At 40.1% G+C, this 57671-nt stretch carries 50 protein-coding genes (1 of these 50 running past the window's edge); 17 read left to right on the top strand and 33 right to left on the bottom strand.

Annotated features, from left to right (window positions below):
* Nucleotides 1-2144: the 5' portion of an excinuclease ABC subunit UvrA gene (uvrA, locus tag ACO1QW_RS16350; RefSeq protein ID WP_486260376.1), read on the bottom strand. It extends 715 nt beyond the left edge of the window; only the first 2144 of its 2859 coding nucleotides appear in the window; the start codon lies at nt 2142-2144; its stop codon lies off the left edge, out of view.
* Nucleotides 2145-2478: 334 nt separating this feature from the next.
* Here uvrA and ACO1QW_RS16345 point away from each other — a divergent pair, with 334 nt between their 5' ends.
* Complete coding sequence (locus ACO1QW_RS16345; protein WP_486260374.1) at nt 2479-3060, top strand: RNA polymerase sigma factor; 582 nt, start codon at nt 2479-2481, stop codon at nt 3058-3060.
* Nucleotides 3061-3140: 80 nt separating this feature from the next.
* Here ACO1QW_RS16345 and ACO1QW_RS16340 read toward each other — a convergent pair whose 3' ends face one another.
* The 5 genes from ACO1QW_RS16340 to ACO1QW_RS16320 all read right to left on the bottom strand — a co-directional run bounded on the left by ACO1QW_RS16340 (nt 3141) and on the right by ACO1QW_RS16320 (nt 9091).
* Complete coding sequence (locus ACO1QW_RS16340) at nt 3141-5096, bottom strand: protein-disulfide reductase DsbD family protein (protein WP_486260372.1); 1956 nt, start codon at nt 5094-5096, stop codon at nt 3141-3143.
* Between the two features lie 47 nt (nt 5097-5143).
* Nucleotides 5144-5602 carry a protein-disulfide reductase DsbD domain-containing protein gene (locus tag ACO1QW_RS16335; RefSeq protein ID WP_486260370.1) on the bottom strand — a complete coding sequence of 153 codons (459 nt, stop codon included), beginning with the start codon at nt 5600-5602 and terminating at the stop codon, nt 5144-5146.
* Between the two features lie 110 nt (nt 5603-5712).
* Complete coding sequence (gene purQ / locus ACO1QW_RS16330) at nt 5713-6387, bottom strand: phosphoribosylformylglycinamidine synthase subunit PurQ (RefSeq protein ID WP_486260368.1); 675 nt, start codon at nt 6385-6387, stop codon at nt 5713-5715.
* Nucleotides 6388-6453: 66 nt separating this feature from the next.
* The gene (locus tag ACO1QW_RS16325; RefSeq protein ID WP_486260366.1) at nt 6454-7443 is read right to left on the bottom strand and encodes a hypothetical protein; all 990 of its coding nucleotides are present in this window, start codon (nt 7441-7443) and stop codon (nt 6454-6456) included.
* Between the two features lie 103 nt (nt 7444-7546).
* Complete coding sequence (locus ACO1QW_RS16320) at nt 7547-9091, bottom strand: hypothetical protein (RefSeq protein WP_486260364.1); 1545 nt, start codon at nt 9089-9091, stop codon at nt 7547-7549.
* A 107-nt stretch (nt 9092-9198) separates the two neighbouring features.
* Between ACO1QW_RS16320 and ACO1QW_RS16315 the strand changes: the two genes are divergently transcribed.
* Nucleotides 9199-10110 carry a TIGR01777 family oxidoreductase gene (locus ACO1QW_RS16315; RefSeq protein WP_486260362.1) on the top strand — a complete coding sequence of 304 codons (912 nt, stop codon included), beginning with the start codon at nt 9199-9201 and terminating at the stop codon, nt 10108-10110.
* On the opposite strand, the gene ACO1QW_RS16310 is transcribed toward ACO1QW_RS16315, so the two are convergent.
* The 15 genes from ACO1QW_RS16310 to ACO1QW_RS16240 form a co-directional block, all read right to left on the bottom strand.
* Nucleotides 10107-10634, bottom strand: a complete 528-nt coding sequence (locus tag ACO1QW_RS16310; RefSeq protein ID WP_486260360.1) for a hypothetical protein — start codon at nt 10632-10634, stop codon at nt 10107-10109. The two genes, ACO1QW_RS16315 and ACO1QW_RS16310, sit on opposite strands and share 4 nt — an antisense overlap.
* A 2-nt stretch (nt 10635-10636) precedes the next feature.
* Nucleotides 10637-11455, bottom strand: coding sequence for an ABC transporter permease (locus ACO1QW_RS16305; protein WP_486260359.1), 819 nt, complete (start codon nt 11453-11455; stop codon nt 10637-10639).
* A 21-nt stretch (nt 11456-11476) separates the two neighbouring features.
* Nucleotides 11477-12370: an ABC transporter ATP-binding protein gene (locus ACO1QW_RS16300; protein WP_486260357.1), complete on the bottom strand. Its 894-nt coding sequence runs from the start codon at nt 12368-12370 to the stop codon at nt 11477-11479.
* 41 nt (nt 12371-12411) lie between these two features.
* Complete coding sequence (locus ACO1QW_RS16295; protein WP_486260355.1) at nt 12412-13071, bottom strand: peptidase M10; 660 nt, start codon at nt 13069-13071, stop codon at nt 12412-12414.
* A gap of 1 nt (nt 13072) precedes the next feature.
* The gene (locus tag ACO1QW_RS16290) at nt 13073-13759 is read right to left on the bottom strand and encodes a hypothetical protein (RefSeq protein WP_486260354.1); all 687 of its coding nucleotides are present in this window, start codon (nt 13757-13759) and stop codon (nt 13073-13075) included.
* 46 nt (nt 13760-13805) lie between these two features.
* Complete coding sequence (locus ACO1QW_RS16285) at nt 13806-14420, bottom strand: DJ-1/PfpI family protein (protein WP_486260352.1); 615 nt, start codon at nt 14418-14420, stop codon at nt 13806-13808.
* 55 nt (nt 14421-14475) lie between these two features.
* Complete coding sequence (locus ACO1QW_RS16280) at nt 14476-16854, bottom strand: 3-hydroxyacyl-CoA dehydrogenase NAD-binding domain-containing protein (protein WP_486260351.1); 2379 nt, start codon at nt 16852-16854, stop codon at nt 14476-14478.
* 118 nt (nt 16855-16972) lie between these two features.
* Nucleotides 16973-17794: an anti-sigma factor gene (locus ACO1QW_RS16275; protein ID WP_486260349.1), complete on the bottom strand. Its 822-nt coding sequence runs from the start codon at nt 17792-17794 to the stop codon at nt 16973-16975.
* 1 nt (nt 17795) lies between these two features.
* On the bottom strand, nt 17796-18347 hold the full coding sequence (locus tag ACO1QW_RS16270) for an RNA polymerase sigma factor (RefSeq protein WP_486260347.1): 552 nt from the start codon (nt 18345-18347) through the stop codon (nt 17796-17798).
* 229 nt (nt 18348-18576) lie between these two features.
* Nucleotides 18577-20082, bottom strand: a complete 1506-nt coding sequence (locus tag ACO1QW_RS16265; RefSeq protein ID WP_486260345.1) for a hypothetical protein — start codon at nt 20080-20082, stop codon at nt 18577-18579.
* 24 nt (nt 20083-20106) lie between these two features.
* Nucleotides 20107-22224, bottom strand: a complete 2118-nt coding sequence (gene metG / locus ACO1QW_RS16260) for a methionine--tRNA ligase (RefSeq protein WP_486260344.1) — start codon at nt 22222-22224, stop codon at nt 20107-20109.
* A gap of 83 nt (nt 22225-22307) precedes the next feature.
* Entirely contained in the window at nt 22308-22829 is a 522-nt protein-coding gene (locus tag ACO1QW_RS16255; RefSeq protein WP_486260342.1) for a hypothetical protein, read from the bottom strand.
* 56 nt (nt 22830-22885) lie between these two features.
* Nucleotides 22886-23953 (bottom strand): acyltransferase family protein, encoded by a 1068-nt coding sequence (locus ACO1QW_RS16250; protein ID WP_486260340.1) that lies wholly within the window; start codon nt 23951-23953, stop codon nt 22886-22888.
* Nucleotides 23954-23974: 21 nt separating this feature from the next.
* A complete protein-coding gene (locus ACO1QW_RS16245) occupies nt 23975-24763 on the bottom strand; it encodes a carboxylesterase family protein (RefSeq protein ID WP_486260338.1) in 789 nt (262 codons plus the stop codon).
* Nucleotides 24764-24803: 40 nt separating this feature from the next.
* Entirely contained in the window at nt 24804-26660 is a 1857-nt protein-coding gene (locus ACO1QW_RS16240; RefSeq protein WP_486260336.1) for an LTA synthase family protein, read from the bottom strand.
* Nucleotides 26661-26753: 93 nt separating this feature from the next.
* Between ACO1QW_RS16240 and ACO1QW_RS16235 the strand changes: the two genes are divergently transcribed.
* The 5 genes from ACO1QW_RS16235 to ACO1QW_RS16215 all read left to right on the top strand — a co-directional run bounded on the left by ACO1QW_RS16235 (nt 26754) and on the right by ACO1QW_RS16215 (nt 31551).
* The gene (locus tag ACO1QW_RS16235) at nt 26754-27779 is read left to right on the top strand and encodes a S66 peptidase family protein (RefSeq protein WP_486260334.1); all 1026 of its coding nucleotides are present in this window, start codon (nt 26754-26756) and stop codon (nt 27777-27779) included.
* The gene (locus tag ACO1QW_RS16230) at nt 27776-28684 is read left to right on the top strand and encodes a S66 peptidase family protein (RefSeq protein WP_486260332.1); all 909 of its coding nucleotides are present in this window, start codon (nt 27776-27778) and stop codon (nt 28682-28684) included. Before ACO1QW_RS16235 ends, ACO1QW_RS16230 begins: the two co-directional genes overlap by 4 nt.
* A 251-nt stretch (nt 28685-28935) precedes the next feature.
* Nucleotides 28936-29517, top strand: a complete 582-nt coding sequence (locus ACO1QW_RS16225) for a YceI family protein (RefSeq protein WP_486260330.1) — start codon at nt 28936-28938, stop codon at nt 29515-29517.
* 42 nt (nt 29518-29559) lie between these two features.
* The gene (locus ACO1QW_RS16220) at nt 29560-30876 is read left to right on the top strand and encodes a hypothetical protein (RefSeq protein ID WP_486260328.1); all 1317 of its coding nucleotides are present in this window, start codon (nt 29560-29562) and stop codon (nt 30874-30876) included.
* Between the two features lie 66 nt (nt 30877-30942).
* On the top strand, nt 30943-31551 hold the full coding sequence (locus tag ACO1QW_RS16215) for a hypothetical protein (protein ID WP_486260326.1): 609 nt from the start codon (nt 30943-30945) through the stop codon (nt 31549-31551).
* A gap of 6 nt (nt 31552-31557) precedes the next feature.
* Here the strand turns inward: ACO1QW_RS16215 and ACO1QW_RS16210 are convergent, their stop codons facing one another.
* From ACO1QW_RS16210 to ACO1QW_RS16195, 4 genes are all read right to left on the bottom strand, one after another.
* On the bottom strand, nt 31558-32379 hold the full coding sequence (locus ACO1QW_RS16210; RefSeq protein ID WP_486260324.1) for an alpha/beta hydrolase: 822 nt from the start codon (nt 32377-32379) through the stop codon (nt 31558-31560).
* Between the two features lie 2 nt (nt 32380-32381).
* The gene (locus ACO1QW_RS16205) at nt 32382-33170 is read right to left on the bottom strand and encodes an alpha/beta hydrolase (protein ID WP_486260322.1); all 789 of its coding nucleotides are present in this window, start codon (nt 33168-33170) and stop codon (nt 32382-32384) included.
* 127 nt (nt 33171-33297) lie between these two features.
* Nucleotides 33298-35286, bottom strand: coding sequence for a KUP/HAK/KT family potassium transporter (locus tag ACO1QW_RS16200; RefSeq protein ID WP_486260321.1), 1989 nt, complete (start codon nt 35284-35286; stop codon nt 33298-33300).
* Between the two features lie 207 nt (nt 35287-35493).
* Nucleotides 35494-36726: an S-adenosylmethionine:tRNA ribosyltransferase-isomerase gene (locus ACO1QW_RS16195; protein ID WP_486260319.1), complete on the bottom strand. Its 1233-nt coding sequence runs from the start codon at nt 36724-36726 to the stop codon at nt 35494-35496.
* A gap of 227 nt (nt 36727-36953) precedes the next feature.
* Here ACO1QW_RS16195 and ACO1QW_RS16190 point away from each other — a divergent pair, with 227 nt between their 5' ends.
* The 9 genes from ACO1QW_RS16190 (at nt 36954) to ACO1QW_RS16150 (ending at nt 45028) form a co-directional block, all read left to right on the top strand.
* A complete protein-coding gene (locus ACO1QW_RS16190) occupies nt 36954-38879 on the top strand; it encodes a PAS domain-containing protein (RefSeq protein WP_486260317.1) in 1926 nt (641 codons plus the stop codon).
* A 97-nt stretch (nt 38880-38976) separates the two neighbouring features.
* Nucleotides 38977-39468, top strand: coding sequence for a hypothetical protein (locus tag ACO1QW_RS16185; RefSeq protein ID WP_486260315.1), 492 nt, complete (start codon nt 38977-38979; stop codon nt 39466-39468).
* Nucleotides 39469-39542: 74 nt separating this feature from the next.
* Entirely contained in the window at nt 39543-40574 is a 1032-nt protein-coding gene (locus tag ACO1QW_RS16180) for an LLM class flavin-dependent oxidoreductase (protein ID WP_486260313.1), read from the top strand.
* Nucleotides 40575-40612: 38 nt separating this feature from the next.
* Nucleotides 40613-41047, top strand: coding sequence for a DUF5990 family protein (locus ACO1QW_RS16175; protein ID WP_486260311.1), 435 nt, complete (start codon nt 40613-40615; stop codon nt 41045-41047).
* Between the two features lie 39 nt (nt 41048-41086).
* On the top strand, nt 41087-41785 hold the full coding sequence (locus ACO1QW_RS16170; protein ID WP_486260310.1) for a TerC family protein: 699 nt from the start codon (nt 41087-41089) through the stop codon (nt 41783-41785).
* 85 nt (nt 41786-41870) lie between these two features.
* Nucleotides 41871-42782: a helix-turn-helix domain-containing protein gene (locus ACO1QW_RS16165; protein ID WP_486260308.1), complete on the top strand. Its 912-nt coding sequence runs from the start codon at nt 41871-41873 to the stop codon at nt 42780-42782.
* Complete coding sequence (locus ACO1QW_RS16160; protein WP_486260306.1) at nt 42779-43138, top strand: helix-turn-helix transcriptional regulator; 360 nt, start codon at nt 42779-42781, stop codon at nt 43136-43138. The genes ACO1QW_RS16165 and ACO1QW_RS16160 overlap by 4 nt, the downstream gene beginning before the upstream one ends.
* Nucleotides 43139-43204: 66 nt before the next feature.
* Nucleotides 43205-44194 (top strand): aldo/keto reductase, encoded by a 990-nt coding sequence (locus tag ACO1QW_RS16155; RefSeq protein WP_486260304.1) that lies wholly within the window; start codon nt 43205-43207, stop codon nt 44192-44194.
* Nucleotides 44195-44335: 141 nt separating this feature from the next.
* The gene (locus ACO1QW_RS16150) at nt 44336-45028 is read left to right on the top strand and encodes an NADPH-dependent F420 reductase (protein WP_486260302.1); all 693 of its coding nucleotides are present in this window, start codon (nt 44336-44338) and stop codon (nt 45026-45028) included.
* A 104-nt stretch (nt 45029-45132) separates the two neighbouring features.
* Here ACO1QW_RS16150 and ACO1QW_RS16145 read toward each other — a convergent pair whose 3' ends face one another.
* Entirely contained in the window at nt 45133-46221 is a 1089-nt protein-coding gene (locus tag ACO1QW_RS16145) for a DNA topoisomerase IB (protein ID WP_486260300.1), read from the bottom strand.
* 247 nt (nt 46222-46468) lie between these two features.
* Here ACO1QW_RS16145 and ACO1QW_RS16140 point away from each other — a divergent pair, with 247 nt between their 5' ends.
* Nucleotides 46469-47056 (top strand): DUF4136 domain-containing protein, encoded by a 588-nt coding sequence (locus ACO1QW_RS16140; protein ID WP_486260299.1) that lies wholly within the window; start codon nt 46469-46471, stop codon nt 47054-47056.
* Nucleotides 47057-47119: 63 nt separating this feature from the next.
* Here the strand turns inward: ACO1QW_RS16140 and ACO1QW_RS16135 are convergent, their stop codons facing one another.
* The 7 genes from ACO1QW_RS16135 to ACO1QW_RS16105 form a co-directional block, all read right to left on the bottom strand.
* A complete protein-coding gene (locus ACO1QW_RS16135; protein ID WP_486260297.1) occupies nt 47120-49348 on the bottom strand; it encodes a glycoside hydrolase family 3 N-terminal domain-containing protein in 2229 nt (742 codons plus the stop codon).
* 38 nt (nt 49349-49386) lie between these two features.
* The gene (locus ACO1QW_RS16130) at nt 49387-50193 is read right to left on the bottom strand and encodes a glycoside hydrolase family 16 protein (protein WP_486260295.1); all 807 of its coding nucleotides are present in this window, start codon (nt 50191-50193) and stop codon (nt 49387-49389) included.
* 136 nt (nt 50194-50329) lie between these two features.
* Nucleotides 50330-51358 (bottom strand): family 16 glycosylhydrolase, encoded by a 1029-nt coding sequence (locus ACO1QW_RS16125; RefSeq protein WP_486260293.1) that lies wholly within the window; start codon nt 51356-51358, stop codon nt 50330-50332.
* Between the two features lie 3 nt (nt 51359-51361).
* The gene (locus ACO1QW_RS16120) at nt 51362-52261 is read right to left on the bottom strand and encodes a PKD domain-containing protein (RefSeq protein ID WP_486260291.1); all 900 of its coding nucleotides are present in this window, start codon (nt 52259-52261) and stop codon (nt 51362-51364) included.
* Between the two features lie 17 nt (nt 52262-52278).
* A complete protein-coding gene (locus ACO1QW_RS16115; RefSeq protein ID WP_486260289.1) occupies nt 52279-54345 on the bottom strand; it encodes a PKD domain-containing protein in 2067 nt (688 codons plus the stop codon).
* 26 nt (nt 54346-54371) lie between these two features.
* On the bottom strand, nt 54372-55883 hold the full coding sequence (locus tag ACO1QW_RS16110; RefSeq protein ID WP_486260287.1) for a RagB/SusD family nutrient uptake outer membrane protein: 1512 nt from the start codon (nt 55881-55883) through the stop codon (nt 54372-54374).
* Nucleotides 55884-55904: 21 nt separating this feature from the next.
* Nucleotides 55905-57671 (bottom strand): SusC/RagA family TonB-linked outer membrane protein (locus ACO1QW_RS16105; RefSeq protein WP_486260285.1); only part of this gene is annotated, 1767 nt, incomplete at its 5' end.

Here is a 57671-nt window from a genome sequence, read left to right as displayed (position 1 = left end):
GGGTTACTCCTGCTGCTTTTACCAATCGGGTTTTGATCAACCATTTCAATTTGTGCAATGGAATCAATATCGCCGGTTATTTGTTTGTGCATACCCGGACGGTCGCCAAATTCACCTTTCAACTTACTTAACGCAGGGTAAAGAATATTTTTAACCAATGTTGTTTTACCACTACCACTCACACCACTCACCACACACAATACATTCAGAGGAAACTCAACAGTAATGTTTTTCAAATTGTGCTGACGGGCACCTTCAACTTTAATACTCCTGTTCCATTTACGTGGTTTTCCAAAATTCTGTATCTCGAGTGCACCACTCAGGTATTTACCTGTCAAACTTTTTTTATTGTTGATAATGGAATCGTAATCGCCTTCCGCAATTACTTCACCACCAAGGTGACTTGCCAATGGCCCCATATCTATAATATGATCTGCTTCACGCATCATCATTTCATCATGCTCCACCACCACAACCGTATTACCAAGATTACGTAACTCTTTTAATACCGTGATTAGATTAGCTGTATCTCTCGGATGTAAACCAATAGATGGTTCATCAAGAATATATAATGAGTCGGTAAGATTACTCCCCAATGAACGTGTCAATTGTATACGCTGGCTTTCGCCACCACTTAAACTATTTGCAAGACGGTTAAGTGTAAGATAACCAAGCCCCACATGAAGTAAGGTTTGCACACGATTGTTGATCTCAATTAAAATGCGCTTAGCCACAGTTTGATCATATTCGCTCAGCTTCAATTCATCGAACCACACTTTTAATTCTTTCGTGGGCATTTCGCAAAGCTCACCAATATGTTTGCCTGCAATTTTAATGTACAAAGCTTCTTTACGTAAACGATAGCCCCCACAATCAGTGCACTGTGTACGTCCACGGTAGCGGCTTAATAATACACGGTATTGCACTTTATATAAATTCTGTTCAACCTCTCTGAAGAAATCATCAATACCCATTGCATTACCAACACCTTTCCATAGTTGATCGTATTGTTGCTTTGTAAGATCAATAATTGGTTTATGAACAGGAAATCCTGTTTTTGCTGTTGCCTTAATAAATTGCTCTCTCCATAAGCCTAACTTCTCTCCTTTCCATGGAGCAACAGCGCCTTCATACACACTTAAACTTTTATCCGGAATTACAAGATCTTCATCAATACCTAACACCTGGCTAAAACCTTCGCATACCGGACATGCACCATATGGATTGTTAAAGGAAAATAAATTTGGAACCGGCTCTTCAAACCTGATACCATCTAGTTCGAATTTGTTTGAAAACTGCAACAGTTCTTTTCCATCAATTTCAACAAAGACCTCTCCTTCACCTTCGAAAAAAGCAGTATTCGCACTATCGCCGATGCGATGTATTTCATCCTCATCAAAATCCCGTGCCACTAAACGATCGACCAACACATAAATAACCGTCTTTGTATTTTTCGTGATGAACTGTGCGTTCAACTCTTTTTCGCTTTGCTCCAGCAAGTCTTCAATACTAAGTGTTTCGCCTGTTTCTGTTTTTGCCTTACCTGTTTCATTTTTTTTATAAACCCTGGTAAATCCTTTTTGCAAAAGAATATTCAACTCTTCTTTTATACTACGTTTTGCATGAATAGGAAAATGCACCAACAACAATATCTTCGCTCCTTCCTTACATTTCTGAATGGCTTTTACCACATCGGCCACATCGTCTTTTTTTACTTCACTACCACTTACAGGGGAAATAGTTTTACCGACCCGAGCAAACAAGAGTCGCAGATAATCATAGATCTCTGTCATACTCCCTACTGTACTTCTCGGCGTACGGGTAATTACTTTCTGCTCAATAGCGATAGCGGGACACAATCCTTTGATGTAATCGACATCCGGCTTATTCATCCTGTTGAGAAACTGGCGGGCGTAAGCACTTAAACTCTCTGCATAACGACGCTGGCCTTCAGCGTACAAAGTATCAATAGTTAAAGAAGACTTTCCACTTCCAGATACACCTGTTACCACGATCAGTTTGTTGCGTGGAATTTGCACCGATACATTCCGCAGGTTATGAACCCTTGCACCTTTTATATATATATCATCTTTCTTTAAGGGAGCCGAAAGATCGATCTGCTTTTTTTTTGCCGCTGTAGCCATAGAAAAACAAATTTAACTGATAAACAGATGGCAGGAAGAGTTTTGCTAAAATTTTGTGCATAGCCGATAGAGGGTTCTGAGAAAATGTTCGAGACTGGCTGTCCTGCTTCTACTACAGCGCAGGGAAAATACTATTAGAACGCTGCGGGGTAATACGTTAAATAATTCTGAATGTTGGAAAGTTGAATTATTTCTGTTATTTTTATTCTGAAATTCAATATTCAAATAAGAAACCCAAATTTCTTCGCCTATAGCTTCAAACTTCTACACAATTATTTTCAGTCTTGCTTATTAGCTGAAACCCTTTATTGAAAACCATCAACCGTAGAAGTGTATGCATCTGTATCAACAATTTACCGATCAACAACTCGTCCACCTGTTTAAAGACGGTGAGGCTGAAGCCATGGAAACATTAGTGCTGCGTCACAAAGACAAGCTCTACACCTCCATCTTCTTACTTGTGAAGGACAAATACCTGGCTGAAGATCTCTTTCAGGATATGTTCATTAAAGTAATTGATACCATTCGTGGCAACCGGTATACCGAAGAAGGAAAGTTTCTTCCCTGGGCTATGCGTATTGCACACAATCTTTGCGTAGATCATTTCCGCCGGGTAAAGCGCACACCAACGATTAAGACAAGTGATAACCATGATATTTTCGAAGTACTGAATTTCAGCACAGAAAATGCTGAAGAAAAGATGATGAAAAACCAGAGTTATGACCGCATCCGCAGGATGCTCGATCTGTTACCTGAAGAACAACGTGAGGTGATCATTCTGCGTCACTACGCTGATCTGAGCTTTAAAGAAATTGCATCGCTCACCAACTGCAGCATTAACACTGCATTAGGCCGCATGCGCTACGGGCTCATAAACATGCGTAAAATGATGACAGAAAAACAAATCGCTCTGTAAAAATCATTTCCTTTAAGAGAGCCTGACAAAACCAGAAACCCTTCACAAGCGAAGGGTTTTATTTTTTAAAGATCCATTATTTATTTCGACTTTTTACCAAACGCTTCCAATCCACACTCCAGCCAATCTTTGAACTCAGCAGCACTCGGAGTATAAGCTTTAGTTTTGGTCAAAGCCGTTTCATCTAACCCCATAATTGCATATTGCGGCTGTGCTACTGCATTAAAATTTTCGCTTTGGAAAGTTGCCCATTTATCACCTACCGTCACAATTTCTTTCTTCACTCCTGTTTTTGTTGTGAATGTTTGTTGCTGAGCAGCAGGTAAAACTTTTCGTTCATCAACATAAAGTGACACAACCACAAACTTATTTTTCATGAGATCCAATACATCAGGATTGGTCCAAACATTTTCCTCCATCCGACGGCAGTTAACACATGCCCAACCAGTAAAGTCAATCAGCAATGGCTTATTCTGTCGTTTCGCCAAGGCTAGTGCTTCTTCATAATCACGCAATGGCTCTAATGAGGTTTCACAATTCACCGGATGCGAGTAGACACTGTAACATAGAGGCGGCGGAAAACCGCTGATCAGTTTCAGGTTAGCCCATTTTGTATTGGTAACTCCGGGAATTAAATAGATAGTGGCCGCAGCGAACAGCGAAATAAATGTCCACCTTATACCACCGATCTTCACTTTCTTATCATCATGTGGAAATTTGATAAAGCCTAATAAGTATGCAACCAACAAAATGCCGATGACCACCCAAATACCAATGAACACTTCACGTGGTAACAGGTGCCATTGTTTCACCAGGTCGGCATTGCTCAGGAATTTTACAGCCATTGCTAATTCCAAAAATCCTAATACAACTTTTACGGTGTTTAACCAGCCGCCACTTTTTGGCAGTGATTGTAACCAGTTCGGGAACATTGCAAACAATGCAAATGGCAAAGCCAAACCTAAACCAAAACCTCCCATTCCAAAACTTAACTGAATAGCTCCGCCATCTTTTGTTAAAGCACCTGCCAATAATGATCCAAGAATCGGCCCCGTGCAGGAGAACGAAACAATGGCCAAGGTTAATGCCATAAAGAAAATACCAAGCGTACTTCCTACACTTGCTTTTGAATCGGCCCTGTTTGCAACGCTGCCCGGCAGTGATATTTCAAAATAACCGAAGAACGAAATTGCAAATACCACGAAAATGACAAAGAAGATAATGTTGAGCCAAACGTTGGTGGAAATATTATTCAGTATCTCCGGATCAGTTTGATCCAGCAAATGAAACGGCAGACTTAATAAAATGTAGATGATAAAAATAAACAAGCCATACAGCAATGCATTACGTATACCCTTTGCCCGGCTGCCGCTTCGCTTGGTAAAAAAGGAAACGGTTAATGGAATCAACGGAAATACACAAGGCGTAAGTAAAGCAATAAACCCGCCTACTAAACCAAGAAAAAATATGCCCCACAAACTTTTTCCTTCGGTGCCTTCATCGCCACAATCACTGGCCGTGTTATTTAAATCAATTGAATTGATTTTGATGCGTGCTGTTTGTGCTACACCACCTTCCAGTTTAACGTCAAATGCATATTCCTGTGATGGTAAAAACTCTTCGGTCCCACCCGTTGTATAAACCAACGTTCCTTTTAATTGAGCCGGAACAACACCAGTTACTTTTATTTTTTGGGTAAGAACAACTTCCTGCTTTGCAATCAACACATTTTTGTTGTCAAAAATTGGATCGGCAAATGAACTGGTTCCCTGAAGTATTTGCATGGAGCCATTGTTCACAATTGCACTGTCTGTGAACTTTACTGCTATTGAATCGAGACCTTCTGCATCTTTCGTAAAGATGTATAAGAATTTACCCGATTTTACTTTGCCTGTGAATAGCAATTCATATTCATTGCCCGATATTTTCTTACTGCTAACACTCCACTGTAGCACACTGGAATCCTGAGCAGTTGAAAAATTGAAGAAGAAAAAAGAAATGACGATAGTAATAGCCGTGCGTAGAAATAATCTCATGCTGACAGAGTTAAAAATCCCGCCTTATAAAAGACGGGATCAATTTTTTATCCTTCTAACTTAACGCTGAATTTTGATTTATCGGGAGGTAAACACTGCTTATCATCACACACCATAAACTCTACATCACCCGTAAGCGAAGTTTTGACGTTTGATTTTACAGTCACCACTTGTACAAATTCTACTTTATTAGAATAAAAACGTGAACGAGATTGAGTGGCTTTATCGAAAGCATCAGTTACTTTACCAACTTCTTTTGGCTTGCCGGCTACAACCAACAGTGGATTTTTGGCAAAAGTGATTGTAGTTGGTAAAGCTATGGCATCCTCAGCCTGTGTTTGGCTATATAAATGCCAGCCCGGTTGAATATTGGCTACCATACGCACTTCGTATTTTTTATCGCCAAGCTTCTTCACGGTATAGTCCCATTTCACTTTGTTGCCGCTTTGAGCAAACAGCGCAACTGAAACGAATAGTAAACCAATTGATAAGAAAAATTTTTCCATGGATTTGTATTGCTGATTTACTGCAAAGATGCCTCGAAATCCTTTACCGAAATGTCAGTTCATCACAGAATTAAGAACTTTATCAAATCATTTACGATTGGGCCTTTCTATCAGATGGCAACGGCAGCATTGATTAACAAAGAATTGAGAATTATACGGCCATCTGTATTGCCCAGAATTGCACTTGTAGCACGCTCAGGATGTGGCATCATTCCAAATACATTCCCTTCTTTGTTAGAAATACCGGCAATATTGCGAATAGCACCGTTTGGATTAGCTTCAGCCGTAACAATCCCGTTTTCATCGCAGTAGCGATAAATAACCTGTCCATTCGTTTCAAGGCTATCCAGCGTTTTTTCATCGGCAAAATAACGTCCTTCGCCATGGGCAATGGGGATCTTTAAACCCGTACCACCTTCACCCGTGAGGTAAATATTTTTACAAATAAATTTCTGGTTGGCATTACGCAACAAAGCACCGGGGAGCAGGAGACTTTCGCATAAAATCTGGAAGCCGTTACAAACACCCAACACTTTGCCCCCTTTGTTAGCAAAAGCGATCACACTTTCCATCATGGGACTGAAACGGGCGATAGCTCCGCAACGGAGATAATCTCCATAGGAAAATCCGCCGGGCAACACAATACAGTCGTCGGTTGAAAACATGCTCAGATCTTTGTCTTTATGCCAAAGCATCACCACTTCCTGGTTCATATCATTTTGCAGGGAGTCCTGCATGTCTCTGTCGCAATTACTGCCGGGGAAAACAACTATACCAAATTTCACGAGCTAATTTTTTATTTGATTTTGGCCACTTGAAAGGAAAGCGCAAAGGTAAGGATTGAAGGCGATTTAGCTGTTGAGGATAACATAATTTGCGATGATCCAGACAAGGCTGACCCAAAAAATAAGTTCGGGAAAGGTTTTCTTCTTTGGATGATAATAAAAAGCTGCGTGGTAAAGGCTGATGGGCACCACCGCCAGCACCCAATGTGTAAGGCCCTGGAAGCTATTTATAAATGGGATGAAAAGAGAAATTATCAGGTAAAATGCCATGAAATTCCAGCTTTTGCGGGTTTGCACCAGCAGACGACTGGAATAAGTGCGACTCATCAGTAACCCCACTACCAACGGAAATACCACCAGGCAAAACTTCACCCAAAATTCCCAGTTAAACGATACATCGGGCAAACGCAGGTACTGGGCAGGAACTACTCCCTTTACCATGGCCCATTTATCCCACACAAAAAAATACACCAGTAAAAAGTAGAATGGCGTAAGGATACCAAGAATAGCGATGAGCCATTCGGTTAAATAAAACGGCCTGAAAAGAATAAGCGCTGCAATGAGCAACAGTAGCAAGTAAGCCGAAGGAAAATAAAAGAATGAACAAAGACCAAATCCAAAACCAATATTGAATAAAACCGTTTTCGGTTTGGGGTGATTATACAGTCCAACCATTCGTGGCCATGCCCACACAAGAATAGTATTGATGATAAGTGCGGGCGACAAAACATTCCACTCAGGCACCACGCTTGTAATAACCAGGTACGATAAGGCAAGCAGGTAATTGGGTGTTACAAACAACTTTTGATCGTTCACCAAGCCGTTAAATGTAATGGCCTGTGTAAACAACAACATGTAAGCAATAACACTATAAATTACCGGAAAAATTGCTCCCGTTTGCTGCAGTGTTTTTAATAATTCAATATAGAGAAAGCCATCCGTTACTTCCGGTTTTGGAATAACCGGCGTAATGAAGTAAGGCAACTTAATAAGAAGCCCCAGGAAAAAAAGAATAATCACATTCAGCGGATTATTGCCGGAGAAAAAACGGATCACAGGCTAATTGATTTGCGGCACAAACATTCCGAAAGAAATTCACTTCACCAAAAAAAATACCGCAAGCTTTTACTTGCGGTATTCTATTTCATTAAATCAAGGCTTAAAATTCTATACGTGCAAAGCTGAATGAGTTGCGGTATAAGCACGGAACAATCATTTCTCTTGCGCTAACCTGTTTACCAAAACGAATCATAAATTCATATCCTTTGTCGAGACTTTTTAACGGAGGTTCTTTATTTACTCTTCCGTTAGGATCCAGTGATTGTGCGTTCAATAAAGGTGAACGCCTGCTCCACTCATTGTACAGGAATAATAATTCAGCGCCGCTGTTCATTACCTGGTAACTGATCATATTATCGGTGTTATCATCGAACTGTGTTTTTGCAATAACATTGTTCCACTGCATATTTGCATCCTTGTCAAGAGAAATCACCATAATATTATCCGCATAATATCTTGTTTGTTGGCTGCTATTCCAACCGTAAGGTGAATTCCACCCACCATAACCACGCCAGCCCCAATTATTGTAAGGATTCCAACCCCAGTAATTGCCCGGATAAAAACTATTTCCCCACATCCAAGGATTATCCCAACGATTAAATCCGCCACCTCTTTGGTTGCCGTAAGTATTTTCGCCAGTGATAAGTAAACCACCATCCCTTCTCACCACTAAATGTTTCAGGAAATAATCATTAAACGCCAGCTTGGTTGAATTATCGCCTTTCGCTAATGCCCGAAACTCATCACTAAATTCTATCGCCCGTTCAATACTGGTTCCTGAAAGATCTTTATTGATAATGGCTGTAAATAATCCGTCAATATTGCCTCGTTTTGTTTTTGAATAAAGTGATGTGAGAATGTAGCGACCATTCAGATTATCAACTTTAATTCTCAATTCATCGAGCAATACTTTATCAAGGGTGAGTTTAAATGACCTGATGGAGTCGGCATACACCGGCAACACCACTAGTTTGGCTTCATTGATATAATCTCTCGATGCAGGCCGTGTTACATGACTGAACAGAAAGTTTCCTTCGTTGTCAAGATAAAAATCAGCAATGGCCTCTCTTGAATTTTCAAGATGATAATTGAACGATGATTTGCGTAAAGGCATTAAGTTATGACTCAGCAAAACAGTTTGAATAGTGAAATCATCCCTCTGCTTGTTCTTCATTTTAAACACCATTAGTTTTTGCTTGTCGTCGCTTATGATGGTGCTGTAAATTTTATTATCGCTGAAAATGCTTAATTCAGTTGTATCAAGTTCAAGTGGTTCGCCAATTTTTTTTCCGCTACCATCAATCATTACACCCATACAATAGATCACGTTCTTCTTCTGGTATTGGTAAATAACCATTGAATGTTCGGGGTTAGAAAATACATCGACATTGATAGCACGGTCGGGAATAAAATCAAGTTCCACTTTATCCTTTTGCTTCATCTCTGCATCGTACACCGCTATAAAATGACGACTGCGAATACTTTTATAAACTAAATAATTGCTGCCATATTTACCCATAACTTCAAACTTCAATTGACGCAGATCGTCTCGGTCGGGTTCGGAGTAGTAGATGCGTTGGGCCTTTGCAGAAGAAACAGCAAGCAAAAGTAGCAGGGCTGGTATGATCGTTTTTAAGATCTTCATATCTCTCATTAATTACTTCTTAAAATTACGCTGAAAGCAAACATTTCGTATAAAGATGCCGTTAAAAATTAAATTGCATAACAATACGAGAAAACAGCAAACTTTTTATGGCAACAATTTGTATCACGGGCGGAACAGGTTTAATTGGAAAGGCACTTACGCAATATTTTACGGCCAAAGGTCATGCCATTATTGTTTTAAGTCGCTCCGCAAAAAAGAGTAATCAACCGTCTGTCAGTTACAAAACCTGGAATCCTGAGAAAGGCACAATTGACGAAAAAGCAATTGCCGAAAGCGATTATATTATTCACCTGGCTGGTGCTGGTGTAGCCGATAAACGCTGGACAGACAAACGCAAAGAAGAAATCAGGAAAAGTCGTGTGGATGGAAGTAACCTGTTGGTGAAAGCGCTATCTGAAATTCCGAACAATGTAAAAACTATTGTAAGTGCATCGGGCATTGGTTGGTATGGCCCTGATCAAAAAAATGCGTTTGTTGAAACCGATCCCCCATTCCAGGATTTTCTTGGTAAAACTTGCGAAGAGTGGGAACAAAGCATTAAGCCTGTTACAAAACTTCGTAAACGTTTGGTGATATTACGAACTGGCATTGTGCTGAGTAATGAAGATGGCGCATTGGTTGAATTTAAAAAACCGCTTCGTTTTGGTTTAGCAGCGGTGTTAGGCAGCGGCAAACAAATTGTGAGCTGGATACACATTAATGATATTGTGCGCATGTATGAATATGCACTGCAGAATGAAGAAATAACCGGCGTGTATAATGCAGTTGCTCCTAACCCAGTTTCAAATAAAGATCTAACACTGGCGCTTGCAACAAAAATGCGGGGCCGGGGATTTATTACGATGCCTGTTCCTTCGGTTGCGTTAAAAATGGTATTGGGTGAAATGAGTATTGAAGTATTGAAAAGCGCAACCGTCAGCGCATCAAAGATCCGTAACAGTGGATTTCAATTTCTTTATCCCACACTTGATGCAGCGTTAAATGAATTGATCGCTTAATTCGTTTTTCCGTCTGCAGCTTTTATTACCGGCGGTTTCATTGGAGGAATTACAATATTGGGACTCAGTTCAGGCAATTTATCTTTTGCGTCCTTTTGGTTGTACAGCATGGCATCAACAAAATACCATTTCTTTCCATCCTTCGATAAACCAATCAATGTTGTTTCTGTTTCAAGCGTGCCCATGAGTGCTTCAATAATCAGGGTTTGAGGCAATGTGCATTGCATAAAGTCTTTATACGTTACTACTTTCGAGGGGTTTCCTATCAGCACCTGTTTTACTTTAATGCCAAACTGTTCCCTGTATTTATTTACAGAATCGATTCCCTGCTTAATTTTTTCTTTCGACTTATTATCGTTTACAAGTGAAGGATACATAAAAGTGCTATATGCTTCAATATCCATAGCCGAAAGTGCACGGCCCATCTTTAATGCTTCTGTTTTAATAGCGGTATTAATATTCTGAGCATTTACCGAAGCGAAACTGATCAGCAATGCGACGAGTATCATTTTAATCTTGTTCATATTCAAAGGTCACGCTTTTTATAAATCCAGAATACCAATGCCCAAAAAATTAACAGGTAGGCAATTGTCACGAATATTTGTTGATTGATAATTCTTAGTGAATGATCGTAAACTTTCGGATCGAGCCGGCCGAGAAAAGCCGGAACTGGTGTTAACAAATCAGATGATTCTGTTGGCAGAAAACGACCGGCTTCGGGATGTACATATTTCTTCAGCAACTCTGCCGAAATATTTTCAACAGGAATTTTATAAAAAATAAAAACACCTAATGCAATGAATGCCCTTCTTATAAGAAGCCCCAACAGGAATGCAAATGACAACTGTGCAAATGTCTGCAATGCAAACAAACCAATATAATTCACCAGTTGAAATTTATCTTTCACATCTGCACCGGTATTAATAAACCCAATAGTAAATGCTACAATGCTGTAAAGCGCTACTACAATCAGCGATATGATGACTACATTAAGAAACTTGGCAATAAGAAACTCTTGCCTGCTCCAGCCATCGATCACATTCTGACGGTTTGTTTTATACGTGTATTCGTTTGTAATGAGCATAATTACCAGCAATGCTGGAACCGTAACAAAACAGGAAGATAAAAAAGCGGCGGTTCTGAATACTTCCGGAAATGCGAATGGATTTCCAATGAGCATTTTCAACATTTGTGCCGCCTGCTTGGCATTTGCTGTTTGATCTTTATAAACAAAATAAAACATACCGTTGATGCCGGGGTACGATAAAACCGTCATACCCATTAGCCACCAAAAGCCGGGATAGTTTTTTAGTTTAAGCCACTCTGTTCGCAATAAGTGAAACATATAAATTTTGGATTGATAAGGTTAGTTGTTAGTGAGTTCAAAAAATCGTTCTTCCAATCTTTTTTTCTTGATGGAAAGATATTGCAACACAATACCCTGCTCAAAACAATAACGATTCACCGCTTCGGCACTGGCTGTGCCTTTGGGGAAATGTAATTGCATTGTTTGTGCATTAAACGTAGTTGATGTTTTACCCGGGTAATTAATCAACACATTTTTCAATCGTTCCATATCTGTCGCACCCAGCTCAACAATATCTTCATCTACCAACACATCTTCAACAGAACCTGAAGTGATCAACGTACCGGTTTTCAAAATGGCTACATGCGTACAAACTTTCTCCACCTCGTCAAGAAGATGGCTCGCCATGATTATTGTATGGCCTTTCTTACTAAGCTCAATGATCAGTTCACGTATTTCCATAATACCAACAGGATCGAGACCGTTGGTAGGCTCGTCAAGCACTAATATCTGCGGGTCGCCCAATAAAGCTGCGGCTATTGCTAAACGTTGTTTCATTCCTAAACTATAACTGCTAAAGCGACTGTTACGACGTTCATACAACTTCACTTTTTGTAATACAGCATCAATTGCCGCTGCATCTCCCCGCCCACTAATACTGTTGGTGATCTTTAAATTATTTACGGCTGACAGGTAATGATAAAAATTCGGCGTTTCCAGTAACGATCCGATTCGCTTACGCAAATCAGGTGATGCAGGCTGACCAAACCAGGAATAAGTACCGCTATCAGCATTCAATACATCAAGGATGATGCTGAGCATGGTTGTTTTACCGCTTCCGTTGGGGCCAAGAATACCAAACACAGCACCTTGTGGTATTTCAAATGAAACACCTTTCAACGCTTGTATTTTTCCGTAAGTTTTTTTGAGATCCTGAACCTGTAATACGCTCATAGATTTGTTTGTGATGATAAATGAAAGCTAAATGTAACTGATTATTCTTTTGGCAGATAATGTGCGTGATAAATACTGGTAAAATCTCCAAGAACGGCAAAGCCTGCTTCATCGAAATCAAGTTTATGAAGTTTGAGTTGCTCAATATCTTGCGCTAATACTTTGCGATGCTTTGGATCAAGTGTGCCACCTTTTTGCCCGGCAACTGCATTTGGATCATATTGAAAATGCGGATCGCACAAGGTACCCCTTGGATACATGATGCCCGGTGCTGCATGTCCACGAACATCCAGTTCTTTCGGATGATGCAACCCAATCATGTGACCATATTCATGCGCAGCTGTTGTTGATGTTTGCAGGAGATTACCCAATTTAAAATATCCTGTGTTGCTGCCAATGCCGTCGACAAACGAAATATCCAATGGCGAATATTCTTCAATGCGGAAGAAAAACAATTTTGGATCGGTGTTGTACCAGACATCGTCAGGTTTGAGTTGGGGTTCATACACAGCTTTAACATCGAAGATCAATTTGTACCAATCGTGTTTGTACATAACATTGGCCTGCGGTTCATTCCAATGCTGTGCAATATCATTGCCGATCTGTTTGGCTAATGCTTCTGTAGCCGCATCCCCATAAATATAGAAATGCGAATGAATGATAAGTTGATTGGAGGATTGTATGAGTTGAGCGAGCGCCATTTTAATTCTTTAAATCAGTTTTATTCACCCATCCAAATACAAATTTCCCTGACGCCGAAATAAATTCTGTGTAGACACGATTTATTTCATCCTTTAATAAAAGAATTCGATCACCCTTTACAAAGTATTGCATAGACGGATTTATATCATTTTGATTTTTGTAGATGTATGCTTTTGCCTTCGCAATTGTAACCTCTTCGACGTCGTATTGAAAAGTCTCTTCAATATCCTCTGTTCTGACCTGTTTTCGTTTTAAAGGATAAACACCTTGCGCTGTCACATTTGCACCAAATCCGCAATAACCATTTTCATAATCATGATCAATCAAAATAGTCTTACCATTGACACTGAAATTGAGCTTACAACTACCGACAATATCATCATCAACTAGCCTGAATTTAGATTTCATGCTATTAAATTCAATAAACCCATCAATCTGCCCGCTATTATAACTTGGAAATCCTTTACATACGTAGAGCCAGAACTTATACTTATTACCACTTACTTTTTTAAGAATAAGTTTGGCATCATAACCAAAATCATCTTTATCAGGGCTTAGTTCTTTGTATACTTCCCTCATCTCTTTAGATAAAGGAATTTTTTCTCCATAAACTCCCGAATAATCTTGTGGCGAGAAAAGTTGCTGCTGAAACAATAATAGAATTACACTAATAACAAGGTGTTTCATATTCTGTATTTTCAAACGAACTTATAGTCGATCATTATTAATAAACTTATCCCTTCCAGTAATCGTACTGCATGTACTTTGCAGTTTCATCAGCCACTTCTTTACCAAACAATTTACCAACGGTATACAAACTCATATCGATTCCTGCAGAGATCCCTGCTGATGTAATAACAGTTCCATTATCAACAAACCGTACATTTTCTTTTACATGAATCTGATCGGAGATTTCTTTTAATCCATCCATCGCTTTGAAATGAGTGGTTGCTTCCAGTCCTTCCAGTAAACCAGCTTTACCTAAAATGAGTGAACCGGTGCAAACACTCAAGACCAATTTGGCTTGCGCCGCTTGTTCTTTTACCCAGTTGAGTACAATGGGATTGTTCATTTCCCTGCGGCTTCCAAATAGCGTTCCATCTGCATGTCGTCCACCTCCACCGGGAATGAGAATGATATCTGCTTTGGGCGCTTTAGCAAAGGTATAAGTAGGTATTATCGTTAAATGATTTCTTGCTTCAATGATTTCAAACTGTGCAACAGTGAAAACTTCGAAAGGCGCTTCGGGCAATGTTCTTAGTCCCGCTATACTAAACACTTCAAAGGGTCCTGCAAAATCAAGCACCTCTACTTCATTGAAAATAAAAATTGCGACTTTGTATTGCATAAAAAAAGCGTTGATTAAAATTAACCAACGCTTTCTATTTCGGATAAATAAATATTTAATTCCTTACCGGCTTACCACCCCTCAATACACTTTGAATTCGTTCAAGTGATTTCTTTTCACCGCAAAGCGATAAGAAAGCTTCCCGTTCCAAGTCAAGTAAATATTGTTCAGTAACAAAAGTTGGTTCACTCAAATCACCGCCACACATCACGTAAGCAAGTTTTTTAGCAACAACCGAATCATGTTCCGTTGCATAACCTGCTGTTTTCATTCCGTTAATACCGGCAAGGAGTGCACCAAGTGCAGAACGACCTAACACTTTTACATCGCTGCGTTGTGTTGGAGCAACATAACCACTATCAAAAATTTCAATCACTGATTTTTTTGCTTCTGCAATTCGTCTGCCCTGGTTCATCACCACTTCATCCAGGCCTTTACGGAACACACCCATCTCAAAACCTTCTTTGGCTGATGTGGCAACTTTTGCAGTAGCTATTGACAAGAAACGATTTTTGAGTGTAATCGTTTCCGGTTCGTCTTCATGCATTTCATCAGCGGCACGCAGTACAAATTCTTTGGTGCCACCACCGCCGGGTATTAATCCTACACCAAGTTCAACAAGTCCAATATATGTTTCAGCTGCTGCACAAACTTTATCACTGTGCAAACTCAATTCGCATGCACCGCCCAACGTTAAACCATGCGGCGCAACTACAACAGGTATGGATGAATAGCGTGCACGCATCATGGTATTCTGGAACATACGAATAGCCATATCGAGTTCATCGTACTCCTGTTCAATGGCGAGCATAAAGATCATCCCCACATTGGCACCTGCACTAAACTGTGCTGCATCATTTGCAATCACCAAACCTTTGTATTTGTCTTCAGCTAATGCAATTGATTTTTGTATTCCTTCCAATACTTCACCACCAATGCTCCCCATTTTGGTATTCCATTCCAAGCCCAGCACATCATCACCTAAATGATAGGTACGACAAGCTGCATTTTTCCAAACTGTCTGGTTCTCGAAATTCTTCATCACAATAAATGCATCGCCACCAGGAATTACTTTGTACGATTTACTTGCAGGATCGTAACAAACACGTTTGTTATTTTCTACTTTGTAAAAACTTGTTGCACCACTTGCGATCATTTCGTCGATCCAGGGAGCTACTTTATAACCCTCAGCTTTCATGGCATCAACTGTTTTAGCAACGCCTAGTACATCCCAACTTTCAAATGCACCAATTTCCCAGCCAAAACCGGCCATCATTGCATCATCAACACGATAGACTTCATCGCTGATCTCCGGAATACGATGTGAGATATACGAAAACAAACTATAATGAAACTGTTTGTAAAACTCACCGGCTTTATCAGTACTATTGAACAACATCTTCAATCTTGTTTTCAGATCGTCGATGGGTTTGGCTGCATCAACACTTGCAAACTTTGGTTTTACACGTGGACCATATTCCATGGTTTGCAGATTGAGCGTAAGGATTTCTTTCTCGCCCCCTGCACCTTTATTTTTTTTAAAGAAACCCTGACCGGTTTTATCGCCAAGCCAGTTGTTATCGATCATTTTATTAAGCCACGACGGAATCGCAAAAATTTCTTTCGCTTCATCATCGGGACAATTCTCTGCAACTCCTTTCGCCACTTTCACCAATGTATCCAATCCAACCACATCACCTGTGCGGAAGGTGGCAGATTTTGGTCGGCCAATAATAGTACCGGTCAATGCTTCGATTTCATCAATCGTCAACTTCATTTTGTCCATCAGATTCATAATGGACATCATTGCAAATACGCCAATGCGGTTGGCAATAAACGCAGGTGTGTCTTTACACAACACCGTTGTTTTGCCGAGGTAGAGATCACCGTAGTTCATTAAGAAATCAACAACGGACTGATCAGTATATTTTGTAGGAATGATTTCGAGCAAACGCAAATAACGTGGCGGATTAAAGAAGTGTGTACCGCAGAAATGTTTTTTAAAATCATCACTTCTGCCTTCGGCCATCATGCTGATGGGAATACCGGATGTATTGGAAGTGATAAGCGTGCCCTGCTTACGATATTTTTCTACCTGTTCAAAAATGAGTTGTTTGATGTCGAGACGCTCCACTACTACTTCAATCACCCAATCGCAGGAAGCAATATCTTTCATGTTATCGGTGAAGTTGCCTGTGGTAATTTTCTTCACCACATCCTTTGTGTAAACAGGCGATGGATTGCTTTTGATGGCTGCAGTTAATGCATCATTCACCAGTTTGTTACGCTCAGCAGGTTTGGTGCTTTCTTCAAAGCCTTTCGGCACCATATCGAGCAACAAGGTTTGCAAACCGATTCCTGCAAAATGACAGGCAATGCGACTACCCATGACACCACTACCTAATACGGCAACTTTTTTAATTGTTCTTTTCATATTTCAAGCTTTTAAAAAAATAGTTGCATAACTAACTATTTACATCGAAGATAGCATTAAAAGCTATTTCACAAAAGACTTGAAATGAAATTAACAGCTAAATTTTTGTTGCGAAAGATCAGCTCACTTTACCTGCAACAACCAATGCACTCAGGTCAGGAGTTGGTTTGCCGCCTTCATCTTCAAGCGTAATAGCAAACATTTGTGCACCGGGTTTGGTCTGCTTCATTTTTTGAATAGCAACATCTGAAAGACTGATCATACCTGCATCTGTTGGTTGTCCATCGATCAGGAACCATAGCTGGTATTGCTTGCCTTTTGGTGCTGGCGGTAACGATGCGGGATCGATATATAATTCGCCTGTGGTTTTATTCCAGAACACTTCAGCGTGCTGCTTTACTTCAGGTTTTACTGATGCAAGCACAACAGAAGTCATCGAAGCATCTGATTTTAACTGGCGGTATAATTCGTAAGAAGAAACTTTTTTGTTGAGTTCAGCAACTTGCTGTTCAGATGTTGCAGCATCTTGCTGTAATGCAGCTACATCATTTTTTAATTGCTGGTTGCTGTTGTAAAGATAAATGGCGAATGCTCCGGCCAACAGGAATAAACCCCATGAAGCAGCGATCGCTAATTTGCCTGATGATGAGTTTGGTTTCAGCTCCACCACTTTCGCAGGAGCGCCATTGGTTTCGGCAACCGCACTTGTTCCTCCTTTTGCAGGAAGCGAAGCCATTAATTTTTCTTTTACAGCAGACGAAGGTGCTACAGCCATTTGCATGGCGCCCGCTTCAAAAGTAGCGGCAATAGCATCTACCTCCTGTTGAATTTCAGGAAACAGTTTACACAAAGCCTCTATCTTGCCTGCCTCTTCGGGAGAAAGCATACCAAGAACATAAAGCTCCAGGTCACCGGATTGTATGATACAACTCAGATCCACGTCAGGTTACATTTAGTTTTTTACGTAATACAATTAAACTATTCCTGATTTTGGTTTTTACTGTTCCCAACGGCATATTTAATTCTTTGCTTATTTCTTCCTGAGTGTAGCCGATGAAATAAGCAAGACGCATTAACTGTCGGTTTTCTTCGGGCAGTTGTAAAAGCCAGTTTTGAACATCCATTGTATCAACACTTGCTCCTGCTGAAGGAACTGTTTCGCTCACATATACGGAATCTTCAAGCGAAGAGTTTTGCGAACTGTTCTTAAAACCTTTCGATCTTGTTTTATCGATCGATTGGTTGCGGGCAATGTTGATCATCCAGGTGAAAAGTCTGCCTTTTGAAGTATCGAAGCTGCCGATATTGTTCCAGATCTTTAACATTGTTTCCTGCAATACATCTTCGGCAGTTGCCTGGTCTGTGATGATTTTCATGATAACGCCAAGTATGGCTCCTGAAAAACGATCATAGAGTTCGGACATTGCCTGCTGGTCGCCGTTTGTGAGGCGGCCTACAAGCTCGCTTTCGTTATATGTTGCTGCAGAATACAAAAAGAGTGATTGTTTAACGAATATAGAATTACACCGATCAATTCTTCATCACAGCATCCTATAACAGGCTTATACGTAAAAAGTTCGGTTATGGTTCTAAAACATGAACAATAACCGAATTTTTTTTTGAATAAACAAAATTCACTTCGTTCCCGAGTTACTTCGTCTTGAAAATATGCAATTCCAGATATTCTATCTAAAAAGCTTATTGAGAAATTCTAAGAATAATCTACTTACTAATATCAAAATGGGTAACAGAAACTACAGTATCATTCGCAATCTTAAACCAAACACCTTTTCCTTTTCCAGGTTGTTGTTGTAAAACCAGTTTGGCCTGTTCCAAAGTTGTCGCATTTAAAATGGTTCGTTTTGCATAATAGCTTATTTGGGGGCGCATTTTTCTATTCTCAACAAATACCACTTCATCATCATAGGAATTTAATTGAATAATCTTACCTGTCGTTTCGCTGAAATCGTAACGATCACCATTCAAAGAGATTTGCCCAATTCGATTGATGTAATAATACTGAGCCAGGCTAATTGTAAAGAAAAAAAACAAAACCAATCTGGTTGAAATTTTGGAGGCGAATAGCAAAAGACTGGTAATCAAAGACAAGAAGAGTGCAGTTTTTAAAACAGCATATTCGTGAACAGAAGTAAATTCTACGAAAGTAATATGATGAAGAAAAGCTGTAAAAAAGGTGAGTAAAACAATCTCCCTGGTGCCTTTATCAAAGTTGATTTTTATTTTTTCCCCCTTTGAAAGCCTAACCAAATAAACTCCCAAAAATATTGAAAGGAGTAGCAATAATGATAAATAAGACGAGAGATAGTGTTTTACAATTTTGATAAGTATAGCTCCAATACTATTAATATTAATATTTAACACCCCTCTCGATTGATACCTATTGCCTAAGGCTGAAATGTACTCATGTATACCTAAATAATAGCCATAGTGGAATATTACGAGTAAACATGACAAAAGTGCCGATAAGAACGCCATCATCAGATACTTTATCCATTTCGCTTCTCGTTGAACCTTGGTTAATGCGAAAATAAAGGTTACTATTAGCCAAAAAATACAAAGCCAGTCACTAAATACACCCATCACAGTGACGATGAAATAGAGAAACATTTTACTCTTAGAAAATGAGTTACCCTTCAGGATATCGATAAATAAATTTACCTGCATTAGAAAAAAGGGCAATACCATCACTTCATGCACATACCCATTTCCGGTATACCAAAGCATGCAAGGAGTGAAAACATATAAAAAAACGAGGATTAGTGATTTGTAAGGCAGATCTGAGTCCAACTCTAAAAAAAACTTGCGGCCAATAGAAAACACTAGCAACATGCAAAACAAATTTAACATTAAGTTGAAGATAACTAGCGTGGCAGGTGCGGGTGAAAGCGAGAATAATTTAAAAAAATAGTATGGGTATAGAAACCATCCCGCTCCAAAACTGGCATAGATCAAGTTACCTTTATTGTCAGTTAAAAGCGATGTTGGTAGATCAAGGTTTCGATCGCCCGGTTTACTGTAGTTTAAAACTGGAGTATAAAAAGTGGAAGAAGGCCCACCGTTGTCAATCCAATAATCCATTCCTATTAACACCATTGCTGCATTGAACTCATGGTGCTTGGAAAGTGGCCGATCAAAAGTCGGAATCCGTATAATAACAGAAACTACAAATATTACAAACAGGACAACCTGATACTTGCGAACCCGCATAAACTATAAGTTTAAGTAAGATGATTAGCTCACTCCTGCACCCGGATTAATCACCCTTTCAGGCTTTACAAAATGCAGCTTGCCTTCTTTATCTTCTGCCATTAAGATCATACCATTACTTTCGATACCACGCATTTTGCGTGGAGCAAGATTAGCCACCACCACTACTTGCTTGCCAACGATCTCTTCGGGGCTAAAATGAAGTGCAATACCACTCACTATCGTTCTTGTTTCAAAACCAAGATCAACTGACAACTTCAACAACTTATCTGCTTTCTCTACTTTTTCAGCAGTAACAATTGTTCCTACTTTCAGATCGATCTTAGCGAAATCATCAAACTGGATTTCAGATTTCAGGTTAGCGGTTTCAGATTTTGTTTCTTCCACTTTTACAGTTGTTGTTTCTGGTTTCACCAATCCGGACTTTAATTTTTCTACCTGATACTTTATCTCGTCGTCTTCAATTTTTCTGAACAGCAGTTCTGGTGCTCGCATGGTATAACCCACACTCAGTAATTTCAGCTTACCTGCATTTTCCCAATCGAGCATTTTTTCTACCACTTTCATCATGCCCAACATTTTCCTAGCCGTGTTTGGCAAGAATGGATTGATGAGGATAGCAAGGTTTGCACTCAATTGCAAACACAAATGCATGGTATTATCAATACTCATCTGTGCTTCCGGATTTTCGGCTAATTGTTTTGCAACAATCCATGGCTCTTTCTTTTGCATGTATTGATTTCCCTTACGGCTGAGATCAATTACTTCAAACAAGGCCTCCCGGAATTTATATTCTTCCAGCAGATTTTCAACTTTCGCTTTTGCAGCTTCAATTTCTGTGATGATCCATTTATCTTCTTCTACAAACACATCTTCGTGCAGCTTCGGTACTTTACCACCGCAGAGTTTATGCATCAATACCCATGTACGGTTTACAAAATTGCCGAAGATATTTCCCAGTTCACTGTTCACAGCATCCTGGAAACCTTTCCACATAAACTCACTGTCTTTGGTTTCAGGAGCAATTTGTGTGAGATAGTAACGCAACATATCAACGGCTTGTCCGCCGCCCTTTTCTTTCTTTACAAAATCGTTGATGTAATCACGCATGTCGAGTTTCCAGTTGCGGCTGGTACTCATTTTATCACCTTCAAGATTTAAGAACTCATTGGCAGGAACATTCGTGGGCAAAATATTTCCATGCAGTTTCAGCATGATCGGGAAAATGATGCAATGGAAAACGATATTATCTTTTCCAATAAAATGCACCAGCTTGGTATCCTGATCGTACCAATACGGTTCCCAATCTTTTTTATTATCAATAGCCCATTGCTGGGTGGCGCTTACATAACCAATCGGCGCATCGAACCATACATACAACACTTTTCCTTCTGCATCTTTCAACGGCACTTTAATACCCCAATCAAGATCACGTGTTACCGCTCTAGATTGTAAACCGCCTTCGATCCAGCTTTTACACTGACCAACAACTGTTGCACGCCAATCATCTTTATGTTCTTTCAATATCCATTCACGCAAAAACTCTTCGTGCTTGCCTAAGGGCAAATACCAATGCGAGGTTTTCTTTTTGATGGGCGCTTTACCACTGAGTGTACTCACCGGGTTTATCAACTCATCAGGGCTTAATGTACGTCCGCAGTTTTCACACTGATCACCAAATGCACGGTCGCTGCCGCAATTCGGACAAGTACCTTTTATATAACGATCGGCTAAAAATGTTTTTGCTTCTTCGTCGTAATACTGTTCGGTTTCTTTTGTTTCCAGTTCGCCACGCTCGTGCAGGTACGTAAAAAATTCCTGCGCTGTTTCATGATGGATCGGTTCGCTGGTGCGATGATAAATATCAAAGCTCATGCTCAGGTCTTCAAAATCCTGTTTCATGGCTTCGTGGTATTTATCAATAATTGCTCTTGGCGTTGTGCCTTCTTTTGTCGCCTGGATAGGTATAGCTGTACCATGTTCATCACTCCCACACACAAACACCACATCACGCTTTTGTGCACGCAAGTAACGGGCATAAATATCCGCAGGAATGTAAGCACCGGCCAAATGACCTACGTGTTTCAAACCATTTGCATAAGGAAGTGCACTTGTAATTAAATATCTTTTCGGTTGAGTCATACTTCGTTCTTTCTTACAAATAATCCGCACCTGTTTCTGATGCGGGGCACAAATTTACCGTTAAATGAAGGAACGGGGAAATGCTATTTCTGTCTGCTGTAAAACCGTTTACTGAGGGGAGCTGTGAACGAAACGCCCAACATATTCCTTGAAACAGGTTGAAATGCTTTGTTTTTGATGGTCCAGTTATAAGCATAATATATCCTGAAGAACAGCAAACCTAAACCAGCTTCGGGCCTCAGCACAAGGTTTTTCTCCTTGCCATACATGAACTGAAGCATGCTTATGCCAAGTGTTGTGATAGAACCATTCACCCATGCACCAACTTTTGGAGCCACCAGTGTTCCCTTGTTATAACCTGTGAGTTCTACCCCGCCATACATTGTATATGAAAGATGCCCATGATTGCTGAGTTGATGCCGGTAATAACCCAGACCAAGTTCTAATGCACTTCGTCCATAATATTTATAGCCGATGACTGCAGCAATACTTTTTGCATTGTGTATTTCATCGTGATGAGGAGGGAATAAAGTGTCATTCTGTTCCTGGGCAGAAACATGAAGCGTAATAAGAATAAGGTTGATGATGAGGATATGCTTCAGCATATTATTTAAACGATGCGCTCTGGAATTTTATTTCAGAATAGCTGAAAAGATAAAGCCTAGTTCTTGCTCAGTAATTTTCCTTTCAGCCATTTCCTTACCGGTTCATCGTACCATTTCAATGCTGCATAAGCAAGTACAACAAACAATACAAACAATCCTGCAGCCACTGGAATAATTTCACTTTGTGCCGGCTTTTTTACATACACCCATGCGGTGTAAACATAAATGAATGGATAATGAAGAATATAAATCGGGTAAGAAATGTCACCGCAGAACTTGCAAAGTTTCTCCCAGGTGCCATTAAGCTTACTGCCTGCACCCGCAGCAACAATCACCGGAAATAAAAAAATGATCACTCCAGCTTCGTACCAACCATTCCATCTAAAAGTGGGCAATGCAAATAATACTGTCAATGCAATTGAACAAAGTAAAAAAGCCATTGGCAATTGAATCCGTTTTCCGGAACGAAACAGCAACAGGCCGGCCGAAAAAGGAAACATCATTCTAACAAATGCGATCCAGAATGTATTGTAAGCCCAACCTGTTCCCACATCGCCACGCCATACAGATGTTGCTGTTAATGCTGCTGCACTGATGATAACCACAAGCCATAAGGCGGTGTTGCTGAGTTTTCTGCCAAACAATGCGTATAGGATATTAGCAAGGTACTCCTGTAGCAACGACCATGTCGGACCATTTAAAGGATGAGTTTCGTTCCAGCCACGTATATCAGGCGAAGGAAGAATAAGCATGCCAAGTATAACTGCGGCTACAATTTTGAAAATAAATACAGCTATAAATTCTTTCGGTGTAAACGGGTCAAGCAAAAAAGCAATTAAGCCAATGACAACACCAAGCACCACTAATGGATGCAAACGCACCAATCTTATTTTAAAAAATTGTTTGATGCTCATTTTACTCCAACGATCGTCGTAAGCGTAACCAACTACAAAACCCGACAATAAAAAGAAGAAGTCAACTGCAAGATATCCGTGATGCATAGGCAAATCCTTTGGCACAGGAAATACTGCTTCAAACAAATGAAAGATGACAACTAAAATGGCTGCAACACCCCGTAAGCCATCGAGAATGGGAAAATGTGGTTTAGATTTATGTGGGTGCATAAGGCGATGGGTAGGCTAAGTCTATTTCTTCTTTTGTTTTTGCTGAAACATCCATTTTAAAAAATCAGGTTCGGCAAAGGCATTATCCCAACTGTTATGATTTACGCCGGGATATTCGGTGTACTTAACATCTGCCTTTATTGACTTCAACTTTTCATTTGCATCTCTCGAAAACTTCACCGGCACAACCGGGTCAGCATCGCCATGAAATATCCAGAATTTGGTTTTTCCTGTCCAGTGAGTGTAATTGGTAAGATCAGCACCGCCACAAATGGGCAGTGCTGCAGCGTATAATTTAGGATTACGATAAACGATTTCAAAAGTACCCATTCCTCCCATCGACAAACCTGCTACATAAATGCGGCGCTGATCGACAGATTCTTCACTGGTTACTTTTTGCACCAGTTCGTTCGCAGCAAGTAAAGGCCAGTTCGCTTCACTTTTATAATCGAATGAAATTGCACGTGGCCGCACGGTGGTATCCACCTTTATTGCAGCCCAAAAAGAGTTGGCAGGGCATTGCGGAAAGATGACTATTGCCGGGAACTTTTTCCGATTTTCTTCACCAAGAAAAAGTTTGGAGCCATGCACTAATTGTTTTTCATTGTCGTCACCACGCTCGCCTGCTCCATGCAGAAACAATACCAACGGATACTTTTTTGTTTTATCATAATTCTCCGGGTATAAAATTCGATAAGGAAGAATTTTTCCATCAGCATAATGATATTGTTTCTTTTCAAAAGCTGCAGGAGTTTGCGCTGAAAGGGTTGATGTAAACAGTAATACAATAAAAGCAAGCAATAAACGCATGGCATAAGTTTTACCTTATGAATGTATGATGTTTCGCTGATTAATAAGTGATAAACTCCTGGTACACTTTCTGCAGAACTGCTTTCCCTCTTCTTACCATTGCTTCCTTTGATGTTTTAGCGGCTTGCGACTGAATAATCTTCCGGTTGTTATTATCGAATGATACGTAGCCATCTTTCTCCATCCATATAAAACCATTATCAAAGGAATTAAATGCAAACTGTTTAATATTCGGGTTCATCAAATCTTTACTCCAATAAAACGTTTTATGATCCAAGCCCGTTTGTGCAAGTAGAGTGGCTGGTATATCGCCTTGGGATCCCAATACATTTATTCGTTTGCCTTTATATTCCGTTTTCAATACATCGCCCACAAACAAAAGAGGAATTTGTGAACGCCGGGGCATATAAATCTCATATTTTTCGGCAGGCAGGCGATGACCGTGATCGGCCACGATCACGAATAATGTGTTTTTGTACCAACTTTCCTTTGAAGCGGCAGCAAAAAATTCCTTCAAACTTTGATCGGTATAATATGCAGTGCTTCTGAATTTATCGGCAACGTCGTTTCCTGTAAATTTTGCCTTCACTGGTATTTCAAAGGGCTCATGATTGCTTAATGTTAGCACCGTTGAAAAAAATGGCTGCGGTTCATTGTTCAAGTCTGTGTGCACACGTTTCAACAACACATCATCATGTGCACCCCATTTTGAGTTAATATCTTTTTTGTCGAATGAACGGATATCGACAAGTCGTTTGTAATCTTTATTTAAAATGAAGGAGCGAAAGTTATAGAAATCAGTTTCGCCACCATAATAAAATGAAGTATTGTATCCATTGTTAAAAAAAGAGGAAGAGATGGAAGGAACTTTCTTTGCTTTTTCAGGAATAGTGATCAAACTGCTGATGGCTTGCGAAGGAAACCCGCTATGCAAGGTTAGAAAACCAATATCAGTACGTGAACCAGATGCATAAATATTGGTGAACAGTAAATTTTTAGCTGCAAGGCTGTCGAGAAATGGCGTTACATTTTTTTCACCGTTGAGCGATTCCATCAGATCGGCCGTAAAACTTTCCAGAACAATTAAAACAACATTTGGTTTACTGGTATCAAGGAACAAAACGGTAGAATCTTTAGCCTGGAACAAGCTATCGCATATAGCATTTGCTTCCTTCATATCCATAAAAAGATATGGATTAGCAGGGGCTGAACGATGATCGATAATATCACGCACTAAATTCCATTCGGTGTTAACAGCCGCATGATTGAGTGTTTGATTATTTGAATAGTAAGCCGATGAAATAGATAATGGCGAAGTAGAAATCCCTCCACGTAAAGCCACAACATATAAAGCAAAAACCGCCAGCACAATTCCAATACGTTTGATCCAATGAGGATATTGTTGAATCAGCACATCCGGTTTCAAACGGAGATAAAAAATCAATCCCAATGCTATTAAAACTACCCCAACAATCATCGAGATAAAAACCGGTGGTATCATTGAACTCGCCAACGCAAGCGAAGGTGTTGTGAAAAACACATGGAATGCCCGGTAATTTAATTTCGTGCCCCACTCACGGTAGGTGTTCACATCAACAATGGTAAGAAGACCGATCAGTAAGATCATCATGATCATATACCAGCGATAAATTTTTGAACGGGTGGGAATTTTTCCCAGCAGAAATAAGGCAGCGCAAACAATTAATGGCAAGGAAGCGATATAAGCCGTGGTGGCAATATCCATAGGTAAACCAAACAGGAACGAACGCATTACTTCCATCACACTGTCTTTCTCCCATTTTGAAAAAAAGAAAAGGACAAAGATCATCCTGCACAGGGCAAAATACAATATCCAGAACAGCACAAAAAAAACGACCGAGTAAAATAATTTCCGCATAGTTAACCAGTACCGGTTGCAAAGATGCCATTAAATATGAAACACGCAAGACCAAACAAAGCTCATATGGTTTTTTTTAAATAATTTGACCTTATGAAGAGAAAGCATTTCTTACAGTCTGTGCTACCGGCTGGTTTTTTATTAACTGATGGGCTACAGGTAAATATTAATGAGCTGCAATATGCTGAGCCCTACCAACCACCCTATTTAAAAGACGGGGATGTTATAGGAATTACTTCACCTGCAGGCTACATAACTGAGAAAGAAATAGAACCGGCCATTCAACAAATTGAAAGCTGGGGGCTGAAAGTGAAGATCGGCAGCAGCATCGGCAAGCGTGATCATACATTTGGCGGAACAGATGAAGAACGCAGGCAGGATTTTCAACAGCTCATTGACGATCACAACGTAAAAGCCATTCTTTGTGCAAGAGGTGGTTATGGCTTTGTACGTATCATCGATCAACTTGATTTCTCCAAAATGAAAACAAAGCCCAAGTGGATGATCGGCTTTAGTGATATTACTGTGCTGCATAGTCATCTCAACCGCAATTTTGGAATTGCTTCTATTCATTCAAAAATGTGTAACAGTTTTCCTGACGACTGGAGCAAAGCAGAACCCATACAGATAGAAACGATTCTTTCTATTCGTGATGCACTAAAAGGCGTGAAGATGAAATATGCTGCAGCAGCAAATGAATACAACAAACCTGGTGAAGCTACAGGCACCTTGGTTGGCGGTAATTTGAAAACACTGGAATCGCTTGCAGGCAGCAAAAGCGATTTACGTACAACCGATAAAATTTTATTTGTTGAAGATACCGGCGAATATCTCTACAGCATCGATCGTATGTTCTGGAATTTAAAACGCAGCGGTAAACTTGATCATTTAGCAGGATTGATCGTGGGCGGGTTTAAGATTAAGCCCAGCGAAGATGTAACCGAAGAATTTGGTAAGGACCTCTATGAAATTGTGAGGGAAAAAATTTCTGATTGTAAATACCCTGTTTGCTTCGATTTTCCTGTTGGCCACCAAAGAAATAATTATGCGTTGAAATGCGGGGTGAAACATAAATTGCAGGTAACAACAAACGGAAGCACATTAACTGAAATACGATGAAGATTCCTCCTTATTTACAAAAAGGCAATACAATTGGCATTACATGCCCTGCCGGCTATATGGCAAAAGAAAAAGCTGCAACCTGTATTAAAGTGTTACAGCAATGGGGCTACGAAGTATTGGTGGGTAAAACACTCGGCAGCAAATCAAAAACGTATTTCAGCGGAACAGATAAAGAACGTTTAAATGAGTTCCAGGCAATGCTGGATGCACCTGAAGTAAAAGCTATACTGTGCGGACGTGGTGGTTATGGGGTTGGCCGCATTATTGATCAATTGGATTTTACTGCATTCAAAAAGAATCCAAAATGGATCATTGGCTTTAGTGACATTACCATTTTTCATGCGCACATTAACCGCAACTTCCACATAGCAACACTACACTCTCCTATGGCTGGTGCATTTAATGATGGTGGTTATAAAAACAAATATGTAAAATCGATCAAAGCAGCATTGCAAGGCGAGAAAGCAAACTACAGTTGCAGAACACATCGCTTCAATCATACTGGAAAAGCAACTGCTGAATTGGTGGGCGGTAATCTTGCATTAGTTACCCATCTCATCGGTACGAAAAGTGATTATCAAACAAAAGGCAAAATTCTCTTTATAGAAGATATTGGTGAACAACATTATAATATCGATCGCATGCTTCATCAATTAAAACGAAGTGGTAAGCTGAACGATCTTGCTGGTCTCATCATTGGTAAGTTTACTGACATGCAGGATACTGAACGACCTTTTGGAAAAAATGTTCAGACGATTATTCATGAGCTCATCAGCGAATACAAGTATCCCGTTTGTTTTGGTTTTCCAGTAAGTCATGATAAAGAAAACCTGGCGCTGAAAGTGGGATGTACTTATCAATTAAGTGTAAACAAACTAACTGTTCAATTAAAAGAACAATAGACCAATTCTCTCCAATAAAAAGCCTGTAGAATATAAACTACAGGCTTTTTTATTTTAAATCAGCGTTGGAATGACACTCTGAAACCCTTGCCAGCAAAGAACTTCAGCGATTTTGTTATACCCTACCTGACCCCGGTCATTTGAACTTGTGACACAAGTCACTCAAAAGCCTGTATTAGATCATTCTAGGGCCAGCCAGCCCGAGCAATATTTGTGGAGTCAATTTGAACGAAACAATTAAACAACAAGTTATGATACGCCAATCAATCCTTCTGTTCCTCGCCACACTGCTTATCGCAGGAACTGTAAGTGCACAAAGCAAATTCAGTACTAAATCTTTTCAATTAACTATTAATGGAACATCAAATGTTCACGACTGGAGTACAAGAGCAACAAACGTTGTTGTAACCGGTGACTTTGGTGTAAACAATACAAGTCTTGAAAAAATAAATGCTGCTTCTGTAAAAGTAAAAACAGCATCACTGAAAAGTACAAAAGACTCTGATCTGATGGACGACCGCACACACAGCACATTAAAAGCTGATAAATTTCCTGAGATCACTTACGTTTTCACAAAAGTGTTAAGCGTTCAGCAAAGCGGTAGCGAAACCATCATGAATGTTACAGGTAATCTTACATTAGGTGGTGTAACTAAACCAACTGATCTCACTTTACGCATTAAAACTTTACCTGGTGGTGATGTGGAAGTAAAAGGCACACGCAAAATATTAATGAGCAACCACGGTATCAAACCTCCAAGCTTTATGCTGGGTGCCATGAAAGTGGGCGATGAAGTAACCCTTACTTACGATGTAGTTCTTAAAAAAGCTTAATAATAAATCATTCAATTTTTTAACTCAATTAAAACAAAGTATATGAAACCTCTCCTTACAAACTGTCTGAGAAAAGCAACCGTAGTTGCACTGCTCCTTTCACCATTCGTAATGCAGGCTCAGCAAGCAAAAATTCAGAACTGGCGTCCTTATGATCAAAGCGGTATCAATGTATTTGAAGCTCCTAAAGACACAGTTACTTCTTTCGATGGTTTAAAAGTTCGCATTGGTGCCGGCTTTACACAGCAGTTCCAAAGTTTGAAACATAAAAACTCAGGTGCAGTAGCCTTATACCCTCGCTTAAAACCCGGCTTTAACCTTGCGCAGGCAAACCTGAACATCGATGTTCAATTAGCCGATGGTATTGCTCTTAACCTTGTAACTTATCTCTCTGCACGTCACCACAACGAAGCATGGGTAAAAGGTGGTTACATCCAGTTCGATAAAGTTCCATTCAAAGGAAAAGTATGGGATGATATCTTCAAAGTAGTTACTCTTAAAATCGGTCACTTTGGAATCAACTATGGCGACCAAATGTTCCGTCGTTCAGATGGTGGTCAAACACTCTACAATCCCTTTATTGAAAACTATATCATGGATGCATTTGCAACAGAAGTTGGTGGTGAAGTGATCGTTCGTAAAAATGGTTTACTCGGTTCTGTTAGCGTAACAAATGGTTTGATCAGCGGTGGCGTACAAGCTCCACTTGAACCAGGCAGCACTACTGAAACTTACAAACGCAATCCTTCTTTAGTTGGTAAACTTGGTTACGACAAACAAATCACCAGTGATCTGCGTGTTAGAGTAACTGGTTCAGTTTATCACAATGGAAGCTCTGGCCGTAGCACATTATATGCCGGCGACCGTACAGGTAGTAACTATTGGATGGTGATGGAATCTGCTACTGCAACTGCAAAAGACAACTTCACTTCAGGCCGTGTAGCTCCTAACTTTACTAACCAGATCACTGCAGTACAGTTGAACGGTTTGCTGAAATTCCAAGGCTTAGAATTATTCGGTACTTATGAAAATGCAAAAGGCCGCACTATCAATGAAAAATTAGCTGGTACTCCAAAACGTAAAGTTGACCAATATGCTGTAGATGCTGTTTACAGAATTGGTGCAAAAGAAAATGTGTTCTTAGGTGTTCGTTACAACCAGGTAAAAGGTCAATTGGTAAACAACGCTACAAAACAAACTGTTGACCGTGTAGCTTTCGGCGCAGGCTGGTTCTTAACTAAAAACGTGCTTCTGAAAGGCGAATATGTTAATCAGAACTACAAAGGATATGCAACAGGAAATATACTGGACAAAGGCAACTTCAAAGGAGTGGTTGTTGAGGCAGTAGTAGGATTCTAATTGCACAAATTAACAAAGCCCTGTTGAACAAACGGGGCTTTGTTCTTTTCACCATCCAACCAAATCATGTTACGTCTGTTATTCATAATAACTCTCTCTCTCTTTATGCTTTCAGCCGATAAGATTGTCCCAATCAGGCTGGCATACAATATTGATGAAAACAGCGAGCTCTATCTTCTTGGTTCCACTAACGTCAATAATTTTCGTTGCGATTGTAAAGATAAATTTCAACCTTCTATCCTCGAAGGCGATATTAATCCCTCTACAAGACTCATCCAGTTTAAAAATGCCAGGCTTCGTATTAAAACTAAATTACTGAGCTGCAGAAACAACGTGATGAACAGAGACCTGCACAAAGCATTAAAGGCTGAAGAATTTCCTTATATCATTGTTGATCTTTTAAACGCACAGCCACTGCATAATGAAAAAGACATGCAGCCAGGCAAAGTGTACAGCTACAACATTAACAGCGTTATGTACATTGCTGGTATCAGTAAAGCGCAAACTATACAAGTGAAATTATTACGCAGTAAAGACAATATCTACAAGCTTACTGCCAGCAAAGACATTTCCATGAGTGAATATAAAATTCACCCACGCACTCCGTTTAACATCATCAAGATCGATGATATCATTACTATTCACTTTGAATTATTAGTAACTGCAGGTAAGTAATCCTTCTTACAAATTCAGCAAACTATCGAGCTTCTGTTGAAACAAAGTATAATTCTTTAAATTGTTATGCCCGCCTTTTTCAATAGTAAAAAACTCATCGCCCTTCTTCAATAAAGGTTTTAATCGGCTGCTATGTTTATAAGGGATCACTGCATCTTTTGTCCCGTGAAAAATAGTAACGGGAACTTTTACCATTTGCAAATATTCAAACAATGGAAAATGATAACGCACCAGCCAGGTAACAGGATACATAGGGAAATGCGCTCCTGCCAATTCTTTTAAACTATAATAAGGTGTTTCAAGAATTAATCTTTTGCATGGTTCATTGCTTGCCAGTTCAGTTGCCACTCCGGTACCCAATGACCGACCGTAGATGATCATACCGTCGGGTGAAAATCGTTTCGCAGCAAGTTTATAAAGTGTATGCGCATCATCATACATTCTTTCTTCGTTGAACTTGCCGGTTGTTTTTCCAAAGCCGGGGTAATCGGGCATCCATACTTCGTAACCATGCTTTGTAAACATTTCTGATGCTGATGCATAGCGATTAATATTTTCCCTGTTGCCATGGAAATACAACACAATACCTTTTGTTGAAGAAGTATCGGCCGGGAAAAATTTTACAAAGTTAAGCGTGGAGGAGGCGTCAACCGGAAGGTTAATTTCTTGGTGTGAAAGATTAAAATTGAACTGCCCCCCTGCTCTTATTTTTTTCGGATGAAAAAAAATTGTTTCCTGCAGGTACCACAAAGCCACGCCGCCAACAACATAAAGGGCGACAGTTATCTTTAACGCAGTCTTTATTCTTCGTTTTGTTTTTTCCTGCATACCTATACTTTCAATATATCACGGATAAAATTATGATACTCGGGAAATGATGGAAGATTATTATGTCCGCCGCCATGAATACGGATGAGGGTTATCCGTCGGGGATTGATGGATTGTAAACGTTCGCTATGTCTTAATGGTATTAACCAATCTTTTGTTCCATGTAAAATATAGGTATGACATTTCACCTGCTGAATCCATTTATCGGTACGCAAATGATAACGCAATACAAATCGTATTGGCAGGAAAGGAAGAAAGCGTTCCACTACTTTGCGAAAGCTGTAATAGGGAGCATCTAGAATTAAATAACGTGGATGATTATCGGCCGCCAGTTTGCTTGCAAACCCACTGCCCATACTGCGGCCATAAACAAGAATGTGATCTTCGGGAAACTGGAGACATAACTCATCGTACACAAACTGCATGTCACGCAACATGGCTGTTTCACTTCGTTTGCCAATGCTTTTGCCAAAGCCACGATAATCAACCAGCAAAACATCGTATCCAAAACGAAAAAAATCACGGGCATATTTGCCCCAGCCCTTAATACTTCGTGTATTGCCATGAAAATAAATGATGAGTCCGTGGGGCTTTTTTACGTTGAAGTGAATTCCGCTGATGGTAACACCAGGCTCTGGATTAAAACTTACTTCTTTGAAAGGAGCATCATATTTAAATTCAAAATCGGCGGCCAGTTTCTCAGGTTTAAAAATAAATTTCTCCTGGATGAAATAAGCGATCACCATCAATAGGACATAACCGATAATGATATAGAGAATGGTTGGAGACAAGAAGGTTGATGGTTTTTAGTTTATAGTTTTTAGTTGAGATCTTACAACATGCAAACGTTAACAAGTTAATTACATTACCCGAATTAAGGGAACGAGAAACAATAAACTATAAACCAAAAACTACTCCCTATTCCTCATCTTCATCATTGTGAATACGCTTCAGTTTTAAACTGCTGATTGGCGCTACAATCAATGGGAATTTCTCAACCGCCACATTGCTCTGATCGAGACCAAAACCTTTCTCTTCGCTCAATCCGAGTTTTTTCACCATAAAGTAGAAACGCATGATGATCCGTTCAAAGAAAGGCAATTCATTATCCTGGCTCAGGAATTTTTCCATCACCACAAATTGAAAATCGCCCACTACATTATTACGTTGTAAACTTTCGTACCTGCTGGTGATGTTTACTTCCTTGTTGCTTACCATATCTTCCACCACCTTGCGGAACATCAGGTTAATACGTGGCTGCATACGAAATCCTAAACGGAATTCAACACGAATTACTTCATTGGGAATGATCGTAGTTACTTCATATTCGCAGGTATAAGGATCATCTAATGTATCAACATGAACAAACCAATAAATATCTGCACGCTTTGGTTTGCGGTTGAGGATAGAATAAATGATTTTATGTTCGATCTCTTTCGGATTGTTTGCACTGGTGAGGTAAACAAGATGTGTGGCGTGTTTGGTTACCGTCATATCATTACTCAACTCCTGTAGCATCGGGAGATAATGATCTAAACGCACAAACTCCACGTAACGGTTTTTGATCTTGCGTGCACGATACCACACATACATCACCATAAACATCACAAAGCCGATGATGAGTGTAATATAACCGCCGTGTAAAAACTTATCCATCAATGCCACTAAGTACGCAGCTTCAATACTTAAATAACCCACGAGAAAAATCCATATGTAAATTGGTTTCACCCTGTGCAACACAAGGAAATTGGCAAACAGCATGGTTGTCATGATCATCGTTACAATAATGGCCAATCCATAGGCGGCTTCCATTTTTGATGACTCCTGGAAATACAACACCACGAACGTACAACCGAGATACATAAACAGGTTCATTCCCGGTATAAACAACTGTCCTCTCTCTTCACTTGGATAAACCACTTTTAAACGTGGCCACAAATTCAAACGCATGGCTTCACTTATAAGCGTAAACGCACCAGAGATCATAGCCTGGCTGGCAATGATGGCAGCCGAAGTTGCGATCACCACACCGGCAATAATGAACCAATGCGGCATGAGATCATAAAAGGCATGAATGCCCGATTCTGCTTTGAACGTGCTATCAATCAGTTTGCCATTATAGTTCGCAAGTAAAGAAGCTCCCTGTCCGAAATAGTTAATGAGCAAACAGGTTTTCACATATACCCATGAAATGCGGATGTTCTCTTTTCCGCAATGACCGAGATCGCTGTACAAAGCCTCGGCACCCGTGGTACAAAGAAACACCGCACCTAACAACCAAAAACCTTCGGGATATGTAGCCAGGAATTCATACGCATAAAAAGGGTTCAGTGCTTTGAAAATAGAAAGATCATCAAACACATGCGCTGCACCAAGAATGGCCAGCATCGTAAACCACACCGTCATTACCGGTCCAAAGAATTTACCGATTGAACCTGTACCAAACTGCTGCATAAAAAAGAACAACGACAAAATGATCAGTACAATCGTTACAACTGTGTTCACCGGTATATCACGCAATTGGGGTAATACTTTCAAACCTTCAATAGCAGAGGTAATTGAAATGGGTGGTGTAATAATGCCATCGGCAAGTAACGATGCACCACCGATCATTGCAGGAATCACCAGCCACTTTCTTCTTCGTCGCACTAAAGCGTATAATGCAAATGTGCCACCTTCCCCACGGTTATCGGCCCGCAGGATCATGATCACATATTTAATTGTTGTTTGAAGAGTGATGGTCCAGATGATGCAGGACAACGTGCCCACAATAAGTGTTTCTGAAATTACACGGTTACCTATGATAGCATTGTAAACGTACAGGGGAGAAGTTCCGATGTCGCCATAAATAATGCCTAACGCAATTAATAAGCCGGCCGCTGTGGCTTTTGATGTGTGCTTTCCCACAAATAATATTTAAGTGAGGATACGAACCAATTGGTGATTGGTTTCCTGTAAACTGAAATCAAAGGTAATAGAAGGATACATATGTGCAAGAAAATTCGAAGAAAGCAGTTCCTGCAGGCTATTGGCTGTTAGCAATGAATAGCCGGTAGCCGATAGTTTTGAGTCTTTAGTTACAGTCGTTTTGTACTAACTACTAACGGCTAAAGACTATCGGCTTACATTCGCCCATAATAAACTCCCATCACCATAACTCAAAAACCTGAAGTTGTTTTCCATGGCATGAGCGTATACCTGTTTCCAATGGTCACCGATCAACGCAGCAACTAATAATAATAAAGTAGAATTGGGTTGATGAAAATTGGTGATGATAGCGGAAGCAATGCGGGTTTTATATCCAGGTGCAATTAATATTTGTGTGTGACAAACTAATTGTTTGAGTTGGTTGCGCCACATCCATTGCAGCAAAGCCTGCAAAGCTTCTTCAGCAGTAACATCCTGTTGGGGCAAATCATATGCATCCCATTGCTGCACTTCCAGCTGATCAATCGTTGCATCAGGATTAATAATAGCTTTCACACCCATCCAATATAAACTTTCAATACTGCGGAGTGAAGTGGTGCCAACGGCAATTACAGGACGGGGAATTTGTTTCAACAGATCTTCAACCGTATCTCTTGCTATTTCAATCCATTCCCGGTGCATATTATGCTGCTGCATGGTTTCACTCTTCACGGGTTGAAAGGTGCCTGCACCCACATGCAGCGTAACAAATTGTTTTTTGATGCCGTGCGCCTGCAACTGTTGTAATAATAAAGGAGTGAAATGCAGACCTGCAGTTGGAGCTGCTACACTTCCTTCCTGTTTTGCATACACGGTTTGGTAGCGTTCGTAATCGGCCACTTCTGTTTGTCGCTGCAGGTAAGGCGGCAGTGGTAATACACCTGCGAAATGTAACAGCTCAGCAAAAGTGAAATGAGCATTGTCCCAGCTGAATTCAATTTCAAAACTGCCGTGCGCCTGTTGTAATTTTTCTGCTTTTAATAATACCTCACCATCTGGCGTGCTAAGAATTTTTTCGAGGAACCGTTGTTTCCATTTGCCTGCGCCACCAACAAGACAGGTCCATCTTACCGATCCCTGGCTCATCATGGCTTGCGTTAGTTCAACACCTGCAGCAGGTTCCAAACAAAATATTTCAATAATGCTGCCGGTTGATTTTTGAAAGAGGATACGTGCCTCAATTACTTTGGTATTATTGAAAAGCAGCAAACTATCGGCTGGTAAATGCTCAACTATGTTGCGGTACACATCTTCAGTAATCTGCCCTTCTTTATAAATAAGCAATTTGCTCAGGTCTCTTTCAGCCAATGGATAACGGGCAATACGTTCATCGGGTAAATCGTAAGTAAAATCCTTTATCTGTAATTGCGAAGGGTGCATACATGCAAAGAAAAAGAAATTGTATGAACCGATGTTTAACTAGGAAGCTGCAGGGATTATGTTCAAACCGCACATTATAACCTTAACAGCTATAAAAAAAGCCGAATGCTACGACATTCACTCCCTTTGCGCTAACAGATGTTGCTGTTCCAAAAATTGAACATATTAAATGATTCAAATCTGTTAATATTGCTAATCCTTTTATCCAAAAAACTGCATCCATCCTTTTGAACCGAATTGCATTTTACCTCACCAGAACTTCAGCGATCATTGTGATTGTGATTTCTCTGTTGGTATTATGGGGCTGGCAGCAGGATATTGTTGTACTGAAACAGGTGTTACCTGATATGGTTGCAATGAACCCGATGGCCGCCGTGGCTTTTATCCTTGGGTGCATTTCTCTCCTACTTTCCAATCAAAAAGGTTATTCTCTCATCATCGCCAAAGCATTGGCAGTATTAGTTGCATTCATTGGGTTTGCAGGTTTTCTTTCTGTTATTGGCGTCTACGACGCAGGTATAGATCGTTTGCTTTTCAGCGAACAAATGAAAACAACGATCTACAACGGATCGCCTAATTACATGCCGCCGCAGGCAGCGGTTGGTTTTTTACTGGCTGGTATTTCACTTCTTCTATTGCTAAATAAAAAGACAATCGCATCGCAGTGGTTGGCTTTACCCGTAAACGGTTTGGCAGTTATCTCTGTTATTGGTTATACTTATCATCTAAGTTCAAACTATTACATTACTTCTTTCACACCACTTGCTTTTCACGGCGGTATTTGTTTCATGCTTTTTTCAATGGCATTGTTGCTGGCCAAAAGCAGGCGTGGTTTTGTAGCCGAAATAACCAACATGCATGCTGGCGGAAAAGCTGCACGTATATTATTACCTGCATTAGTAGTGGTACCTGCAGTGCTGGGTTATTTTGTGTTGTCGGGCATTTTAAGACAACGGTTTTCCATTGTTGTATGGATAGCCCTGCTGGTATGTGCCGTTATATTTATGTTTGGTGTTTTAGTGTGGGCAACTGCGTACATCATCAATAAATCAGAGATAAAAAGATTACAGGAAAAACGTAATGCCGAAGAACAACGCAGGCAGCTTGCCGATTTCAAATTCAAACAGTCGCAGGAACGTTATTATACATTGATGAATAGTGTGGATGGTATTGTGTGGGAAGCCGATGCACAAACACTGGTATTCACATTTGTAAGTGAACAGGCCGAACGGCTATTGGGGTACCCTGTTGAGCGATGGTTGAATGAGCCTGATTTTTGGGCCGAACATATTTTTGAAGAAGATCGTACCTGGGCCATTAACTATTGTGCACAATCAACAGCCGAAGGAAAATCGCACCAGTTTGAATACCGGATGATTGCTGCTGACGGTCGTATTCTCTGGTTGCGTGATATTGTTGCCGTAAGTGTTGAAAATGGCAAGCCGGTAAAGCTGAGCGGTATCATGGTTGACATCACCGAACAAAAAAAGATGGAGCAGGATCTGAAAGAAAAAGAACTCTCTCAACAAAAACTAATTACCGAAATAACCATTCTTGCACAAGAGAAAGAACGAAACGAACTTGGGCTTGAATTACATGATAATATTAATCAGCTGTTAAGTGTAGTGAAGTTGTACCTCGGTGTTGCAAAAACAGAAAAAACATTTAACGAGGAGATCATTGAACGGAGTTACCTGCATTTAGAAGAAGCCATGCAGGATATACGCAAACTTTCACATTCGCTGGTGGCGCCATCACTTGGTCATGATGGATTGAAAGAAGCGTTGGAAGACCTTGCAGAAAGTGTGCAGCAACCCGATCAGTTAACAGTTAAGTTAGTGATAGATGAGGACTATGATGCTTTACAAATTGACAGCAACAAAGAACTGATGATTTACCGCATTGTGCAGGAACAACTGAACAACATCATAAAATATGCAAAAGCATCAGAAGTAAATATCCGTTTAAAACAACAGGACGATCAGCTTATCCTTTTTATTTCAGATAATGGAATTGGTTTTGATGTGCATGAACAAAGCAACGGCATTGGTTTAAAGAATATCAACAGCCGTGTTAATTTCTACTCAGGAAAAATGCATCTCGCCTCCTCTCCCGGTGAAGGTTGCACGCTGGAAGTTTCGATCCCCAATTAAACAAAATGCCTTGTCCGTTAACGATTGGTTAACTCAGCTTACTCATTAAACGATTATATTCGTTTAATAACACTTCCACTAACTCCTCAAATAGATTATGAAAAAATTACTGCTGCTAACCATCCTGTTTATTTGCTTCCATTTCACCTATGCCCAATGCAATAAGTCCATCACTTTCAAATGCGATAAAGCCCGGGATTTTAAAAATGGTATGATCGATACGGAAATGCCTATGGAATCGATCATTACGATCGACAGTGGTAAGATCAGCTTAACAGCCACCATGAATGGTCAAACTGAAACTGTGGAAGGCGAGATTGCTGAAGTATTACTGTGCGACTGGAAAGAGTTTCTTGTGAATGGCAAAACACAATACAAAGCTTTCATCAAAAAGGGAAATGAAAATCCGGAAGCATCGCTTGTTACAATTGCCAGCGAGAACGGTGTCACAAAAATTTCCTTGTCTCTTGTTTCGGAGGAAGGTAAAAGGTTGGAGGTTGATGTGGCCGAATACAAGATCACAGAGCCTGAAAACCTCCCTGCGAAAGAAGAAGCGAAAAAGAAAGGACGAAAGAAAAGAAAAAGTTAAGTCTGTCGGCCGGCATTTGAGCCATATCCTATCTAACTCTCCACTGGCCTATCTTTGCAGTTAAAATAATTTCCATGGAATTAGGCGTAGGTATGTTTGGCGATAATCATTACGATGAAAAGGGCAAACCATTATCAGCAGGTGAACGTTTGCGTGAGTTAATAGAAGAAATAAAGTTGATGGATGAAGTGGGACTCGACTTTTATGGCATTGGTGAACACCATCGTCCTGATTATGCTGTATCAACACCGGAAATTATTTTAGCAGCAGCAGCTACCGTTACAAAAAATATTAAGCTGGGCAGTGCAGTAACCGTTTTAAGTTCGGCCGATCCTGTAAGAGTGTACCAGCAGTTTGCCACCATTGATCAATTAAGTAACGGCCGTGCAGAGTTGGTTGCAGGTCGTGGTAGTTTTATTGAATCATTTCCCTTATATGGTTATGATCTCAATGATTATGATGAACTCTTTGAAGAAAAGTTAGACTTACTGCAACAGATCAACAAACAAAATCCTATTACATGGAAAGGAAAACACAGGGCCGCATTAAACAACCAACAAGTGTTGCCCCGTGCAGTAAATGACCATCTCAACATGTGGGTGGCCGTTGGCGGCACACCTGAATCTGTATTACGTGCAGGCAAAGCAGGATTGCCCGTGATCTTTGCCATTATTGGCGGTAACCCCGAACAGTTTAAACCTTTGTTCGACTATTATAAAAAAGTATACCAGCATTTTCAACACGACATGAATAAGTTTGAAGTGGGTGTGCACATGCATTGCTTTTTTGGTGAAGACAGCAAACAGGTTGCTGATGAATATTATCCATTGTATGCTGCACAAATGACGAGAGTGGGCAGCAGTCGTGGATGGCCACCCTATCAACGCAACCAGTTTGATTATGGCAGAGGCAAAGAAGGTGCATTAATCATTGGTGATACCAATGAAGCGGTTGATAAAATTCTGCAGATGCAGGAACTATTTGGTCTCACCCGTTTTTCTGCACATATGGATGTGGGTGGTCCTTCACATAAATCATTAATGAAATCAATTGAAATTTTTGGGACGAAGATTGCACCGAAGGTGAGAGAAGCGTTGGGTAAATAAATTTTTGGTATTTGTCATTAATAACTTCGTAATAGTCGATGGACATCACACTTCAGATCACTCTTGTTCAACCACCTCCGGGTGTTGATTTTGCATTGCAAAAAGGATCAGGTAATGACTATGAAATTGTGCAAACACAACGATCGGGCAACACAAATCTTTCATACAAATTCACTGTTACAATAAAAGGTGATGAGCAAAAAGATGCACTACCGAAATTAGCCGGACCATTTGTGCAAGGCCCAACCGGTGGTAAGTTTGTATACATTGGCATTGGAACATATGCCCTGCAAATCAATACACCATGGTCAAGACGATTAAAAATTCCGTTATCTGGCATTACCTGGCAAATGATCAAAGAAATAGAACGTGATCCAACGTTGATTTTAGAAACAAGCGTTCCCGGCACCGGTAAAGATGGTGGCCCGAATTGTGCAACGGTAAAACCGTTCAACGGCTGGAATTTGAAATAGTAAACAGGTAAGGTTCTTTAAGAAAAATCAACCGATCATATGTCTGAAATAATCATTGCCCTTGTATCGCTTATTGCGCTGGAAGTAATTCTGGGAATTGATAATATTATTTTCATTTCCATACTTGCCGACAAGTTACCAGAAAATCAACGCAACAAACTTCGCTTTTGGGGTATTGGTCTCGCCATGATCATGCGTTTGATTTTACTGGCTTTACTTTCATGGATATTAAAACTCGACCAGACATTATTCACTTTGTTTAACATTAACTTCTCGGGCAAATCACTCATCTTAATCGGGGGTGGTATTTTTCTGTTGTATAAAAGCACCAAAGAAATTTATCACAAAAGTGAAATTGCTGCACAAGAAACACCTGATGTTCCAGTGAAGGCAAGTTTTGGCAGGCTGCTGGGTGAAGTAATTTTGCTAGACCTTGTTTTTTCCGTTGATTCAATTATTACTGCTGTTGGTATGGCAAATGAATTATGGGTGATGTACACCGCCGTAATTGTAACGGTGATCATTATGCTTATTGCATCAAAACCAATCAGCAATTTTATTTATAAACATCCATCGTTTAAAATACTGGCGCTTTGTTTTTTAATGATGATCGGTGTATCGCTGATTGCTGAAGGTCTCGCATTTAAGATACCCAAAGGCTATATTTATTTCTCGATGGCTTTTGCCTTTTTGGTTGATGTTATTCAAATGAAAACAGTGAAGCATAAAAATGAATAAATCACGCCTTTTTGCGAACTGTTTTTTTTCGTAATGGCTAATGAATCTCTGCAAAGTAAAACTCTTCACTTCTTAACTTTAAGCAATGAACGAAGGGAGAAATAATATTCCTTATTACAAAGAGATCAACGATTTCCTGGCATCTATCCCGGCTGATCATCGCACAAAGAATCCTCATTTTTACTGTCTGCGCCTGAAAGAAAACGAAGGCTCCATCAGTAATTACAAACCTCCGTTCCGGAAAGATTTCTATTTCATTGCATTGGTTTCAAACGCTGGTAAAACAACCATCACGTATGATCATACCAGCGTTACTGAACTGAATTCTTTTTTGGCATTTCAATCACCGGGTTTGCTGTACAGTTTTTACAGGGATAATTCAGCAAACGGCTATCTAATCTATTTCAAAAAAGAATGCCTGTCTTTTTTTAAACCAAGTTTCGAAAAAGAGTTTCCTTTCTTCGATTTGCTACACACAAATTTTTTCAAGCTGAACCGACAAAAATTCCTTGAGTTCGCTCCCCATTTTGAAGAAGTATTTTCCGCTTATGAAAACGCATCCGACAATACGCATACAATTGCATCGGTAAAATTGCTGGCATTGTTATACCAGCTAAAGGAATTCACCAGCGCATTCAGGCAGTGGGAAGAAGGCTTTGCTACACCGCAGCAAACGCTACTTCAGAAATTCATTCAACTGGTAAACAATTTCTACATTGAAAAAAGAACCATCGAAGAATATGCAGCATTGCTGAATATTACACCCAACTATCTTTCACAATCAATAAAATTGGCATCCGGCAAGAATGCTTTGTCTTACATCAATGAACGCTTGCTGCAAGAGGCTAAATCCATTATCCTGTTTACCGAACTGGATATCGCAGAAATTGCTTACCATCTTAATTTTTCCGATCCTGCTAACTTTGGGAAATTTTTTAAGAAGCACACCCTGCAAACACCACTGGAATTCAGAAAGACAAAAAACAATACAGCATGAAACGGCCTGAAGAAATAACCAAACAGTTTTTGAAAGAGCTGGACAAGCACATGCTGGAGTTAAAAACCGGCAAAGCGGAAAAAGCATTTGAAGTGCAGGATATTGCTTCGCTACTGCATATTCACCCTACACATTTGAGTAATACTATTAAAGAAGAATTGCAACAATCGCCATGCGATATTTATGAAACTAAATTAATGGTAGTTGCTAAAGATCTCATTGAGCATACATCTTTATCAATAGCTGAAATTGCACGACAGCTTACATTTGATCCATCAAACTTCTCCAAATTCTTCAAGCATTTTGAAGGCATGACGCCGCTTCAGTTTCGCAACCTGCGCAAAGAAAAATCCTGAAGTTTTCACCATGCTGTTCTGCAAATAGTTGCAGACCTTTACATTCTATCAAAAAAAAGAATTGCAATGAAATCAATACAATTAGGTAAGAGCGGGCCAACGGTTTCCTCTCCGGGGCTTGGCACAATGGGCATGAGTGATATGTATGGTACAAAACAAAATCGCAATGATGAGGATAGTATAGCTACCATAAGGGCAGCACTCGATATGGGTATTAATTTCCTTGACACAGGCGATTATTACGGCGCCGGTCACAACGAATTACTTATTCGTGAAGCGTTGAAAGGAAGAAAAGATAAACCTGTGATCAGTGTAAAGTTTGGTGCATTACGTTCTCCTTCAGGAGAATGGCTTGGCTTCGATAACCGACCTGAGGCGGTTAAGAATTTCGCAGCTTATTCACTTAATCGTTTGAATGTAGATGCAATTGATATTTACCAGCCGGGTAGAATTCAACCGGCAATACCAATTGAAGATACAGTTGGAGCAATTGCAGATCTTATTAAAGATGGAAAAGTGAAATACATTGGATTGTCGGAGGCGAGTCCTGAAATTATAAGGAGGGCACATAAGGTGCATCCCGTAACAGCAGTTGAAGTAGAATATTCGCTGGCTTCAAGAGTGATAGAAAAAGAGTTACTGCAAACCTGTCGTGAATTAGGAATTGGCATTGTTGCTTATGGTGTGTTAAGCAGAGGATTACTGACAGGTGAACTTACAGGCAATTTTGGTCCCACCGATTTCAGGGCACATTCGCCCAGATTTACCGGCGAAAATTTTGAGAAAAATAAAATTAAGGTTGAAATATTACAGGCTATGGCAAAACAAAAAGGATGCACAGCATCGCAATTGGCCCTTGCATGGGTGCTACAGCAGGGAAATGATATTCTGCCTCTTTTTGGTACTACAAAAAAAGAAAGGTTAAAAGAAAATATTGACGCTGCAGAGATAACATTAACAGCAGAAGAGTTGAATTTTTTGGATAAACATTTCCCGGAAGGTGCATTCGCTGGCACCAGGTATGCTGCACCGCAAATGGGAATGGTGGTGAATTAATACTGACACAAGTTGTTTAAAAAAGGCTTTGTCTCAAGGACAAAGCCTTTTTTATAAATCTACCATTACAACCAAGATATAGACCATGCTGCGGTGTTATTGTGGGCTCATCTTTGCAGTATAAAATTTAAATAAAACAAAATGAAAATAGCAGTACTCGGATCTGGCAGTGTTGGTCAGACCTTCGCTTCCAAACTTGTTTCACTTGGTCATGAAGTAATGATGGGAACAAGAAATGTAGCCTCAAAATTAGCAGCAACCGAAAAAGACATGTATGGTAATCCACCTTTCAGCAAATGGCAAGACGACAATAACACAGTACAGCTGGGCACATTTGCAGAAGCTGCTGCCTTCGGCGAAATTATTTTGAATGTGACACAGGGCGGCAACAGCATCAACGCATTGAAAATGGCAGGTGCAAAAAACCTGGATGGAAAAATAATTGTGGACATTGCCAACCCTTTGGATTTCAGCAAGGGCATGCCGCCTGTTTTATTGCCCGAATTGTCGAACACAAATTCATTGGGTGAAGAAATTCAAAAAACATTTCCTGCAGCCAAGGTGGTTAAAACGCTCAACACAATGTGGGCAGGATTGATGGTGAATCCGAATATGATCGGCGGCGGTGATCACACTGCATTTATTTGTGGAAACGATGCAGATGCAAAAACAAAAGTAAAATTATTGATGAATGAATTTGGCTGGCACAATGAAAACATTCTTGACTTAGGTGATATTACATCGGCAAGAGGAACCGAAGCTGTGCTGCCGGTATGGCTTCGCATTTGGTCTGCCACACAGAACGGTGCTTTTAATTTCAAGGTAGTGAGTTAAAGAGCGGCATTAAATACCTGTTTGTATTCGTGCAGTATTCCGTTTCCGGAATGCTGTACGATGCATTACTCCGATAGTTAGTGTTAAAAATAGTTGATGATTTTCTATACTTTTTCCTTCAATATCTTCATCAGCATTTTTTCAATCTTTGATAAGCCTGCTTTATCATCATCTTTCTCTATCTTATCCAGCTCCGTAAAATAACGTTGCAGGGTTTTGTTTTCATACTGGCTGATGAGTTTAGGATGCACATAATACTTTTTACAAACCGTTCTGGTATTACCTAATTTCTCCGCTACTTTATCCAACGCATTCACAATATTTTTTTTGATGTTGCCTTCATCTTCATCAATGCCTATTTCAGAAAAAGCAACAAAGGCATGCACAGTGCCCGCCCATGTACGAAAATCCTTTGCCGTAAAATCCTGCCCGCTGATCTCCCGTATATAATCATTTACCATTCCGGAATCAACAGGTTTGCGTTCGCCATTGTCATCATAATACTGGAATAATTCTTTGCCTGGGATGTCTTTACATTGTTGCACCAGCTTCGCCAATCTTTTACTTCGCAAATCAATATTGTGATGAACACCTTTCTTTCCCTTGAACGAAAACTTAATGTTGTTGTTCTTTACCTGGATGTGGTTATCCTTAAAAGTGGTGAGTCCAAATGAGCCGTACAATTTTTCATACTCATAGTTTCCCACCCGTATATGGGTACGTTCGAGCAGGCTCACCACCAGGGCCAATACTTTTTGCAACGGCAACCCCGGTAAGGCAAGGTCTTTTTCTATTTGCAACCGCATCTTTGGTAATAGTTTTCCAAACTGCGACATGCGGTAAAATTTGGTATGATTGCGCAATTCATTCCACAGTGTGTGGTATTTGTATTGCTTTCGCTTATTGGCATCAACACCCACCACCTGCAAATGGCCGTTCTCTAAATAACAGATCCATACATTCTCCCAGGCTGGTGGTATCACCAACGATTTTATGCGGTCGAGATGTTGTTTATCGCTTAGCTTTTTGCTTTTGAATTTGTAAACAAAGCCTTTGCCCGAACGAATTCTTTCAATGCCTTCATCGCCGGCATTTACATACACAAGTTTCACAGCCTTGGCCGTTGCTTTAGGATCGTCGATGATTTTTTCAATTACTGCGTCGTTTATTTTAAGTACAGCTTCGCTGGGCATAAGTGGGGTGTTTAATTGGGTACTGCAAGTTCAGTGCCCTTTTGATTGACGGTAGAAGGCTGATTAGATTCAAACCCGTTATTTGATCCCCCAAGGCAGCATTTTGTATTGGCAACAGGCAGAGCAACTTATGAATTGGAGGCAGATTTCCGGCCCGGATTTTCACAATGCTTTAGTAAACGTTGAACAACCGCTACCCGTCTGTGGTACGTAAATTGAATCACACTACAAAAACAATGGAGGCACTATGAAAAAACAGTTGAGCAGATGGATGTTTTTACCGGCCTTACTCCTTTTTATTGTTGGCTGCGGACCAGCAGCGCACGTTGAAAAGGACCAGGCATTTAATTTCTCTAATTACAAGACGTTTGCATGGGTTGACAAAGATGGCGAAGGACGAAATGATCGTAACAATAAAAATGATATTGCTGAATCAAACATCAAAGCTGCCATCACGAAAGAGTTAGGCAGAGCAGGCTGGAGTGAAACAAAACGCCGGCCCGATGTTTTGTTAAGTTATGATTTGCTGGTTGAACGTTCTACTGTTCAGAGCAGCGATCCTGTTTTTTCGCAACCATTTTACAGAACATTCTACAGCCCTTATTACAGACGTTACTTTATTGTAAACTATCCTTCGCAGTTTGTTGGTTACGATCGTAGCGAACGTACCATCAAGGAAGGAACAATCACCATTAACATGCTCGATGCACAAACTGGTAAAACAGTTTGGCAGGGCTGGGCTACTGATGAAGTAAGTAACCGTAACATGAGTTCGAAAGAAATTGAAGCAGCGGTAAGATCCATCTTTAAAAAAGCCGATTTAGCGAAACGCTAAAAAAACAAACCCTTTCAAAAATGAAAGGGTTTTGTTTTGCTGCTATAATTAACGACTGCTCTGCTACTTCTTCAATTCAAATGTTGCTTCTTTTACATCACGGCTATTTGTGCCAATAAATAACTTAAACTCCCCCGGCTCATAAATGTATTGGAGTTGATCGTTATAAAAACGAAGATCATTTGCCGTCAATATAAACTGTACTTGTTTTGTTTCTCCTTTGCCGATCTTAATTTTCTTAAAGCCTTTTAATTCTTTCACTGGCCGAACAACTGACCCTGTAATATCACGAATGTATAATTGAACCACTTCTTCTCCATCATAAATTCCATTGTTGGTTACAGTAACAGTTGCTGTTAATGTTTCACCAGGTTTGATGGTATTTTTATTTAATTGAATATCGCTGTATTGAAATGTTGAATAACTCAAACCAAATCCAAATGGATATTGTGGACTATTCAACAGATCAGTATAAGCCGATACATAATTAAAATCGGTTTCTTTTTTTGCAGGGCGACCCGTGTTGAAATAATTATAGTAGATGGGTATTTGCCCTTCACTGCGGGGAAAAGTCATGGGCAATTTCCCTGAAGGATTATAATCTCCAAATAAAACATCAGCAATAGCATCAGCTCCTTTTGTTCCCAACCACCAGGTGTATAAAATAGCAGGTACATGTTCAGCCGTCCAGTTAAATACCAATGGACGACCGGCTGCTATCAATACAATTACCGGCTTACCAGTTGCAGCAACCGCTTTTATTAATTCTTCCTGTACACCAGGCAAATGAATATTGCTGCGGCTCTTTGCTTCGCCACTCATGTTTCTTGTTTCACCCACATAGATCAAAACCACATCACTTTGATTAGCAGCTTCAACAGCTGCTGCAAAACCTGCTTTGCTGCTATCTGTGAGTTCGCAACCTTTTGCATAAAGCAACTGGGCACCACCAATTTTGTTTTGAATAGATTGATAAAGACTTGGCACCCTTGCACTGTCATCGTCCCAATCGTAGCTCCAGAATCCAAGATTTTCTTTTATTGCTTTTACCAATGGGCCAATGAGTGCTATCTTTTTTGTTTGCTTTGAAATAGGTAAGAGTTGTTGATCATTCTTCAACAACACAATACTTTTTGCCGCCACTTCTTTGGCAACTGCAAGATGTTGCGGATTATTCCATTGGTCTTTTTCCCGTTGAACATTGCTGAATTTGTATGGATCAGCAAACAAACCCAATTCATATTTTTTGCGAAGGATGCGTCGAACTGCATCATCAATCACACTCATCTTTACTTTTCCTTCTTTTACTAAACGTGCAAGATGTTGAATGTATGCACGACTTTCCATATCCATATCGCTGCCGGCATTTGCTGCCAGCATGGCTGCTTCATAATTATCTTTTGCAAAGCCATGATTCACCATTTCCCCAACGCTTCCCCAATCACTAACCACAAAGCCTTTAAACTTCCATTGGCCTTTTAAAATATCACGCTGTAAAAAACGGTTACCTGTTGCCGGTATACCATTGAGGTCATTAAACGAATTCATGAATGTTGCCGCACCGGCTTCTGCTGCAGCTTTAAATGGCGGCAGGTACGTTTCATACAACATACGTGGACTCATATCAACTGAATTGTAATCACGACCACCTACGGCTGCTCCGTATGCAGCAAAATGTTTTACACAAGCAAGCACTGCATCAGTATTGCCAAACCCTTTTCCCTGGAAACCATTCACTCTTGCTTTTGCGATCATAGAGCCGAGGTAGGTATCTTCGCCTGCGCCTTCCATTACACGTCCCCAACGTGGGTCACGTGAAATATCAACCATTGGCGCAAAGGTCCAATGAATGCCTGCAGCACTTGCTTCAATAGCTGCAATACGTGCACTGCGTTCAATAGCTTCCATATCCCAACTGGCAGCTTCTGCCAATGGTAAGGGAAAAATTGTTCTGTAACCATGAATCACATCTTGTCCAAACAGTAACGGAATTTTCAATCGTGATTGCATGGCAATTTCCTGCAACGAACGTGTGCGTTCAGCACCTGTAACGTTGAGATAAGAACCAATCATTCCTTTGCGCACTTGTGTTTGCTTGTCACCATCTTTTGTGATGGGACCCGTTGCAGCAAAATCACTTGTGTACTGGTTCATTTGCCCGATCTTTTCTTCCAGCGTCATCAGCCGTATTAATGAATCGAGAAAACGATTCATCTTTACTTCGTTTGTTACCTGTGCAAATAAAACAGCAGAGCTGAAAGAAAAACAGAATAATAGTGCAACACGTTTCATGGTCTGTGTTGATTAAAAATTAAAACAATCGTTTACAATTATTGATATACCCGAACGTAATCAATTTCCATCCGTTGTGAAAAAATGTTATCGTCAACACCAAATTTTCCGCCCCAATTACCACCTACTGCAATATTCAGCAGCAAATGAAATTGCTTATCGAAGGGCCAGGCAGCGCTGCCTTGCTTATTATTCTTAAAACGGTGGTATTCTTTTCCATCCATCATAAAAATAATTTTATCGGCTTCCCATTCTATAGCATACACATGGAAGGCTGTTGAAAGATCTTTGACTGATATGGCCGTACCCACCTGTGTTCCTATACCATGATTAAATGCGCCGGTATGCACGGTTGCAAATAATGAATCGGGCCAGTAACCTACATTTTCCATGATATCAATTTCACCACTGTGTGGCCATCCGCCATATTCCCATTTGGTAGGAAGCATCCAGATAGCAGGCCATATACCACGACCAGCAGGAAGTTTTGCTTTTACTTCAATACGTCCGTATTTCCAATCGCCTTTATTTTTTGAAACTAAACGTGCAGAGGTATAAGCAGCATCTTCAAATTTTTCTCTATGCACTTCGATAATAAGTTTACCATTTTCTACACGTGCATTTTCTTTTCGCTTTTCAGTATAAAATTGCAATTCGTTATTTCCCCATCCGCAATTAGTTGGGCAGCCACGACCAAGATCGTAACTCCATTTGCCCGGATCAGGCAAGCCGTTCTTATTAAACTCATCGGCCCAAACCAGCTTTCTTTTCTTTTGCGTTTGCGCTCCAGCAAAACTTACACACAAAAACGCCAGCAGCACAAACAGTAAATGATTTGTTTTCATAAAAAAGATATTAATTAATGTGAACCGAAAGGAAAGCAAAGACAAAGTGAAAGATGTTTGATTCGATAAAAAAACATGATTCACTTTAGCTATTGATTGCGGGAATACGCCATTCCCTTCTGCTGTATGAAATTCATTATTGATAAACCCTGATGTAATCTACTTCCATGGATGCACTATTGAAATTAGGATCAACAGCGCCGCCAAAGTTTCCACCCATTGCCACATTCATAATGATGAAAAAATTATGATTGAAAGGCAACGATGTTGAATTAGCAACCGTATGAAACAATACATCATCTACAAAAATTTTAATTGATGCCGCCGTCCACTCCAGTTTGTAAATATGAAACTCAGTTGATGCATTACTGATGATTCGTGAACCACCATCGGCACTACCACCAGACCGACCCGGATAATGAAGCGTTCCGAAAATGCGGTTAAGATCATTTCCCTTGTGCTCCATGATATCTATTTCGCCACAGGCAGGCCAACCAGCTGTGTTAATATTTGCACCCAATGTCCATATAGCAGGCCATGTGCCACCACCAGCAGGAAGCTTCGCTCTTGCTTCAACAATACCATACTTGAATGAAAACTTATTTGCAGTGAGCATACGTGTTGATGTGTATGAACTGCCGCTATAATTTTCTTTCTTCAATGTAATTTTCAATATACCGTTCTGCACAATTACATTATCACTCCTGTTAGTGTAATACTGTTGTTCATTATTTCCCCAACCACCTGAACCTGTACCAATATCGTAGCCCCACTTTGCAGGATCGGGTGCGCCATTCACATCAAACTCATCGCTAAAGATCAACGACAAGCCAACAGCAACTGTTACCTGTATTGTTTTTGATGCAGTTTTACCTCCCGCACTTTTTGCAATAACCGTAACAGTATACGTTCCTGATGCTGGATATTTGTAAGTGACTTTCCCTGAAGGCACCAAGGCAAATGTTCCGTTTCCGTAACCGTATTCATAAGTGGCCGCATTTGTTGCTGTAGCTGTGAACTCAACGTTGCCGCTGTTATCATTACTTACAACTGCATTGAGTAATAGATTTGTCGGGGCCACATCGGTGTCACCCGTGCTGCCTTTTTTCTTACAAGAGAAAAAAGACAACACAGATAACAACGCTATTAAACTGAATTTTGACATGAGTTAGGATTTCACTTTTAATTTCTGATACCACGCATTGCCATCAATACCAATGTTACGCAGGTGCATAGTAGTTGCAGTCACAGATAATATTTCATACGTTGTTGCACCGGTGCCAAAAATGATCAGTCCATTACCAGGCACTTCAAACTGTACTCTTGTTGAGTTTGATGGCGTTGATGCAGAAGTTGCATCCATGAAGGATAATTTCTTTGAACCAGTTGCCGTAACACCAAGACAAGCATCGCCGCCACCAAATCCGTAAAATGCTGTGGAAGCTCCAATAGAAAATGATTGACCCTTGTTATCGATGCTCATGAAAATATTATTGTTCGCATCTTTTGTAAACGTGATCTCATCGTCATAAGAACAGGCATCACGTGAGTTAGGTCCAGCTTCATACCAGATGGGTGAAAATTGATCGTTGGGTCCTACACCAAAATGACCTGGGGCTTCTTTATCTGACACCCATATTTTGGAGTTTCCACCGGTCATATTCTGCAAAATGGGCGCTGGAATTTCGAACGCAACAAACACTTTTATTTTTTTGCTGATTGTTGATACCACCCCACCAGTACCAATTGCACTTACAGTGATTACATAATCAGCAGTACCGGGATTGTTGTATTTGTAACTAATGGTACCCGATGGAACAAGTTGTGATTTGCCATCTCCAAAATCAATTTTATAAGTGAGTGCACTTTTTGCAGTTGTGGTAATTACCACAGAGCCACTGCCATTTCCATTGGGATTACTTGCATCTACACCTGCAATTGCAGTTGTAAGTGTAAGATCAGATGGCGTTTTCATTTCGCCAAAACTGTAATCTTTCTTTTCGCAACCTGCAATAAATGCAACGGCTGCAAGCAAAAAGAGGGAGAGTGATTTTATTCTGATTGTCATAAAATTCTTTTTAAGCATTATTGAAGACGAATATCATCAAGAAGGAATGTGAAGTTGGCTGAACCATCACCTACAGTTCCCAAATCGAAAATGAGTACCACTTTCTGATAAGTATTTGCGGTGTTGATAGCTGAATAATCAAATGTTAGTTCTTCCCAACCATTGGCAACAGTTGTAAGCACTTCTTTTTCAAAATTGAGTGCGCCGTTTGAAAGGTTCTCTACTTTCAACAACACTTTTGCACCCACACGTGGTGAATACACTTTCATCTTGAATGTTTTCCTTACAGAAAAATCGATCACATTATCCAGTGTAATGAAACTTCCACCCCATTGCTGACCTGCACCTTTCACCATTTGTGCAACTTTCGCACTGTTGTTGATACCACCAGGATGTGGGTTATTAATTACAGTCAAATTGCCACCATCGAAGTTGGTAATATTATAAGGTGATGCAGATTCGAAATCGAGAATGGTAACACCTGCTGAGCCGGGAACAAATTTTACATCATCCCACATAAATACTTTACCTGTACCTGCAGTACCAAAATCGAAGAACACCGATGCTTTATCGTAATTAGTTGCAAGATTAATTGCCGCAGTACCGCTTACATGACTGGAGAAATCAAAGGTCAATGTTTCCCATGCATTAGCGACAGTTGTGTTCACTTGTGTTTCTACTGACTTTGTATTATCGGCATGATCTTCCACTTTCAAACGAACAGGAATACCTGCTGCAGGAGAATAGACACGCATACTCATTTTGGTTGCGCCTGCAACAAAGGGAATTTTATTTGCAAAGCCAATTGGTGTTCCAATAGTTGTACCTGCCCATGTTTCGGCACCATTACCTTTTGTTGTTACTTTTATTTTGTTGGCATTGTTGCCTGGATCAACTCCATCGGCCGTGTTGTTACCCCCAAAATCAGTCATGGTATAATTTGTACCAGCTGCATCAAATGTAACAGGCAAATCAATTTGCGCTGAAGGCAGCGTATTGGTTAAACGAATGTCATCAAAGAAGAAGGTGAAATTAGCAGAGCCGTCACCAACAGTTCCCAATTCAAAGATGAGAACCACTTTCTGATATGACTCAGTGGAACTAATAGCGCTGTAATCAAACACCAGGTCTTCCCAAGCATTGGCAACAGTAGTAGCTGTTTCTTTTTCAAAATTTATTCCACTGTTTGTCGCATTCTCCACTTTCAATAACACTTTGGCACCTACTCTTGGAGAATATACTTTCATGCGAAACACTTTGTTCGCAGAAAAGTTAATCGGTGTTCCCAATGTAATAACACTGCCACCCCAAACTTCAGGAGCACTTTTAATCATGCGTCCAACTCTATTACTTGTGTTGATACCTGTTTTATGTGGGTTATCAATTACAGTTGCATTGCCACCACCAAAATTGCCAAAGTTGTACACTAAGGTTGGTGACTCAAATGTTAAGGGCAGTAATACCGGATCAACGATAGTAATGTTTTTCGTAAACTGTGTTGTAGCTACACCACCACTGAGCGCCACAACCTTTACTGTATAAGTGCCAACAGCTGCATAAGTATGACTGATGGTTTCACCTTCAAGAAATGAAACAGGTACTTCGTTTGGCACATCACCAAAGTAAACACGAAACATGGTTTCGTATTGCGCCTTTGCACTTACGTTTACTTTGAAATTATTCGCCACATCAACATCAGCTGTAACTTCTAAGTTTTCTGGTGCACGAAATGATACGGTCAATTGCTGCGTTGCTTCGGTTGCTTTACCTGTGATGTTATAACCAATCACTTTCACTGTGTAAACACCTTCAGCATATTTATGCTTGGTATTTTTTCCTGCCAATACTTTGGCGGGTGCAGTTGTACCATCGCCATAATATACATCAAAGGAAACCGCACCTTCACCATTTGGAGTAATGGTTACGTTCCCGGTATTATCCTGTGTAATTTCAAACAGTGCCGATAATTTCCCGGCAGTGGCGGCACTGTTGATAAACGATATATCGTCATTCAGCTCCTGCTTACATCCCGTTGCAACGAGAAGCAAGACCACAAACTGAATTATATTTTTTATTGTACGCATGATTTTCAGTTTTTAATGTGTTGGATTTAGTAATTGTTATTTTGGGTGATACCTGAAATATCTCTTTCCTTTTGAGGAATTGGAAATACTTCGTGTTTACCGGTAACAAAGCCTGTGATCTTTGTAGGAGCTTGTCCTGTGCGTACAAGATCAAAGAACCGATCGCCTTCCATACCCAACTCTAACCTGCGTTCGTCCCAGATAGCCTGGCGCAAAGCAGTACCGGTGGCAGCAATGTTATGCAGGTTATCGCCAAATGCACGTTGACGTACAAGATTAAGATAGGTTTGTGCTTTTGTATCGTTGGGAGTTGTTGAACGATTAAATGCTTCCGCTGCTAACAACAACACTTCAGCAAAACGAAGGATGCGGAAATTGTTTGTGTAATTCAATTCTAATTGTCCGCTTGTTTCACCTTTACGTGGCAAATACTTCTGGTTGTATAAACCGGTATTCTTATAAGGCGCAACCTGGTAAGTAATATTAAAAGAAGGATTTGCATTTTTGTATGCTTCAATATCCAGTACAGTTACCGCTTTGCGCTGATCTCCTGCTGCGTATGCATTTGCAAGATTTTGTGTTGGAAGATTGGTACTCCAGCCAGCTGCATACGGCATTGCATTTGTACCATTTAAACCACGCACACCGCATTGTTGTACTGCATAGTTACCTTGGCCCCTGTTATATCCACCCCAGTTGTAATAAGGTGAAGTGTTTGAATACTGAATTTCAAAAATTGATTCCGGACCATTTTCACCGCTTGCTAAATACATCGATGCAAAATTTGTTACCAGTGAAAACGCATTAGAAGTAATAATGCTTTCTAATACGGGGGCAGCTGCATCAAATTTGCCCTGATAGATCAATACTTTACCAAGTAAAGCTTGTGCAGCATATTTTGTAATACGACCTTTTTGTTGTTGCACAGCTGGCAATACTGCAATAGCTGCAGTAAGATCGGTTTCAATTTGCTTATACACTTCAGCTTTAGGTGCACGTTGTAAAGATCTGCTATCGCTTAAGCTTAAGCGCTTGTCAGCAAACAAAGGCACATCACCAAACATTTTTACCAATGTGAAATAATAGTAAGCACGAATAAAGTATACTTCACCATACAACGCTTCTTTACCTGCAAAGTCAACAGTGTTACCTGCAAGATTTTTGTCCTTGTACTGCGTCATATAATTGGCACGGTTAACACCTTCGTATGCAGATTTCCATATTTCTTCAAGTGCGGAGTTAACCGGTGTGTGTGTGTAATCATCGATCTGCTGAAGTGCCAACACATCTGAGGCATTTTCGCCACCACTCACCGCATTGTCTGATGCGATATCCCCAATAGGCACTACCTGGTTGATCCACTGGAGCGGAGTGTAAACACTTACTGCCATTGTGCGGTAGTCAGTTTCTGATTTCAGGTAATCAAGTTCTGTAATTCTGAAATCCTCATGTGGATTGTAATCAACCCACTTTTTGCAGGAAGCAAGCGTCAGCATCAACAGGAACAAACTTGCTATATATAATGTGATCTTCTTCATTGTTATTTTTTTAGTTGAAGATTATAATTTGATGTCAACACCAACTGAGTAAGTTCTTGCCTGTGGATATGCACCACGATCAACACCTGTATCAAGAATACCACCGGCAATCTCAGGATCAAAACCAGTGTACTTCGTAAAGGTGAATGCATTACGCACCTGCACATACAAACGAACTTTGCTGAAAACTTTCTTCGTCATTTGCTCAGGGAACGTGTAACCCAACTGCAGGTTTTTGATCTTTACATACGAACCATCTTCTACATATCTTTCTGATACACGAATGTTGCTGTTTGCATCAGTAAATGAGTAACGTGGTGTGCGTGCATCATTGGTTGTGCCTGCACCTGTCCAGCGGCCTAACACTTCTCTTGATTTATTAGAGTAATTAGCGTTGCGTTCAAATGCTTTGTAAACATCATTACCAATAGAGGCATACGTAAACATGTTGAAGTCGAAATTTTTGTACTCAAGACCAAGGTTCCAACCCATTGTGAAATCGGGGAAAGGATCACCAATCTTGGTTTGATCATCTGAATTAATCTTTCCATCACCATTTACATCCACAAAGCGTATATCACCTGGTTGTGCTCCTGCCTGTGTTGGTGCTTTGGTAATTTCATCGAAGGTTTGGAACAAACCATTTGTTTTATAACCGTAGAAATAACCAGGCGTTTGTCCTTTTTCAAACACAGTAACTGTTTGCGACTGTCCGTTAAAGTATCCACCACCAACAATCTTAGCTGTACCATCACTGTTAGTAGCCGTTACTTTATTTTCAGAAGTTGTAAATGTGAGTGAAGTGTTTAAGCGGAATTCTTTACCGATTGTTTCATTATAGCCCAATGTGATATCAACACCTTTACTTGATGTTGAACCAATATTAGCAGTTGGGATAGGAACTGTACCCAGGTATAAAGAAGCAGAAGGTGTAAACAACAAACCATCAACCTTCTTCTCAAAATAATCGGCTGTAAGGCTAAATTTCTTTTTAAAGAATGTAAGATCGAAACCAACATTCATCTGCAATTGTTTTTCCCAACGCAAAGCATTGTTGGCTGCAGAACCTACTGTTGATCCGGGATAGAAAATATCGCCGAAAGTATAACCGTTGCTGTTTGCAGTTGATCCATAACTTGGACCACCGGTAACAATACCTACAAACTGCGGACTTACATTTTCATTACCAATAGATCCGTAGCTACCCCTGATCTTTAAGTAGTCAACAAAATCAGACTTAAAGAAATTTTCATTTGACACTACCCAACCTGCCGATCCAGAAAAGAAGTTGGCGAATTTGTTATCAATACCAAAGGCATAAGAGCCATCACGACGTGCAGTAAATGATGCCAGGTATTTATTTTGATAATCATAGTTAACACGGCCAAAATAAGAAAGGTTTCTTCTGAAATATTGGTAGTAGTAACCAGCGAGTGCATTCGTGTTGGTTGCTGAATTATTACCTGTTGCGGCAGTAAAATCGGCAAACTCCCATGAGTTAAACGGAACATCCTGGCGACTTGCACCTGCTGCATTACCGCTTGTTTTTGCCAATGAAAAACCTGCCACTGTTTCAAAATTATGATCGCTGCCAATATTGAAATTGTAGTTAGCAAATGTTTCCCATGTATAATTAAAGTTGCTTGTCTTCTCGTGTGATACGCTGTTAAAACGTCCTGTTACCTGTGAGCCATCGGCATTCATACTGTTCTCAACATTCAACGGACCATAAAACACCAATGGTGTAAAGCTCTTTGAATTGCCATCATACTTTGTATACCCGAAACG

It is taken from the genome of Lacibacter sp., from assembly GCF_057361365.1.
The sequence above is the reverse complement of the archived record's forward strand: the minus strand, read 5'-3'. Positions and strand labels throughout refer to the sequence as shown.

Bases quoted from the DNA above. Each gene is read 5' to 3' on its own strand.
- ACO1QW_RS16310 (WP_486260360.1), bottom strand. From the start codon at position 10,634: ATGAACAAGATTAAAATGATACTCGTCGCATTGCTGATCAGTTTCGCT.
- ACO1QW_RS16195 (WP_486260319.1), bottom strand. From the start codon at position 36,726: ATGCACCCTTCGCAATTACAGATAAAGGATTTTACTTACGATTTACCC.
- ACO1QW_RS16255 (WP_486260342.1), bottom strand. From the start codon at position 22,829: ATGCTGAAGCATATCCTCATCATCAACCTTATTCTTATTACGCTTCAT.
- ACO1QW_RS16140 (WP_486260299.1), top strand. From the start codon at position 46,469: ATGAAAAAACAGTTGAGCAGATGGATGTTTTTACCGGCCTTACTCCTT.
- ACO1QW_RS16185 (WP_486260315.1), top strand. From the start codon at position 38,977: ATGAAAAAATTACTGCTGCTAACCATCCTGTTTATTTGCTTCCATTTC.
- ACO1QW_RS16335 (WP_486260370.1), bottom strand. From the start codon at position 5,602: ATGGAAAAATTTTTCTTATCAATTGGTTTACTATTCGTTTCAGTTGCG.
- ACO1QW_RS16300 (WP_486260357.1), bottom strand. From the start codon at position 12,370: ATGAGCGTATTACAGGTTCAGGATCTCAAAAAAACTTACGGAAAAATA.
- metG (WP_486260344.1), bottom strand. From the start codon at position 22,224: ATGACTCAACCGAAAAGATATTTAATTACAAGTGCACTTCCTTATGCA.
- ACO1QW_RS16235 (WP_486260334.1), top strand. From the start codon at position 26,754: ATGAAGAGAAAGCATTTCTTACAGTCTGTGCTACCGGCTGGTTTTTTA.
- ACO1QW_RS16250 (WP_486260340.1), bottom strand. From the start codon at position 23,953: ATGCACCCACATAAATCTAAACCACATTTTCCCATTCTCGATGGCTTA.
- ACO1QW_RS16180 (WP_486260313.1), top strand. From the start codon at position 39,543: ATGGAATTAGGCGTAGGTATGTTTGGCGATAATCATTACGATGAAAAG.
- ACO1QW_RS16135 (WP_486260297.1), bottom strand. From the start codon at position 49,348: ATGAAACGTGTTGCACTATTATTCTGTTTTTCTTTCAGCTCTGCTGTT.
- ACO1QW_RS16170 (WP_486260310.1), top strand. From the start codon at position 41,087: ATGTCTGAAATAATCATTGCCCTTGTATCGCTTATTGCGCTGGAAGTA.
- ACO1QW_RS16290 (WP_486260354.1), bottom strand. From the start codon at position 13,759: ATGAAACACCTTGTTATTAGTGTAATTCTATTATTGTTTCAGCAGCAA.
- ACO1QW_RS16155 (WP_486260304.1), top strand. From the start codon at position 43,205: ATGAAATCAATACAATTAGGTAAGAGCGGGCCAACGGTTTCCTCTCCG.
- ACO1QW_RS16130 (WP_486260295.1), bottom strand. From the start codon at position 50,193: ATGAAAACAAATCATTTACTGTTTGTGCTGCTGGCGTTTTTGTGTGTA.
- ACO1QW_RS16125 (WP_486260293.1), bottom strand. From the start codon at position 51,358: ATGTCAAAATTCAGTTTAATAGCGTTGTTATCTGTGTTGTCTTTTTTC.
- ACO1QW_RS16280 (WP_486260351.1), bottom strand. From the start codon at position 16,854: ATGAAAAGAACAATTAAAAAAGTTGCCGTATTAGGTAGTGGTGTCATG.
- ACO1QW_RS16220 (WP_486260328.1), top strand. From the start codon at position 29,560: ATGAAACCTCTCCTTACAAACTGTCTGAGAAAAGCAACCGTAGTTGCA.
- ACO1QW_RS16215 (WP_486260326.1), top strand. From the start codon at position 30,943: ATGTTACGTCTGTTATTCATAATAACTCTCTCTCTCTTTATGCTTTCA.
- ACO1QW_RS16160 (WP_486260306.1), top strand. From the start codon at position 42,779: ATGAAACGGCCTGAAGAAATAACCAAACAGTTTTTGAAAGAGCTGGAC.
- ACO1QW_RS16265 (WP_486260345.1), bottom strand. From the start codon at position 20,082: ATGCGGGTTCGCAAGTATCAGGTTGTCCTGTTTGTAATATTTGTAGTT.
- ACO1QW_RS16245 (WP_486260338.1), bottom strand. From the start codon at position 24,763: ATGCGTTTATTGCTTGCTTTTATTGTATTACTGTTTACATCAACCCTT.
- ACO1QW_RS16230 (WP_486260332.1), top strand. From the start codon at position 27,776: ATGAAGATTCCTCCTTATTTACAAAAAGGCAATACAATTGGCATTACA.
- ACO1QW_RS16315 (WP_486260362.1), top strand. From the start codon at position 9,199: ATGGCAACAATTTGTATCACGGGCGGAACAGGTTTAATTGGAAAGGCA.
- ACO1QW_RS16175 (WP_486260311.1), top strand. From the start codon at position 40,613: ATGGACATCACACTTCAGATCACTCTTGTTCAACCACCTCCGGGTGTT.
- ACO1QW_RS16150 (WP_486260302.1), top strand. From the start codon at position 44,336: ATGAAAATAGCAGTACTCGGATCTGGCAGTGTTGGTCAGACCTTCGCT.
- ACO1QW_RS16110 (WP_486260287.1), bottom strand. From the start codon at position 55,883: ATGAAGAAGATCACATTATATATAGCAAGTTTGTTCCTGTTGATGCTG.
- ACO1QW_RS16295 (WP_486260355.1), bottom strand. From the start codon at position 13,071: ATGGCGCTCGCTCAACTCATACAATCCTCCAATCAACTTATCATTCAT.
- ACO1QW_RS16285 (WP_486260352.1), bottom strand. From the start codon at position 14,420: ATGCAATACAAAGTCGCAATTTTTATTTTCAATGAAGTAGAGGTGCTT.
- ACO1QW_RS16340 (WP_486260372.1), bottom strand. From the start codon at position 5,096: ATGAGATTATTTCTACGCACGGCTATTACTATCGTCATTTCTTTTTTC.
- ACO1QW_RS16165 (WP_486260308.1), top strand. From the start codon at position 41,871: ATGAACGAAGGGAGAAATAATATTCCTTATTACAAAGAGATCAACGAT.
- ACO1QW_RS16115 (WP_486260289.1), bottom strand. From the start codon at position 54,345: ATGCGTACAATAAAAAATATAATTCAGTTTGTGGTCTTGCTTCTCGTT.
- ACO1QW_RS16225 (WP_486260330.1), top strand. From the start codon at position 28,936: ATGATACGCCAATCAATCCTTCTGTTCCTCGCCACACTGCTTATCGCA.
- ACO1QW_RS16240 (WP_486260336.1), bottom strand. From the start codon at position 26,660: ATGCGGAAATTATTTTACTCGGTCGTTTTTTTTGTGCTGTTCTGGATA.
- ACO1QW_RS16145 (WP_486260300.1), bottom strand. From the start codon at position 46,221: ATGCCCAGCGAAGCTGTACTTAAAATAAACGACGCAGTAATTGAAAAA.
- ACO1QW_RS16210 (WP_486260324.1), bottom strand. From the start codon at position 32,379: ATGCAGGAAAAAACAAAACGAAGAATAAAGACTGCGTTAAAGATAACT.
- ACO1QW_RS16305 (WP_486260359.1), bottom strand. From the start codon at position 11,455: ATGTTTCACTTATTGCGAACAGAGTGGCTTAAACTAAAAAACTATCCC.
- ACO1QW_RS16320 (WP_486260364.1), bottom strand. From the start codon at position 9,091: ATGAAGATCTTAAAAACGATCATACCAGCCCTGCTACTTTTGCTTGCT.
- ACO1QW_RS16120 (WP_486260291.1), bottom strand. From the start codon at position 52,261: ATGACAATCAGAATAAAATCACTCTCCCTCTTTTTGCTTGCAGCCGTT.
- ACO1QW_RS16345 (WP_486260374.1), top strand. From the start codon at position 2,479: ATGCATCTGTATCAACAATTTACCGATCAACAACTCGTCCACCTGTTT.